Raw genomic sequence first — 55,989 nt, 5'->3', positions numbered from 1 at the left:
ACGACAGTAACGGCAACCTGCACCGGGCTGGTTGGTACGCTGATCCCGGCGGGCAGTATGGCGCAGGATGAGGCCGGTTATAAGTACGTCAGTCTGTCAGACGCTACAATCGGCGCATCAGGGCAGGTTGATGTGGTATTCCTGAATTTGTCCACCGGGCCTGTCGGCTGTCCGGCGGGAACTCTGAATAAAATTTATAAGGCAATACCCGGCTGGTCAGGTGTCACTAACGCCAGTGCAGGTGTACCGGGCAGCGACGAGGAAACCCGCGCGGACTTTGAAAATCGTCGGCGTAATTCAGTTGCCCGTAATGCCCGTAATATTCTGGAAGCCATCCGGGGTGAAATACTCTCTACGGTAGAAAACGTGGTGGATGTTTACGTCACCCATAATCCGAAAAAAACGGAACAAAAAGCCGGGGTCAGTCAGTATCCGTTAACACCCGGTTCGTTTTATGTTGGCGTGTACGGCGGCAGTCCGGCAGATATCGCGGCGGCCATCTGGCGTAAGGCTCCGCCGGGTATTGATATGAACGGCGACACAACGTTCACCGTTGCGGATAAGGAGTACGATCCGCCGTATCCTGAATACGTGATCACCTGGCAGACACTCAAACCTGTCAGTCTGCATGTCAGTGTGACGCTGAAAAAAAGTGACTATCTGCCCTCAGATATTACCCAACAGGTACAGCAATCTGTGTTGTCCGCGTTTAACGGTACAGATGGTGGTCTGCGGGCAAGGGTAGCCTCTGTTGTCTCCGCAGGGCGCTACTATGCCGGCGTTTACAAAACCGATCCGGAAAATATCGATATTCTGGGCCTTACTGTGAGTCGTGACGGCTCGTCATGGACAACTGCTGTCACTTTCGGGATAGATGAGATTCCGGTTCTGGAGGTGTCGAATATCGGTGTGAAACTACAGGAGGCGTAACGTGCAGAATGTGGCTGCAACCGTGCTTGCACAGTATGCCGCCAGCCCCCGACTCAATGCCCTCATTAACAGCTTTAACGCAGCGCTTTCCCCCGACAGTTTTATCAATGATTTTTATGACCTTATCTGGAACATCGATACTGCAGAAAAGTACGGTCTTGATGTCTGGGGAAAGATTGTGGGCGTCAGTCGCCGGCTGACGGTAAAGGACGATTTTAATTACCTGGGTTTCAGCGAGGCCCGGATGGACAACCCGGTAATGGATGACCCGCGTCCGTTTAATCAGGCACCGTTTTACAGCGGAAAAGCGGTTACCCGGACCGTTGACCTGTCTGATGAGATATACCGGCGGCTGATACTGATGAAAGCCATGTCGAATATTACTGACTGCTCTGTGCCGGATATTAACCGGATGCTGCGGTTTATGTTCGGAAAAAACCGCCGGGCTTATGTTCTGAATAATGGTGGACTGAGGATGAGTTACATCTTTGAGTTTGCTCTCTCGTCGGCAGAACTGGCGATTATCCAGTCATCGGGAGCACTGCCGTCCCCGCCGGGTGTTTATGTCTCAGTGGTTTTAAAGGAGACCAGTAATGAAGCTTAACGATAAACCCCGTCAACTGGCAGTACCCTTTGCGAGTACCGGGGATAAAAATAATATCCCGGACAAGGCGACGCAGCAGACCAAAGAGAGCGGTAACGCGGCGTATGATTCGGGTTTTCCTCCGGTGACCATGACCCCGATTTCAGCGGGCGGTATACCGCCGCACGGCAAGGATTTTAACGGTCTGATGCACGATATTACCGCAGCAATACGGTACGTCCAGGCTGGTGGTTTGTACACGTATAATGCCGATTTCGCCGGGGCCATTGGTGGGTATGCAAAAGATGCCATTCTCGCCGGAGTCTCAACAACAGCGGTCTGGCTGAATACCATTGACGATAACCTGACCGATCCGGAAGGTGCCGACAGCGCAGGCTGGGTAAACCTGCTGGCAGATCCCCTGAAGCTGTTTCTGTGGCAGAAAAACAATCTGTCAGACCTTCAGAATAAAGGAACGGCACGGGATAATCTTCAGGTCTACAGCCAGGAGCAGACGGATCTTAAATACCTCGCCAAAGACCAGAACGGTAGCGATATTCCGGAAAAGCCGCTGTTTGTACAAAATATCGGAGCGCTTCCTGCCAACGGTACGGCTGTTGCAGCGAACAGACTGGCATCACGCGGCGCGCTTCCGGCACTGACTGGTACGACAAGGGGCAGCGATAGCGGCCTGATAATGGGCGAGGTTTACAATAACGGTTATCCAACGCAATACGGGAATATTTTGCGTCTGACCGGAACCGGTGATGGAGAGATATTAATCGGATGGAGTGGGGTTAATGGTGCTCCTGCGCCCGCATATATTCGCAGCCATCGAGATACCGCCGACGCTGAGTGGTCAGAATGGGCGATGTTCTACACCTCACTAAATCCGCCACCGGATTCGTATCCAGTAGGGGCGGCGATTGCATGGCCGTCTGATGTGCTCCCGGATGGTGGTTATGCTTTTATGTATGGGCAGTCCTTCGATAAATCTGCTTACCCGTTACTGGCTATAGCGTATCCGTCCGGCGTTATCCCTGACATGAGAGGCTGGACAATAAAGGGTAAGCCCATCAGTGGACGTGCCGTATTGTCGCAAGAAATGGACGGCAATAAATCGCACTCGCACACCGCGCGGGCGCAGGATACTGACTTAGGGACAAAATCTACCTCATCCTTTGATTACGGCACGAAATCGACCAATACCACGGGCAATCATACTCACCAGTTCGGCGGTTATATCAATTCATACTGGGGAGATTCCAATCACACCTCATTTCAGCCTGGAGGTGGTGCATGGACACAGGCCGCTGGCGACCATGCACATACAGTTTATATCGGAGGACATGAGCACACCATGTATATCGGTCCACACGGACACGTCGTTATTGTGGACGCAGACGGTAATGCGGAAACCACGGTTAAAAATATTGCATTTAACTACATAGTGAGGCTGGCATAATGACTTTTAAAATGAGCGAACAGGCGCAGACAATTAAAATTTTTAATCTTCGTTCAGATACAAACGAATTTATTGGCGCAGGTGATGCATATATCCCGCCGCACACTGGATTACCGGCAAACTGTACTGATATCGCCCCTCCTGATATTCCCTCCAGTCATATTGCTGTATTTGACGCTGAAACCCAAACATGGAGTCTGCAGGAGGATCACCGCGGCGAGACGGTTTACGACACAACAACCGGCAATCAGGTTTATATCTCCGAACTCGGCCCGTTGCCCGAAAACGTCACATCAGTTTCACCAGACGGTGAATACCAGAAATGGGATGGTAAGGCGTGGGTGAAGGATGAAGCGGCTGAAAAAGCAGCGCAGCTTCGTCAGGCGGAAGAAACCAAAAGCAGGCTCCTGCAAATGGCATCTGAAAAAATCGCGCCGCTTCAGGATGCGGTTGATCTTGGACTCGCAACAGATGATGAGAAAGCGCAGCTCGACGAATGGAAAAAATACAGGGTGCTGGTAAACCGGGTGGATACCTTAAATCCTGACTGGCCGGAGAAACCATCTCAGTTATAAAAATATAGCTATGTAGTAGAGATTGCTGCTATATGTTATATAGCAGCAATGGCTATTATTTTGATGGTTGAGTGTATAATTTTAGCACTGGTAAATGACGGTTTAGCTCCAGAGTTAGCTCCAGAGGTAGTTCCTGGGAAAAATTATGGATACTATTGGTTCATATTAATCAGGAAGAGGCTCGCATATTTTTTGGTGTTTCTGTGTTCAGGGAGTGTTTTGGATATATTTATTAGCAATGTTTTCTAGTATTTGTTGGAATTGCTGTGGAGTCGGCATAGCACACTCATTAAACAGCGGTACAACTTCTGTCATAATGATCTTCTCCGCATAGATGTTAAAGGATGCCTTCTGATGTTGACTGGTAAACATATGTGGATACTTACTGTATGCTGATGTAATCAACGGAGTTATAAAAGGATTGGCTCCTGCGCCGCTTGGCGTAAAAACGTCATTCTTGGTTGCTCCGGGCAGACCTGCATTTTGCGCAGCCTCGCCAATTTCCTTAAGAAAAGGCGCTATGTCGATTCCTTTGCTGATGAGCAAGTTACAATACTGATCTTTATACTTGCTGTAAACTGCCGATAGTATAGCTTCACGGGTCTGGCTGGCGTATGCGGGGTCTTTACTCGCGCTACCTCTAATATCTATATCATGGAGCGTTTGAAGCATAAAGTTTTTAACGACTTTATTTGTCAACACTGCCCGGCCCTCAGATGCGCTTCCTCGGTGAAAGTGTGTTGCAGAAGATTCAGTGTTCTTATGCGAAATAAAACGTTCCGATAATTTTGAATTTAATTTGATGAAGTGATTTTTTACTGCGAGAATACTTTTTGCTAAAGAATTTTTCTCGGTTGATTTTTCTTTTAGTGGTGTGGTTTCCTGTTTTTGGATTCTAAAGTTATGGGGAAATAAAGTTATTTTTGTCACGGTAATGCTCCTTTTATATGTACATAACTCATTTATATATAGATAGCAGGAATACTTTTATTTTTTATAGCAAATGCTATGTCCATCTGATTGATGAATTAGAAAAAATCGGCTGATTAGATTAATGCTCAAATAGTACTATTTTTATTTTCCAGAAACTTTCAAAAAATGTCCTTTTCGCTCAGGAGGAGCCTTGCTGTTCTGGCATTGAAATGGAGCGTGAGCTGATCGTTGAGCGTACCAGCGCCGGGCTGGCAGCGGCAAGGGAGCAGGGGCAAATTGGTGGCCGACGACCGAAACTAACAACGGAACAATGGGCGCAGCCGGGCGCCTCATTAGGGCCGGAGTACCGTGACAGCAGGTAGCGATTATTTATGATGTTGGCGTTTCGACGTTGTACAGAAAATTTCCGGCGAGTAACATGCCTTTGATGCCATTCATGGGAAAATAACACTCCTTTAATCAGCCATAAGAGTTAATTATATAAACTTAAATGGATTTGTTAATTGAATTTCATCAAGATTAACTCTATATAAAAGATTTATTGTCTTTGTTATGGCGTCTATATATTCTGCGCTATTCATTATAGCAGTGTATTTATCGTATGCTTCGAAGCAATGATTTTCATTGATATATTCACTGCTATTGTTTTTATAAATTTCATATGACTCTTCCTTTTTGAAAATGCGCGCATCCAGCCAAGGGTCAAGTATATATTCCGATATTCCTTTTGAATCAGTAAAAGTCAAAAAAACGACCACATGATTCCCTCCTGACGCGCTATTATACATAAGGGATGTGCTTATTCTGGCATCAAATACATTATTTTTCGAAAATCCTATTCCGGTTAGTCTTTGTGGTATATATTTTGCAATAATCGCACCTAAAATTAGCGACATATCAGCACAGTTCCCTGTGTTATATTTTATTGAATCAATGGAAGAATATATTAGACTCAGAGATATTGGGTTTTCTGGTCTTTCAGCCATAGCTCTGTCAAAAGAGTTTGCTTTTATAGTTTGCAGAAATTTCTTGTGATGTTCTCTTTGTAAATTAAGAGCGTCGTATTTTTCCTGCGTATCAATTTTAAGCCTGTCAATTTGCATAGCATCATAACTGTCCGATTTCTTTATTATTGTTCTGACAAAAACGGTACATTCTGAAGCTGCATTAATAATGCAGGAGGATAACTCCGTAGAAGTATTCTGTTGGCTGTTACAGGTGCTCACTTCAGTTGCGGCGAAGTTTTTTGTAGCGATATGTCCAACATTCATAATCAATCACCTTTTCCTGTGTCCAAAATTAAATGATCTTCTTATATTAAGATAACCTAACAGGGACTGATTACAAATATCTATAAATAAACGCTCATCATTGTATCTATTGATGAACCTCCTTCAGATTCAGAGGTTATGACCATGGACGAAAAGTCGCTATCGCTCATAAATTAACTCATCGGGGCCATGGCACTTGAAGAAGTTGTCCCTTGATGAAAACACAGGGACAGTTACTGTTACTGCAAAGGTCGCTAATAAGATACGCTTATCCTGTCCGACCTGTGGAAAACAATGTTCTGTCCACGATTACCTGCATCAGTAACGATGCGCGATCCGGAAAGCCTGACGAGATCCGTGTTATGGGTTAACCGTAGCCACGTCGTGTAAGAACGGGCTGCGGCAGGCTGCTGGCTGTTCATGTCCGTATCGCCGAAGCGAAGAATAGTAGAGCGTGTTATGAATATTTGGTATCAAATCCAGCGGTGCTTACCCTGATTATGCCTCCCTAGTTGCTGTCCATACTGCCTCATCCTTTACCAGTCACATATCAGCCTCTTCAAACATTTCCTCCAGCATGCGGTTCAGCTTTTCCCGATCGCTTTTGTTGGCATCACTATTAAGCCTTCGTCTACATGGGTATTTGGCATCGGGAGTCCCCCAATGGAAGAGGGGAGTGATGTATTGGGCAGTGAGTTTGTTTGGTCGGGGGATTTATACGCAAAATGGCCCGAAATACGTCCGAATTAAAACGTAAAAAGTGATAACTAATTGAATCTATTAGAATCAAAAATAACGTGTTCTAATCGTTAAAATCACTTAATTAATATGTAACATTATGAATTTAAAGAGAAAGATCAATTGTTGCCGTAAACAGGAATCGTATTCTGTCCCTTTTTTTCTTATAAATCAGTTGCTTATGATCAATAATCCGAAATTTCCGAAATTTTCCAGAATTTCTGTATTCCGGGCTTTTTCGTTATATCAGATCCAAATCCAGTTTAACATTTCTTTTACAGCAAAATCAGAGCATCACGTAAGCTTTATTATCGCGTTTATCGATATAGAGTTTCGTGGTGTTCTCGGAAGTATGTCCCAGGAGTTTCTGAGCAAACCCTTCCCCGTAAGCATCTTTATATAGTCGTCCGGATAAGCTGCGGATCTCGTGAAATGTCGGTGGGTTATCACTAAATTTATTCCGGTAAATTTTCGTGCCGCAACAAATTTTTTAGTCAGGCTGTCAGGATGAATACTCCCGTTCGGGCGGTTTTTGCGTATGCCAGCGCTGATAAGGTATTCGCTACGGCTTACCAGGCGGCAACGATCAATCACCGTACTGAGGCGTAAACCCATGGAAGGAGGGGTGAGCGAAAGTGGCAGAGCGATTTTCATCTCGGTCTTGATTGGCTTAACGTACAGTCGCTCATCAATAATGTGACTGAACTGAGACTGTAATTAAAATTGTGTAATTGCCTGTTTTTGATATGTTCACTCCAGTAACGGAGACAGGCAATTATGGACGAAAAGAAACTCAAATTCCTTGCGGCTGAACTGGCTAAAGGCCTTAAAACCGAAGCCGACCTCAATCCGTTTTCCCGTATGCTGACGAAATTAACCGTCGAAACGGCGCTCAATGCGTAGCTGACTGACCACCCCGGGTATGAGAAAAACGCCCCCAAAACAGGCTCAAACACCCGCAATGGCTACTCGTCAAAAACGGTGTTATGCGATGACGGCGAGATCGAACTGAACACGCCGCGTGACCGTGAAAACACCTTCGAACCGCAGCTACTTAAGAAGCACCAGACGCGCATTACGCAGATGGACAGCCAAATTTTATCCCTCTACGCCAAAGGCATGACTACCCGCGAAATCGTCGCCACCTTCAAAGAGATGTACGACGCCGATGTGTCACCTTCGCTGATATCTAAAGTCACCGACGCCGTAAAAGAGCAGGTCACTGAGAGGCAAAACCGGCAACTGGATGCGCTGTACCCCATTGTTTATATGGACTGCGTTGTCGTCAAAGTCCGTCAGAATGGCAGCGTAATCAACAAAGCCGTCTTCCTGGCACTGGGTATCAACACCGAAGGCCAGAAAGAATTACTGGGTATGTGGCTGGCCGAAAATGAATGCGAAAAGTTCTGGCTAAGCGTGCTGACGGAGCTGAAAACCCGGGGCCTTCAGGACATCCTGATTGCCTGTGTGGATGGTCTGAAGGGCTTCCCGGATGCGATAAATAGCGTCTTCCCGCAAACCCATATCCAGCTGTGCAGTATCCATATGGTGCGTAACAGCCTGAAATACGTAGACTGGAAAGACTACAAAGCCGTCACCAGCGGCCTGAAGACGGTCTATCCGGCCCCGACCGAAGAGGCGGTACTGATGGCGATGGATGCGTTCGCGAAAGTCCGGGACGATAAATATCCGCAAATCAGCAAAAGCTGGAGTGCGCACCGGGAAAACCTCAATACGCTCTTCAGTTATCCGCCGGATATCCGCAAGGCCATCTATACGGCAAACGCAATCGAATCCTTGAACAGCGTGATCCGGGCCGCGATTAAGAAACGTAAAGTGTTCCCGACGGATGACTCAGTACAAAAAGTTATTTATCTGGCGATCGAGGATGCATCAAAAAAATGGAGTATGCCGATCCAGAACTGGCGGCTGGCGATGAGCCGTTTTATTATCGAGTTCGGTGACCGCCTGAGCAATCACCTTTAATAACTGGACACTTACACAGAATTACTGACAGGCTCATTCTTTTGTGTTGCACCTCTCTGTTTCTATTGTTTTAGATAGCCATGAGAGCTCCGTTGCTGAGAGTTTTAGTCGTGGGGTTCTTTCTTCTGTGCCGGGTGGTCGCATTTCAAAACTGCAGGAACATCTGCTGAATACTGTATACTCCTGTATTTTGCATGTTGTTGAGGTCAGTGTGCAATTCCTCGGTACTGGCTTGTTCTGTATAGGTCCGGAGATTTCTGGGTAGTGTCCTTTTGGGCCTGAACATATGTGTTTGATTGAAAATGGCATCGTGTTTTATCCTTTACGCTGTGAAATGTTGTTTTGTGCTCTTCTGTTGTGATTGGTGATGTGACGGGATCGTCCATGCACCCTTCCTTTTATTGACGGCGTATCAGTCCATTGATGCCATGCTTGCTTAATTTGTCCAGCATCAGCAAGCCGTCGTTTTCTTTCTGCTGCAATTCAAGCAACTTAAAGCGTATTTCGTTAAGTAAAGGTTTAATAACTCCGCGCTTGCGAACCACTTTTTTGATAACGTCTTTTCGAAGTATAAACGGCAGAAGTGATTTTCATAATTCGCCTACACTTTTCACCCAGCGCTGGCAAATTTTCAACGCTGAAAGGCTGGGGAGAAGGGCGTCCAGTTGCTGAACGGAGAGCGAACCAAACGCCCTGATTCCACGCGTTATCAAACTTCATGCCGTGGTTATCATCCAGACAAGGCGCTTGAGGTTGCTCATGTCTTTTGGGGAAAAAGGTTCGGTGGTGGGTACTGGATATCCTGGATCGGGAAGTGGGTTCCACTGGTGCCAAATACAGGGTGCTGGTAAACCGGGTGGATACCTCAAATCCTGACAGGCCAGAGCACCAGCCTGATAAAATCGTATTACTGATTTCTAACCAGTGGCACATTAATTGTACCAGCTCAGACTCCAACTGACAGTCTGCTTGAAGCGAGTAGCGGGTGTAACCTGCCCCCAGGAGTAAAAGCAAACTTTCTATTGATACATTTAATCAACTTATTTATAACGTTATATTCCAAATACAAACTTGTTCAATTGGGCATGTATGGACATTCAAATTACACATCAAGTTACTGAATTTGATAAAGAAGAACTATTAGCCGGATTAAGAAGCTACAATGCTCAGTTCGTCGATTTTAGTAAAAATGGGCAGCTTGGGGTCTACTGCAGAAACGAAAGCGGCGAAATGGTAGGCGGATTAATTGCTGACAGAAAAGGTCCGTGGCTCTGCATCGACTATCTTTGGGTAAGTGAATCTGCAAGGAGCAACGGTCTGGGGAGCAAACTTATGGAGATGGCCGAAAAAGAAGGTTTGCGGAAAGGCTGTGTTCATGGACTTGTAGATACCTTTAGCTTCCAGGCTCTCCCTTTTTATGAAAAACAGGGTTATATACTTCAAATGTCGCTACCGGACTTTCCTAAAGTAGGTTCGCAAAGGCATTATTTAATTAAGCCTGGTTTATAGCTTTGCTGCATTTGAATACCCATAGTTTTATGAAAGCTGCAATCTGGTGGCTTTATAATATATCGTACTGGTGGCCTGTACACACCATGATCAGCGTCCGCTTCTGGCACAGGGCGGACAGTCAGATTAGGTTTGGCACTGTGCCATAGATATGTCAGCTCACATTTGAGCTAATACCCCCTGGCACTGCTAGAGGTACTCAGACAGCCGCTTGTAGGCGGCATGGCGCGGATACAAAAACATATTGCGCTGTTATATAAACTGTAAACTGGGCTGTGCGTATAATACGAATCTTTCACTCAGAGAAACCTGCTGACAGCGTTAGTACTCCATTAATTAATTTTATACTAAATCTCTGTGGTATGGCGCAGGCGTTTAGAAGACAGGTCAATTGCGATCTGCTGGCTGGGATTTCGTCGCGCCACTCAAAAATGCGCAGAGTTTTTCACCCGCCGTCAATGGCTCAATGGACGTTTTTCCGAGGGCGGTCTCAGTCATGACGATGGCAGGACCAATAAGCATGGACCATGCTTCGCTCGCGTCTTGCTCAAGCGATGTGAAGGCAAGGAACAGTGTTTTATCTGAAAGAAAGCGGTGCTGAGTATTAAAAAGTTTCAGCCAGGCGCGGGACTGCCGGTCGGCCTGTGCTGATCGCGTGCCGAAGCGGAGTACTCTTTTTAGTATGGCGATACCCACAATGCCTGGCCCCAGAATAAAGGGACTCCCGACGTTTATGGTGACGCCGACCCCGAGAAAAACGAGGGCGAATGACAGCAGGTTATCTACTCTTCTGGTAAGAGTACTGTACAGCTTTTCCAGAGAGTACCGGTAAAGAATTTGATAACTGATTTCATCCTTGCTCATACATCTCCAGATGGTTTTTCGATTACGCTCCGGTATGTTCCCGGAATCCTGACAGATTCTGCAATTATGCCACACTTCCCGGAGGGTATTAATTAGATGGAATATAAATAGCAGGCAAATATTTTGAGCTTTTAGTCGATATCGCTTTGAATATCATTTCTCCTGCATCAGGAGATGCTATTGTCGAGCATCGTGTCAAACGTTGCTGCGTCGGTCGGACTGCACAGGGTAACTCTCGCAGTCAGACTCTCATTATGGTCTCTAAATGGATAACCCGCAGTCGCAACACGCCGGATGTCACGACTGACGCTATTATTACCCTGGCTTGTTAAAGCGGCATGACCACATTTTCTATATATAATAATTGGTTGTCTTTCGACCAGTATTGTCGAGTTTTTTGGTTTAATTCCACAATCCATTTAAAAACGCCTGCTGTTGCCAGATCGGTACAGTATTTTTCATAGGAATGCTCCCCCGAAAAGTGTTTGGCTGAAGTCAATTTTATTAATTGCGTATTCGGTGTTGAATTGACTTTAATCAGCTTTCTATTGCTTTTAATAGAAATGAAGTGGCCTGCATGAGTGATAATTTTCACATTACCGGTAGCAACAAAATAGATGTAATAAGCGATATTATTATATTCCAGATCGATTAGAAATGCGTTGAAATTTGCATCCTTTCTGACGCGCTCGAAAAAGTGGTTAAGCATAAGCTGTAATTCCATTTGTTAACCTATTGTAAGTTATAATGTTATATGTTGTGTTAGAGTATTGTTGCTTAAAAGCAGCCATACAAAGATGTTACCTAAAAGCAATAATAATCGCCTGGTATCATATAGTTTACGTTATGATTGGAATAGTGTTGCAATTGTTACTGATTATTTCTCGTAGCGCGTTTTTTTGACCACTAATAGATGAGTCAATCCATTTCATTTGTAGTTTTTCTGAACGCCATGAAAAGTCATAATATATAAAAATCAGTTAATTAATTGATATTTAGATAAGGATTACAGTGGTGGAGAGGTTTGGCGTGGAGACTTTATAGGTTTTGAAAAAGCAGCTAACTCGCTGGCAGGATAACTGACAGTCAGCGTTTGAATGGGGGCAAAATCGTAACAACATCAGCATAAATAATAATATTCATGAATGTTTTGTGTGACGCAGCAGTTGAATTGAAGTGATGTTTTGCCTGTTCAGGATTGTCCCGATAAAAATGTTCCTCGATAAAAGTCGATCACCTTGTGCCGAAAAAAAAACAGGCTAAGTGACAGAAGAACAAAATTCATCAGGAAAATAAAATTTATACAGATCAATGAGTAAAAATGGTTGTGGAGAAGGTGGCTATTTTTTGAAAGCAAGAAATATAAACAAAGTGTAGCTATGCATAGTTATCTAAAAGGAGAACTACCGTGACTAATATAACACTATCCACCCAGCACTACAGAATCCATAGAAGTGACGTTGAACCAGTAAAAGAAAAAACAACGGAGAAGGACATTTTTGCAAAAAGTATTACTGCCGTTAGAAATAGCTTTATCAGCCTGTCGACGAGTCTGTCAGATCGTTTTAGCCTGCATCAACAAACAGACATACCGACTACCCATTTTCATCGTGGGAACGCTTCTGAGGGTAGGGCAGTATTAACCAGTAAAACTGTTAAAGATTTTATGCTGCAAAAGCTCAATAGTCTGGATATCAAAGGTAATGCGAGTAAAGATCCGGCCTATGCTCGTCAGACATGCGAAGCCATATTATCAGCCGTGTACAGTAATAATAAAGATCACTGTTGTAAATTACTCATCAGTAAAGGGGTCAGTATTACCCCCTTTCTGAAAGAGATAGGAGAGGCTGCGCAGAATGCGGGGCTACCTGGGGAGATAAAAAATGGTGTATTTACTCCAGGTGGGGCAGGGGCGAATCCTTTTGTCGTCCCCCTCATTGCTGCAGCGAGCATTAAATATCCGCATATGTTTATAAATCATAATCAGCAAGTGTCTTTTAAAGCGTATGCTGAGAAAATCGTTATGAAAGAGGTTACGCCGCTGTTTAATAAGGGGACGATGCCGACGCCACAACAATTTCAGTTAACTATAGAAAATATTGCGAATAAGCATCTTCAGAATGCCTCCTGAAGATAGCAAACACAATACCGCTATTAACCGTATGAATTAATAGCAGATTTTCTGAAACTATATATTCATTTTTATGGCGACGCTTTTAACAAAACGTCGTCATATTTATTTTAATATAAAAATCAAATGGATACGCTTAAAACTTAAAATAATTGTTATTACTCTAAATGCCGGTATAACCAGACAGCTTTTTTTGAAACGCTGCGTGTTGTTAAGTCTATGATACCCGCGCACGGATGATGTCTCGATAAGGATTAATGGTCTGTTAACTGTCAGGAGAGGTTATGCCACCTTAAAAAAAAATTGTGCTGCGCCTGTTTGTGGGGGCGATGGTCGCCACGGTAACGACACCTGCATTGGCGCTGGTTTGCCTTGAGGATCACTCCGCTAAAGAGTGTGCTATATCGTGTGCTGAGGTGATGTGGTTTATGTTTCCGATATGTTTTTAAGGAGGGAGAATATTGAACGCGAACAGGTGATAGTGAGTAGCTCGCTGCGACAGGGGATAACGTTCCCTGGCGCAGTCAGTTATATTTTATTGCGATGATAACAAAGCATTTACTCGCTACTGATGAAATTCGCTATTTACAACAGAGCACGTTTACTAAGCAAAAAAATCTGCACACGCTATCTTTTTATATCTATCCTGGATAATGAACGACAGGAAAAACATGATGCGGCCTGAAGAGATTTATCAGCGAATAGAGGCAAAGAATTGGCGGCATGTCTGGGTGGTCGGCGATATTCACGGCTGTTTTTCAATGTTAATGAAAAGGTTACGTGAGTGTCGATTTGATCCGCAACAAGACTTGTTAGTTTCTGTGGGCGATCTCATTGATAGAGGCCCGGACAGCCTGGGTTGCCTGGCTTTACTGCGTGAGTCCTGGATGACGGCGGTTCGCGGCAATCATGAACAAATGGCGCTGGATGCGCGGGCCTCATCGCAGTCGACGCTGTGGTTGATGAATGGTGGCGACTGGTTTACCCGCCTGACCGCTGAACACGCTGCGCAAGCTGAAGCGCTTTTTATCCTTTGTCAGCGACTGCCCTGGATACTGGAAGTTCGCTGCCGCCATAGCACGCATGTGATCGCTCATGCTGATTATCCAGCGTCAACCTATCAATGGCAAAAAAAGGTCGATTTACATCAGGTTCTCTGGAGCCGCGAACGACTCATAAATAAGCGCGGCGGGATTAGTGGTGCCGATCATTTTTGGTTTGGCCATACGCCGTTGCGTCGGCGCATGGATTTCGCCAACGTACACTATATTGATACGGGCGCGGTATTTGGCGGGCAATTGACGTTAGCGCGGATACAATAGCGGTATCAGCGACCAGGGTTAAAAATCGCTATATTGCTGCGCAGGTCGCCAGAAGCCGTCGATAAAATCCTCTACCGGAAAACAGCCGCCATGGCGAATCCGTTGATCGTCCATCGAATAAAGACACTGCTGCTCGGTATCGTAGATGTCCACGACAATATCCTCGCATCCTCCATCCAGGTAACATACAAAAAGTACCAGCGCGAACATTACATCCTCAATGTTAACTACTTTACACGATAGTGTAGGAGAGGTTAGCGCAGGGGGGAAATGAGAAAAGGAAGAATAAATAACCCGCCTGGCGACGGGTTCTTTTTGAGTCAGGCAAGACGCATGACCCAGGCATCAGATTTAGGATCGTAATGATTACGGAACAAAACGGAATGTTCCCCGTTGAGAATGGCGGGAACGCTGGTTTCGGCATCCCAGGCGTCCAGTTGCATACATAAATCCGGATCGGATTTACAGGGGATTGTTAACGTTCGCTCCCCCGGCGATTCGCCATGTAATTCGGCATCGTCGATTTCAAAAGCGCCAATGCGCACACTGGTTTTCATCATCGTGCTCTCCGTTAATACGCTAATTGTGGTACGACCAGTTTAGCCGTCCATTTTTCAGCGTAGTCAACGTACGCAAAAGCGCCAGTCAAAAAGTGCGGTTTTTTTGTGCGCCTTTTAACTATTACCAGTAAAGAGTTTGCCATCCCGCACCAGTTCACGCGGGTAACTGTTCTTTATTCTGGCGCCGATACGTTTTGCCAGACCAAGTGGCTGATGCTGGAACGTCACCAGGACATCATCAGCGGCAGGGGGTGTTTGCGGATAAATATCCCGACCGCGATACCACTCCTCCGCCTCTTGCACAGAAAGTTCGAACGCGTGAGCATGAGTCGGGCAGGCAAGGGCTATCGTCGCCTCATGTTGCCAGCGATAGCCTTTATTATGACTTTCGGCCAGCTTAATGCCGAGCCGGGAAAAACGGACTTTTCCGATCAGTGATTCAATCTCTGCCGGGAACAGCCAGACCTCTTTTTCACGCTGCCAAAGATGGAGATTTTCATCCCATAACAGTCCGACGGCGTTGGCCGCCTGGGTAACGTGTAATGCTTCGCGGCCTTTGAGGGGGGTAAAAGGAAATGCCCCCACTTTATACCCCGGCGCAGGCATGGCTGGAAGGGATGACATTTTACGCAGACGTGCGACAAAGAATCCTTCGCAGTCGTAAATTTGCGGGAAGACGTGCAGGAAGCCTTCCGGGGTGAGGGCGCGGTCAGCGTCAGGAAACAGATCACCCAGCGGCAAAAATTCAACGGCGTCGGCGTAGGTCTCTTTCAGCCAGAGGCAGACCGCTTCGTTTTCCTCGCGATTTAACGTGCAGGTGGAGTAGACCAGCGTGCCGCCGGGTCGTAAAGCATGAAAAGCGCTGTCGAGCAGTTCCCGCTGTGTCGCCGCGATATCCAGATTACTTTCTGGCGACCAGTTTTTTAGCGCATCAGGATCTTTACGTACTACGCCTTCGCCAGAGCAGGGCGCATCCAGCAGGATAGCGTCAAACATCTCCGGTAACGCAGCGCCAAATACGCGGCCATCGAAATGCGTCAGTGCGGTATTGGCGATTCCACATCGGCTGATATTAGCGTGCAGAACTTTGACGCGGCTGGCCGAAAATTCGTTGGCCAGAATGGCGCCGCGGTTCCCCATGCGGGCAGCGATCTGCGTGGTTTTGGAGCCAGGCGCCGCTGCCATATCCATAACCCGCTGCGGATGATTATCATCGGCGAACAGGGCCGCGACCGGCAGCATCGAACTGGCCTCCTGAATGTAAAACAGGCCGCTTAAATGCTCAGCGGTACTGCCAAGCGGCAATGCCTCTTCATCATCGCGCTCGATCCAGAATCCTTCATGACACCACGGAATTGGCGTGAGCGACCAGCCGTAGGGCGCGATTAGGGCAAGGAAATCAGCCACGGATATTTTAAGCGTATTGATGCGTATACTGCGGCGCAACGGGCGTTGGCAGGCCGAAATAAATTCATCAAAAGAGAGCGTGGAAGGCATTGCTTCACGCATTTGCGTTAGAAAAGCGTCAGGAAAATAGACAGCGTGTTGAGCCACAGGTGTATCGCCGGCAAAAAAACAGGCGCGCAGTGTAGCATAAAACGCTCCGGCGCGAGTACGCCGGAGCCGGGTGTTTAGCGTGGCAGAGCGGTGCCCCATTCACGCCACTCTTTCGGTTCGCTCTCTTGTAACAGGAAATGCTTACCGGCTTGCGCTTTTGGCGCCAGCGGCGTACCTGGTGGAGTAGCGAAGGCGATACCGCCACGGATGAACTGATTAAATGTCCCCGTTTTCACCACGCCGCCTGTCAGACCAAAGTCGAGACTATAGCCGGAGGCAAGCCAGAATACGGAGTTATTCCGCACCAGATATTGGTAACGCTTACTGATGCGCAAGGTGATCATCACGCGATCGGAGAGCGACCCCAGGGACATTCCGGTGACGGTTCCCACTTCGATACCGCGAAACAGGACGGGGGTGCCAATATTAAGCGAGCCTGCTTCTGGCGCCTCCACGACGATGCTTAACCCATCCAGATAGCGTGAGTCGGTAATCGTGGCTTCCTGCAGTTCAAAGTCGCGCCGTGCCGCGCCGCGTCCTGGCTCAACGTTAATATAGGGCTGGAGAATCGTATCCAGATGCTCGACGCCCGCCGCGGAAATTTGTGGCGTAATAACGGAAAAACGTGTCCCGGCGCGGGCAAATGTCTGTACGTACTCCGGATAAAGTACGGCTTTTGCCTGCACTTCATTACGTGCGGTGATCAATTCCAGCGTCTGGATCTGGCCGATATCAATACCGAGGTAACGAATTGGCATCCCTTCCGCTAATTTTCCGGCGTCGAACGCGTGTAGCGTAATTTGTCCGCCTACCGCGCGGGCGGAAGTTTCTGAAGCATAAAGAATGCGTTTATCGCCTTTGCGCCGGCTGGCGCTGGCGCCGCTCAGGTTATCAAAACTAATGGCCCCTTTCAGCGCGCGGGAGAGTGGCGAGGCCTGTACCGTTAGGCCGCTGCCGTTAAGTTGCACCTTCGCGCCGCCTTCCGCCCAGAACACGCTATTGCTGGTTAACAGGTGGCGATACTCCGGCTTAATATGCAGGTCGATGTCAAAGGTATTGGCGCGTGGGCGAACGGTGATGACTTCGCCTACTTCAAATTTTCGATACAGCACGACGGAACCTGCCTGGACATCCGGCAACGTTTCGGCCGTCAGCGTTAAGGTGGTAGTCGGTAAGTCACTGAGGCTATTTTCCAGCGCTTTTTCCAGGTTAGCATAGAGCGGGTAGGTGGATTTCATCTTCCCGCTCGTACCGGGTAAAATACGAATTCCGCCGTCAATCCACTCGCTGGCGCTGGCGCCGAGGAACTCTACGCCGTCAAGGCCGACTTTGACATCCACCCGGCTGTTAACCACGAATTTACTGTCGCCCTGTACCAAATCCCGGTGCTGCGGTTCAATCGCGACGGTGAATGACACGCCTTTACTGGATAAGTTGCGCTCAATGACCTGGCCAATTTTTACACCATGTAAAATTAACGGCTGGCCCGGTTCGATGCCGTAACTTTCCGGGGCCGTCAGCGTCAGGGTTAAGGCATTCGCCTCATGCAGCAGGGCTTTTTCACCCGGCACCACCACAAATTCACTGCGCGGTTCGCCGTCGCCCGGCACCAGTTCGAAGGTTTTTCCGGTTAACAACGAACTGATATTCGCGTCGCTCAGCGACAGTTTGGGATTGCGTAACTCAATGCGCGTATTTTCCCGCATCAGCGGAACAACGCTGGGATCGACGGTCATCTCTCCGGTGACTTTACCGCCAGGGTTGAGCGTCAGTTTAGAAAGCTCACCCACCTCCAGTCCCTGGTACATGAGCGGCGTAGATTCCGCCTTCAGACCGTCTCCGCTGGGCAGCTCAAGTTTAACGATTACCCCTCGTTGGCTGTGGGCTAAATCTTTATATAAGCCGAACGTGTCATCCTGGGCGGCGGGTTTGGAATTGTCCGGCGAATCAAACGCAATCGCACCATTGACCAGGGCCGCGAGGCTCTCCAGTTTCACCTTCGCGCCGCTCAGGCTTAGATCGGCGTCAATGCCGGAGACATTCCAGAAACGGCTGCCTTTTTTCACCAGATCGGTAAACCGTCGCTCAATCAGAACGTCAATCGTCACGCCCTGTTTGTTAGGGTTAATCGAATAGTCATACACCCGTCCGACAGGGATTTTACGGAAATAGACCAGTGAACCGCTATTAAGCGAACCGAGATCCGGCGCATTGAGATGAATCATCAGATCGCCGTTGCTAAGCCGGTATTTAGGCTGTGTATCCAGGGCGACGAAATGATCTCTGGGCTTGCCTTTACCTGGCATCATACCGATGTAATTCCCGCCGACCAACGCATCCAGGCCGGAAACGCCCGCCAGCGAGGCTTTGGGCGTCACCAGCCAGAATTGCGTCTCTTCGCGCAACGCATCTTCCATATCTGATTTGATACTGACGCGAACTCCAATTTTGCGCAGATCTTTGCTCAGACTGACATCTTCCACGGTGCCGACTTCTACTCCCTGATAACGCACGGGAGTACGGCCCGGTACGATACCGTCCGCCGACATAAAATCGATAGTCACGCTATTGCCGCGATCCTGGTAGCTATCCCATACTAGCCACCCTGCGATCATTAGCGCGATAAGCGGTAGCAGCCAGAAAGGTGAAATACGGCGTTTGGTTTTAATTTGCGCTTCAGTCTTCGAAGCGGGCGTTTCCTGACTCATGTGCATCCCAAAGTAAGCGGCTATCCAGCCATTCCACTGCAAGAATAGTCAAAATTACCGCTGCGCCGAAATAAAACGCAGCCGGTCCCATAGTAAAAGCCAGAATCTGATCGCGATTAATCAGAGACATGGTTAACGAGATAACGAAAAGATCCAGCATCGACCAGCGGCCTATCCATGTCACCAGACGCAGCAACAGAATTCGCGTCCGCAGTCCCTGTTCGCATTTAAAATGGATACTCAACAGTAGCGTAAACATCACGATGACTTTGGTAAACGGCACCAAAATACTGGCGATAAAAACGACGGCGGCGACGGCGATATTGCTGCTGGCAAGCGACATAATGCCAGACAGGATAGTATCTTCCTGACGCCCGCCATTAATGTAGATTACCGAGATAGGCAGCAGGTTTGCCGGCAGCAAAAAGACAATAGACGCCAGCAAGGCCGCCCAACACTTCTGTATGCTCTGTTTTCTGCGTAACCGTAGCGGAATATGACAACGCGGGCAGCGTCCTTTCGCATCCGGATAGCCGCTAAAGTGGCAGCCAAGACAGACGCGCAATCTTTCGTCCGCACGTTGAGCAGGGCGCTGCGGATAAAATCGTTCCCATAGTTGCTCCACATTCAGATGAATCATAGTCAGAATGCTAAGAACCACCAACGAAACGAACGCTAAAAGCCCGATGCCCGGCTGCAGAAAAGCATAGTCCTGCACTTTGATAGAGGCAACGCCAATACCAACCAGATAGATGTCCAGCATCACCCACTCTTTCAGTTTTTCCAGCATCAGCAGGACTGGACGCAGATTCATGCCGAGAAGGCTGCCAAACCACAGATAAGCAATTGAAAAAACCAGAATAAGCGGCGCGCCCACCACGCAAAAGAGCACCATTGCGGCGGTTAACGGATCGCCCTGCTGCGTCATTTGCCAGATGCCGTGCATCACATTGGCATCAATGCGTACGCCCAACAGGTAGATATGGAGTAGCGGTTCGGTCCAGGCAAACGGCATCAATAGCAGCATGGTTACTGCCATCGCGGTCAGCCGCGTCAGCGACCAGTCGCGCCCATCGCGAATTTTGGCCTGGCAACGAGGACAATAAGCGCTTTGATGAGCGCTCATCTCCGGCAAGCTGAACAGCATGTCGCATTCAGGGCAGCGCTGGTAGTGGCTGCGCGGCAGCGCTTCGCTAATTGACCTGATCGTTAGCTTTTTTGTTGGCGTGACGTGTGAGGTGTTCAGAGCCATGTATCGTGAATCAAAGTGTTAGAATAATGTAATCTTAACTCATGACAGGAATAATCTTGAGCAAGAACGCATTTAATGCTTATTTTAATAGCCTGTGTTTAGGAGTAAGACCACGAAGTGATTATATAATGAGCAAAACAGAACTATACGCGGCATTAAACCGCGATTTTCAGTCGTTAATGGCAGGTGAGACCAGCTTTCTGGCCACGCTGGCGAATACCAGCGCGCTACTGTTCGAACGTCTTACCGAGGTGAACTGGGCGGGATTTTATCTCCTCGAAGGCGATACGCTGGTGTTGGGGCCGTTTCAGGGGCGAATCGCCTGTGTGCGGATTCCGGTTGGTCGCGGCGTGTGCGGCGCAGCGGTAGCGCAGAATAAGGTTCAACGTATTGATGATGTTCATGCGTTTGACGGCCATATTGCCTGTGATGCCGCCAGCAACGCCGAAATTGTGCTGCCTGTCACGGTTGGCGAACGGATTATCGGCGTGCTGGATATAGATAGCACGGCGTTTGGCCGTTTTACCGAAGAAGATGAACACGGCCTGCGTACGCTGGTCGCACAGCTTGAAACCGTGCTTGCAACGACGGATTACAAAAAATTCTTTGCGAGCGTCGCAGGATAATCAACGGATAACGTAGCAATTACTGATGGCGTCATTATAATGACGCCTGTTCATGCCTGCTGCTTGTTGGCTACGTCCGTTGTAATCAGGAAATTTCATGGAAAATCAACCTAAGTTGAATAGCAGTAAAGAAGTTATCGCGTTTCTGGCCGAGCGTTTTCCTCACTGTTTTAGTGCGGAAGGCGAAGCTCGCCCGCTGAAAATTGGTATTTTTCAGGATCTGGTAGAGCGAGTTGGGGGCGAAATGAACCTCAGCAAAACGCAACTTCGTTCCGCTTTACGTCTTTATACTTCAAGCTGGCGTTACCTGTACGGCGTTAAGCCGGGCGCAACGCGCGTCGACCTTGATGGCAATCCGTGCGGCGAGCTGGAAGAACAGCATGTCGAACATGCGCGTAAGCAGCTTGAAGAAGCCAAAGCCCGTGTTCAGGCGCAGCGCGCAGAGCGGCAAGCGAAAAAACGCGAAGCTGCCGCGGCGGCTGGCGAAAAAGAAGACGCGCCGCGACGCGAGCGTAAACCTCGCCCGGTAGCGCGTCGTAAAGAAGGCGCTGAACGTAAACCTCGCGCTGATAAACCGACGACGAAAGCGCCGCGTGCGCCTCGCGAAGAGAAGCACACGCCGGTTTCTGATATTTCAGTATTGACCGTAGGGCAGTCCCTCAAGGTGAAAGCGGGTAATAATGCGATGGATGCCACCGTATTAGAAATCACCAAAGATGGTGTCCGTGTACAGCTGAATTCGGGTATGTCTTTGATTGTACGCGCAGAACACCTGGTGTTCTGAAACGGAGGCCAGGCCTGGCATGAACACTTTTTTTAGGCTTACCGCGTTAGCTGGCCTGCTTGCATTAGCAGGCCAGTCCTTCGCCGTGGAAGATATTACGCGTGCCGATCAAATTCCCGTACTGAAGGAAGAGACGCAACATGCGACGGTGAGCGAGCGCGTAACATCGCGTTTTACCCGCTCCCACTATCGCCAGTTCGATCTGGATGAGGCATTTTCGGCAAAGATTTTTGATCGCTATCTGAATCTTCTCGACTATAGCCACAACGTTTTGTTGGCGAGCGATGTTGAGCAGTTTGCGAAAAAGAAAACCGTGTTGGGCGATGAGCTGCGCACGGGTAAGCTGGATGTTTTTTACGATCTTTATAACCTGGCGCAAAAGCGCCGGTTTGAACGTTACCAGTACGCGCTAAAAGTGCTGGAACGGCCAATGGATTTCACCGGAAACGATACGTTTAACCTGGACCGCAGTAAAGCGCCCTGGCCGAAAGATGAGGCTGAGCTAAATGCGCTGTGGGATGGTAAAGTGAAATTCGATGAGCTCAGTCTGAAACTCACCGGCAAGAGCGACAAAGAAATTCGCGAAACGCTGACGCGTCGCTACAAATTCGCTATTCGTCGCCTGGCGCAGACCAACAGTGAAGATGTGTTCTCGCTGGCGATGACCGCTTTTGCGCGTGAAATCGACCCGCATACGAATTATCTTTCTCCCCGCAATACCGAGCAGTTTAATACCGAAATGAGCCTGTCTCTGGAAGGTATCGGCGCAGTGCTGCAAATGGATGACGATTATACTGTCATTAACTCATTGGTTGCCGGCGGCCCGGCAGCGAAGAGCAAGTCGATTAGCGTCGGCGATCGTATCGTCGGCGTAGGGCAGGCCGGAAAACCGATGGTCGACGTTATTGGCTGGCGTCTTGACGATGTGGTGGCGCTGATCAAAGGGCCAAAAGGCAGCAAGGTTCGACTGGAAATACTGCCGGCTGGCAAAGGGACGAAAACGCGTATTATCACGCTGACGCGTGAACGGATTCGTCTTGAAGATCGCGCGGTTAAAATGTCGGTGAAAACCGTCGGCAAGGAAAAAATTGGCGTACTGGATATTCCAGGCTTCTATGTTGGCTTGACCGATGATGTCAAAGTTCAGCTTCAGAAGCTGGAAAAACAGAACGTTAACAGCATCGTTATCGATCTGCGTTCAAACGGCGGCGGGGCGCTGACGGAAGCCGTTTCGCTTTCCGGTCTGTTTATCCCTTCTGGTCCGATAGTTCAGGTGCGCGACAATAACGGTAAAGTGCGTGAGGATAGCGATACCGACGGCGTGGTCTACTACAAAGGCCCGCTGGTGGTGCTGGTCGATCGTTTCAGTGCCTCGGCATCGGAAATCTTCGCTGCCGCGATGCAGGATTATGGTCGCGCGCTGATTGTCGGTGAGCCGACCTTCGGTAAAGGGACGGTACAGCAATATCGTTCGCTAAACCGAATTTACGATCAGATGCTTCGCCCGGAATGGCCTGCGCTGGGTTCGGTGCAGTACACCATTCAGAAGTTTTACCGTGTCAACGGCGGTAGTACGCAGCGTAAAGGGGTCACGCCGGATATCATCATGCCGACTGGCAATGAAGAGACGGAAACCGGAGAAAAATTTGAAGATAACGCCTTGCCGTGGGATAGCATTGATGCGGCGAAATACGTGAAATCGGACGATTTGGCCCCGTTTGGCCCGGAATTATTGAAAGAACACAACGCGCGTATCGCCAAAGATCCTGAGTTCCAGTACATCATGAAGGATATCGCACGTTTCAATGCCATGAAGGATAAGCGCAACATCGTCTCTCTGAATTATGCGCAGCGTGAGAAAGAGAACAATGAAGAAGACGCTCTGCGTCTGGCGCGTATTAACGATCGGTTTAAACGTGAGGGTAAACCGTTGCTGAAGAAACTGGACGATCTGCCAAAGGATTACCAGGAACCTGACCCATACCTTGATGAAACGGTGAAGATTGCCCTGGACCTGGCGCATCTTGAAAAAGAAAAACCAGCGGAGCAGGCGGCAGCCAATAAGTAACGCTAAACAGGCACAAAAAATTGTGCCTGTTTTTTTTTAACAAGCGCAGAAGTCGTCAGGATAATGCTACAAAATGTAAAGTTGTGTTTTTCTCGTGACTTACCGCCTGGTGATGCTTGAAAATAGCCATAAGACCCATACGATGTGGGTAATCGCATAGTGCGCTTTGTTAAATTGAGGTTAAAAGAAAATTATGATGCGAATCGCGCTCTTCCTGCTGACGAACCTGGCCGTGATGGTCGTTTTCGGGCTGGTTCTGAGCCTGACAGGGATACAGTCGAGCAGCGTGCAAGGCTTGCTGATCATGGCGCTGCTGTTTGGTTTTGGCGGTTCTTTTATTTCATTGCTGATGTCCAAATGGATGGCGTTAAAATCCGTAGGAGGGGAAGTTATTGAACAGCCTCGCAATGAAAGAGAACGCTGGTTGATGAACACCGTAGCAACGCAAGCGCGCCAGGCCGGTATCGCCATGCCGCAGGTTGCTATCTACCATGCGCCGGACATTAACGCGTTTGCGACGGGCGCACGCCGTGACGCCTCATTGGTCGCTGTGAGCACCGGTTTGTTGCAAAACATGAGCCCTGACGAAGCGGAAGCCGTCATTGCGCATGAAATCAGCCATATTGCCAATGGCGATATGGTGACGATGACGTTGATTCAGGGGGTGGTTAACACCTTCGTTATCTTTATTTCGCGCATTATCGCGCAAATTGCTGCTGGTTTTCTGGGCGGCAACCGCGATGAAGGCGAAGGAAGTAACGGTAATCCGCTAATCTATTTCGCCGTTGCGACGGTGCTGGAACTGGTCTTCGGTATTCTGGCGAGCATCATCACCATGTGGTTCTCCCGTTACCGTGAGTTTCATGCCGATGCGGGATCGGCGAAGCTGGTTGGCCGTGAAAAAATGATTGCCGCGTTGCAGCGCCTGAAAACCAGCTACGAGCCGCAAGAAGCGACCAGCATGATGGCGTTTTGTATTAACGGTAAATCGAAATCGTTAAGCGAGCTGTTTATGACGCACCCACCGCTGGATAAACGCATTGAAGCGCTACGTAGCGGTGAGTACCTGAAATAATCAGCCCACTGGCAAGTATGAAAAGCGCGTCGAATGACGCGCTTTTTTTACGCCTGAACGCGTGGTTGCGTAATACGTAAACCGCTCACTACCGCCGCGAGAGTCGCCAGGATCGCCGCCGCGAGCAGCGAAAGATGCGTACCGCTATCGCCAAACTGGTTCAACATCAGCGCTACCAGCGCGGCGCCAGTACTTTGGCCTAACAGTCGCGCCGTGCCCAGCATCCCGCTGGCGCCACCGCTGCGCTCACGCGGCGCGGAAGTGATAATGGTGTGATTATTCGGCGACTGGAACAGGCCAAACCCTGCGCCGCAAAGGATCATCGGCCAGATAATATTCAGATCGGAGGGGGAGGCTGGCAACATGACCAGCGCAAACAACCCGGCTGCCATTATCACCATTCCCAGCGCCCCCAGCAAACCGGCATGAAGACGTTCTATCAGGTATCCCGCCAGCGGCGCCATTACCATCGTTGCCAGCGGCCAGGGCGTCAATAACAGGCCGGTTTCTACTTCGCTACGGCCCAGCACGGTTTGCAGATAAAAAGGTAGCGAGACCATGGCTAACATTTGCGCGCAGAACGAGCAAATTGACGTGCCGATCGAGAGTGAAAAAAGCGGAATGCGTAACAAGTCGATGGGTAACAAAGGGACGGGCAAAGAAAGCTGGCGGCGCACGAAGAAAAACCCGACCACGACCAGAACGAGCAGCTCTGCGCCAATCAACGTTAGCGACTGTCCCTGGGCAAAGCCGCTCAATGCGGTAATCAGCAGGCCAAATGTGAGCGCATTCATTACCGCGCTCGGTAAGTCAAAGCGCGGCTTAGTGTCATGGGCGATGTTTGCTGGTAAAAAGCGTATGGCCAGAATTAACGCGATGATACCTAACGGGACATTAATCAGAAACAGCCATTTCCATGACGAGATGGACAAAATCGCCGCGGCGATCGTCGGACCCGCGGCGGAAGAGACGGCGACGATAAAAGAGTTAATTCCCATGCCTCGTCCCAGATGACGCTGGGGGTAGATAAGACGAATCAGCGCCGTGTTTACGCTCATTAGCGCCGCGCCGCCAAATCCCTGCGCGATGCGCGCCAGCGTCAGCATCTGCAGCGAGTCTGAAAGCGCGCAAAACAATGATGAAAGCAGAAATACCACTAAACCACATTTGTAGATCCGGCGATAACCAAACATGTCGCCTAAAAAAGACAGGGAAAGCAGTGAGACGACAATGGCGATTTGGTATGCATTGACAATCCAGATAGAGCTGGCAGGGGAGGCATGTAAATCAGTCGCAATGGTTGGTAGCGCGACATTAGCGATTGCGCCATCCAGAACCGCCATCGAAATACCGATAATAATCGTCAGGATAGCGCCGTATCTCTGCGGGAGGGGCAGGCCATCGGCCCGTGTTTTTTCCATAAGTATTTTGTAATAAGGGGAATTATGAGCTGAATAATAATGTTAGCATTAATACTGAGTTGTTATGTCGCAGATTTGTAACGAAGTAAGCAAAGATGGATTGCGGGCGACCTGGCGTGAAATTATAATAAAAACTCGTTCTGAATTTTATAAAACGCTCGTAATGAGGTGATAAATGGCAAACGCAGATCTGGATAAGCAGCCTGATTCTGTATCTTCTGTGCTGAAAGTTTTCGGCATTCTGCAGGCGCTGGGTGAAGAGCGTGAAATAGGGATTACCGAGCTATCGCAGCGCGTCATGATGTCGAAAAGCACCGTTTATCGCTTTTTGCAAACCATGAAAACGCTGGGCTACGTGGCTCAGGAGGGGGAGTCTGAAAAATACTCTCTGACGCTAAAGCTGTTTGAGCTGGGCGCGCGAGCTTTGCAAAATGTTGATCTCATCCGCAGTGCGGACATTCAGATGCGCGAACTGTCTCGTCTGACAAAAGAAACTATCCATCTTGGCGCGCTGGATGAAGACAGCATTGTCTATATCCATAAAATTGACTCTATGTACAATCTGCGGATGTACTCACGTATTGGGCGTCGTAATCCGCTGTACAGTACGGCCATCGGTAAAGTGCTTCTGGCCTGGCGCGACCGTGATGAGGTTAAGCAGATTCTCGACGGCGTAGAGTATAAGCAAAGCACGGGACGCACGATTACCAGCACTGAAGCGTTGCTGCCGCTGTTGGATGAAGTGCGTGCGCAAGGCTACGGTGAAGATAACGAAGAACAGGAAGAAGGGTTACGTTGTATCGGCGTACCGGTATTTGACCGTTTTGGCGTAGTCATCGCAGGGTTAAGCATTTCGTTCCCGACGCTGCGTTTTTCAGAAGAACGCCTGCAGGAATATGTGGCTATGTTACACGCCGCCGCGCGTAAAATTTCTGAACAAATGGGTTACAACGATTATCCTTTCTAAGCAACGTTATTAGCATGACGTTAAAAAAAAGCAGCTGCGAAAAATGTAGCTGCTTTTTTTATAACATCGGGTGGGATGAAATCGTAAAAGTAGATAATATCTGTCGGCTTATTTAACGGTTATTAAAATATTATTTAACAGTACTTATGAACAACAGCCAATATAGGGGAATTATTGGCGATAGTTTCACTGTGAAATTATTTATTGCCGCTTAGCCATTATCCACCACGGTGGCGATTTTTCTGAAAATGGGACAGTCGGAAAAGCCAATAATGCCGCTGTTGGTATGGAGATATTGCGCCGTGCTGGTGCCGCGTGCGGTCAGGTAATGGCACTGTAAACCCAGCCCCGCAGCGTTCACTTTACTTCCCACCAGGATGCCATAGCCGCTCATCAGCAGGCCTATCCACACCAGGGCAAACAATACAATTGCGCGAATGATCAAACGCATTACTACCTCTTTTCTTTTTTAGTTAGAATAAGAGTAGCGTGTACATTGATTGAAACAAGTGAATCATTCCTAAAAACATATAATGCCGCTACAGTTACTCCTGGTTTAAGTAACTCATGATAATTTAGCGACATAAGATGTAAGATCGGAGAGTGGAGTGAAAAAATTTCGATGGGTCGTTCTCGGCATCGTGGTGGTAGTATGCCTGTTGCTGTGGGCGCAGGTGTTTAATATCATGTGCGATCAGGATGTACAATTTTTCAGCGGTATTTGCGCCATCAATAAATTTATTCCCTGGTAAACGTTTTACACCAGAGATTTCCTTCCCGTGTAGCAGTGGTAGAATGACGTTTCTACATTGAGGTGGTGAAATGAACGACGTTTTAAACTCTGGTGCGTTTTCTCTTGCATCTTTAATAGTATCAATGGTGGTTCTGGTGGTGGGGCTGGTGCTCTGGTTCTTTGTCAACCGGGCAAGTTCCCGTGCCAACGAGCAGATAGAACTGCTCGAAGCGTTATTGGATCAACAGAAGCGGCAAAACGCGTTGTTACGTCGCCTTTGCGAAGCAAACGAACCAGAAAAAGAAGCGGAACACGCAACAGCGGCAAGCGAACCAAAAGAGGATGAGGACATCATTCGTCTGGTTGCAGAACGATAATGCTTACCGGGGCGCAAATGGCGCCAGTGCCATACGCCCCATTTCCCCGTCGGATCTCTCCGCGTTGCCGTTTGCAACTGATACTACAGCATCAACACCTTACATAATATATGGCTTTATATGCAACATAGTTTTATATGTATAACAAATGGACATATGGCATTTTTGTGATACCGCTCATTCTCTATTAAAAGCGAAACGTTTCTCTCTCTTTATGGATTGTCATTGTTTGTTCATTATTTTAAGGCATTCTGTAAAGACGCAGAACATCACAAAAAGCGGTGTCGAAAATCGCTTTTCTTTTCTATTATTTTGATTAAAAGGTGTTTTTTATCTTTGTGACAATTTATGCATAACTCAGCATAAAAAGTGATATGAAAAATACAGCTTTTAAATGTGATTTGATGCACTGGAAGAAGCGAAGTTATTGAGCTATGGTAGAAAAATGGCTTTTCAGCAGTGACGTTGTCAGAAGTCCGTCAGCGCGTGAGGATATATCTTTCGCAATTTTGTTGCATAAACGTGCTGTCAATTTGTGAAGGTTCTCGTAATTTGTGCGACGGATCGAGACACGTTTAAAAATGGCTTGCCATAATTAACGTTGTATGTGATAACAGGCTTTGGGTTAAACGAGGTACAGTTCTGTTTATGTGTGGCATTTTCAGTAAAGAAGTCCTGAGTAAACACGTTGACGTTGAATACCGCTTCTCTGCCGAACCTTATATTAGTGCCTCAAGCAGTAATGTCTCAGTTTTATCTATGTTATGCCTACGGGCAAAGAAAACACTCTAAGGAATTTTGCAAATGGCAAAGATTAAAGGTCAAGTTAAGTGGTTCAACGAATCCAAAGGTTTTGGCTTCATTACTCCGGCTGACGGCAGCAAAGATGTGTTCGTACACTTCTCCGCTATCCAGGGCAATGGTTTCAAAACTCTGGCTGAAGGCCAGAACGTTGAGTTCGAAATTCAGGACGGCCAGAAAGGTCCGGCTGCTGTTAACGTAACAGCTATCTGATCGACACCACTGATTTGATGCGTTTGTCGCGTCAGCCTCAGATATAAAGCCTCGCTAAAAGCGGGGCTTTTTAATTCAATATCCTTCAAAATGTGTCTGGATGCGCTCTCGTTAGCGATTTGTTGCAAAGGCGCGATGTTATTAGCATTGTTTTTTCTGGTTTTTCCGTCCGTTTCCCGTTAAATCAATCACCTGAAAAATGATTCGGCTGGAGATCAGGTGAAAAAGAAAAGCGACGGCGATACCCGTAATTTTACGCCCATACGTTTTGCACTACTTTGCACTGCCATTCTGCTCAGTATGGCATTGTTGTTAGGGCGGGTGGCATGGTTGCAAATCGTTACGCCGTCGAAACTGGTGAAACAAGAAGATATGCGCTCGCTTCGTGAAGTGACCACGGCCTCTCCACGCGGCATGATCACCGACAGAGAAGGGCGGCCCTTAGCGGTGAGCGTTCCGGTTAATGCTGTCTGGGCCGATCCGAAGACTATCATAAGCAAAGGCGGCGTTGGCTACAATGAGCGCTGGCAGGCGCTGGCCAGCGCCCTGCATCTGTCGCTCAGTACGCTTGCGGAACGGGTAAACAGTAACCCGGCTGGCCGTTTTATCTACCTCGCGCGCCAGGTTTCACCCCAGCAAGCCGAATGGATAGATAAACTGAATCTACCGGGTATTAACCTGCGGGAAGAGTCGCGCCGTTTTTACCCTGCCGGACACGTAGCGGCCAATTTGATCGGCTTTACCAATATCGACGGGCAGGGAATAGAAGGTATTGAAAAGAGCTTTAACGCGCAACTGACGGGAAAACCGGGCTCCCGGTTGGTGCGTAAAGATAAATTTGGTCACGTTATTGAGAACATTACGGAAGTGAATCCGGTTCCTGCTCATGAACTTCAGCTTAGCATTGATGAACGTCTGCAAACGGTTACCGAAGATGCGCTGGATAACGCCGTCATCTGGAACAAAGCGGAATCCGGCGCTGCCGTATTGATTAACATCCCAACGGGTGAAATTCTCTCGATGGCGAGCTACCCGGATTTCAACCCGAACAACCGTGAAGGCGCGCAGTTGGACGATTTTCGTAACCGCGCGATTAGCGATACTTTCGAACCCGGTTCTACTGTGAAGCCATTGGTCATTATGACTGCGTTACAGCAGGGCATCGTGCAGCCGGACAGCGTTATCGATACCCATCCTTTTACTCTCGATGGACACCGTATCCGCGACGTCGGTTACTATCCGGAACTGACATTAACCGGCATTTTGCAAAAATCCAGCGATACCGGCGTTTCTCACCTTTCTCTGGCGATGCCGGTGCAGAAATTAATGGATACTTATAAAAGCTTTGGTTTCGGCGTGCCTACCGGACTGGGTCTCACCGGAGAGAGCAGCGGGTTATTACCGAAACGCCGTTACTGGAGTGATTTAGATCGCGCTACCTTCGCTTTTGGCTATGGATTAATGGTGACGCCGCTGCAACTGGCGCATGTTTATGCCACGATTGGCAGCTTTGGTATCTACCGTCCGTTATCGATCACCAAAGTTGATCCGCCCGTGATCGGCACGCGGGTAATGCCGGAAGAACTGGTGCACGAGGTGGAACATATGATGGAGAGCGTCGCGTTGCCTGGCGGCGGCGGAACAAAAGCCGCAGTAAGAGACTACCGTATTGCGGTCAAAACCGGGACGGCGAAAAAAATTGGCGATGATGGTAAATACGTCGATAAGTATGTGGCATATACCGCAGGCGTCGCGCCGGCAAGTAACCCCAGGTTTGCGCTGGTGGTGGTGATTAATAATCCGCAAAATGGGGCTTATTATGGCGGCGCGGTATCTGCGCCCGTATTCAGCCAGATCATGGGCGATGTGCTGCGGCTGGAAAATGTTGAGCCAGACGGTATGCCAGCCGATTCAGATCACCTTCTGGTGATGCATGGCAGCCACGTTGCGGTTCCGGGCTCGTAAAGGATTTTCCCGGGGCGCAATTCGCGTTACACTTGCGCCCTTTAGCGCCCCAGTCCGGAGTTGTCATGTCGTTTACCTGTCCGCTTTGCCATCAGCCGCTTACGCAGATTAATAACAGCGTTATATGTCCACAGCGCCATCAGTTTGATGTGGCGAAAGAGGGCTACATCAATCTGCTGCCGGTACAGCATAAACGTTCGCGCGATCCGGGCGACAGCGCCGAAATGATGCAGGCGAGGAGAGCGTTTCTTGATGCAGGCCATTATCAGTCGCTGCGCGATGCCGTGATTAACCTGTTGCGCGAGCGGCTGGATCAGTCGGCCACGGCGATTCTGGATATCGGCTGCGGCGAGGGGTATTACACTCATGCTTTTGCCGAGGCGTTGCCGGGAGTCACCACGTTTGGACTGGACGTTGCTAAAACGGCGATCAAAGCGGCGGCGAAGCGCTATTCGCAGGTGAAGTTTTGTGTGGCGTCAAGCCATCGACTGCCCTTTGCCGATGCGTCAATGGATGCGGTGATCAGAATCTACGCCCCGTGTAAGGCGCAGGAATTGGCGCGCGTGGTGAAACCAGGTGGTTGGGTCGTTACCGCCACGCCTGGACCGCATCATCTGATGGAACTAAAAGGGCTCATTTATGATGAGGTGCGTTTACATGCGCCGTATACCGAGCAGCTCGACGGATTCACATTGCAGCAGAGTACCCGCCTTGCTTATCACATGCAGCTCACCGCCGAAGCGGCTGTAGCACTGTTGCAAATGACGCCATTTGCCTGGCGCGCCAGACCAGAAGTGTGGGAACAACTGGCTGCCAGCGCCGGACTTAGCTGCCAGACGGATTTCAACCTTCATCTCTGGCAGCGTAACCGTTAACCGTGAAAATGCGTCCAGAGGATCTGGACGCCAATTCCTATCAGTACGACCCCGCCGAGAATTTCAGCACGCTTACCCAGCATTGGGCCGATAAAGCGACCGATCATCATTCCGAGGGTGGACATGATAAGCGTGGCGCAACCGATAGCTAATGCGGTAGCGATGATGTTTACCTGCAAAAACGCCAGACCGACGCCAACCGCCATCGCATCGAGGCTGGTCGCGATAGCCGTCGTGACTAATAGCCAAAAGCTGTGGCGGCGTAACGGTGTTTCGTCTTCATCACTACCGCCGCGGATACCTTCGATGATCATGCGTCCGCCCAGAAAGATCAGCAGAACAAAGGCTATCCAGTGGTTCCATTCCAGAACGAATTTACTCGCCAATATCCCCAGCCCCCAGCCGATTAACGGGGTCAGCGTTTCAACCGCGCCAAAGATAAGACCGGTACGCAACGCTTCTGAGAATTTGGGTTTATGTAGGGTGGCGCCTTTGCCAATTGATGCCGCGAAAGCATCCATCGACATGCCGAAAGCGAGAAGAACAGTAGCAGTAAAGTGCATGACAGCGTCCTGACCGGGGTATCCATTAAACACATCACTGCCCCCAGCAAACATGCACGTCGCCATTCTGTGACGAAATACACAGCAGTTGATGCGCCTATGGTCTCGCCTGACCAGCGGCGGCTGGTCCGTACGCGCCACGTTTTGCAACGAGTATGTTGACGCGTACATTTCCGGAGTCTGGAAATCGGCTACTCCCCAATTGACGGCGCAACATTAACATATTTTTAGAATATAAAACAACAGAGATAAAATATTATTTGCCTTCTAATTGAAAACGATTTTCATTTAGATTTATTCATCAATAAAACGTTAAATTAAATAACAATTGGTCAATAGAAAATATAGCCTTAGCTATATTATGATTCGAAATAAAATTCGAAAAACATAGTTGAGGCTATATCTTAGATTATTGATTTTCAATAAGAAGTTTATATATTTTTTCCAGATCGTCGATATTGCGTACACGGATAAGCAAGCGTCGTTGTTCTAATTGCATCACCAGTACGCCGTCTTCCGATAAATTCATCTCTTTAATACGGTTATATTCTATCCAGACATTGGCGAAGAAAAAGCCACGTTGTTTAAAGATGATCCGTGGCGTGCGGATCCAGAATATATAAAACCCCATTAACGCCAGCGCACTTAATAACCATGTGGTCATCTGCGCTCCGTGGCTGGTTACGTTGTTATAAATAAGGATGGCGACCAGCCCAACGAAGATAACGCTGTCTACGCGACCGCGGCGGAGCAGGGCTATAGAAAGCAGAGTGGGGCCATTGCGACGGGGCATGATGAACTGATCGTAGAGAGCGTAAGCCAATAATGCGGCAATAAAGAGAATCAGCACCAGGTCCGTGATAGTCATTTATCCTCCAGAGAAATAAAAAAACGGGGCCGTTTGGCCCCGGTAGTGTACAACGGCCTTACTGACCCAGCAGTCCTACGGAGTAGCCGGCGATACCGATGACGAAGAAGCCCACGATAATCCACAGCGGGTTAACTTTCTTACGCAGCAGCCACATACAGGCAAAGGTCAACAGTAGCGGAACCAGACCCGGCATCAGCTGGTCGAGAATGGTTTGCACGGTGGTAACGCGGGTCTGACCATCCTGACCGGTGATGGTGGAGACCACCAGCGGGATATTCACGTGCGTCCACTTGTTAACCAATGCCCCCATGACAAACAGGCCGAGGATTGACGCCCCCTCAGTCAGTTTTTGCAGGAAGCCGCCGCCCATATCTTTAACGATATCGACGCCTTTGCGGTAGCCATAAGCTACGCCATAATAGCGGGTCGCCAGACGCACCAGGTTAAACAGGATGAAAAACAGCAGCGGACCAAGCAGGCTGCCGCTCATTGCAATACCTGCGCCCAGCGCCGCGAATACCGGACGGACGGTACCCCAGAAGATAGGGTCGCCGACGCCTGCCAGCGGTCCCATCAGACCGACTTTGATACCGTTGATAGCACCATCGTCAATCTCTGCACCGTTCGCACGCTTTTCTTCCATTGCCAGGGTCACGCCCAGTACCGGCGCCGCAACGTAAGGATGAGTGTTAAAGAACTCCAGGTGACGCTTAATCGCCTGTTTACGCGCGTCATTATTCTCCGGATACAGGCGACGAATAGCCGGCACCATAGAGAAGCAGAAGCCCAGCGCTTGCATACGTTCGAAGTTCCATGACCCCTGGAACAGGTTAGAACGAAGAAATACGCCGCGAATATCGCTCGGAGTGAGTTTTTTCTCGGTGGTAGTTTTAGTCATATCAACCATTTCGCTCACCTGTTAGTCCAGTTCGTTATCGAGATCGTTATTGCCAGCCGCCGCTGCAGGCGCGCCCGCTACACGGTTGTATTTCGGGCTCAGCTGGATGTAAAGAATAGCCATCACTGCGCCGATGACACCCAGTGCGACCAGGTTGAAGTTTGTGAAAGCCGCGGTGACGAAACCGAGGTAGAAGAACGGCATCAGGTAGCCTGCGCGCATCATGTTGATAACCATCGCATAACCAACCACGACGATCATGCCGCCGGCGATGTTCAGACCGCCTGTGACGACTTCAGGAATCGCATTCAGCATTCCCTGTACTTCGCTGGTGCCTACGGAGATGGCAACGATAACCGCCGGGATAGCGATACGCATTGCCTGCAGGAACAGAGAAGAAACGTGCAGCCAGGAGAGCGCCGTCAGGTTGCCGTTTTCAGCCGCCTTGTCCGCCGCGTGCTGGAATGCCACGGTGATGGTACGAACGATAATGGTCAGTACCTGGCCTGCCGCCGCCAGCGGAATCGCCAGCGCGATACCGGCGCCAATGCTTTGATGCCCGGCGATGACCAGAACGGTAGAGATGATGGACGCCAGTGCGGCATCAGGCGCAACGGCAGCACCGATGTTCATCCAGCCCAGAGCGATCATTTCCAGAGTACCGCCGATGATAATACCGGTTTTCATGTCCCCCAGAACGGCGCCGATTAAGGTACAGGCGATCAGCGGACGGTGGAACTGAAATTCATCAAGTACCGACTCCATACCTGCGATACATGCGACGATGAACACCAGCACAATCTGAAGAGTGGTAATCTCCATTGTACTTCTCCTATTGCTATCTTAAGTGTGAAAGCTAATTAAATGCCGGCGGTTATTTCGCCACTTTGGCAATTAAATCCATCATTTTCAGTTTCGGATCGGTGGAAACTTTACGCACCTCAAGCTCGATGCCGCGCTCGTTGAGCTTTTTAAAGGCTTCGATATCCTTTTCATCGACGGAAACGGCGTTGTTCACCTGCGTTTTACCTTGACGATAGGCCATACCGCCAATGTTCACGGAAGTGACTTTCACGCCGCCCTCAACGATGCGCTCGACGTCGGTAGGATTGGTAAACAGAAGCATCACGCGTTCGCCGGCGTATTTCGGGTTATTGTAGACGCGAATCATCTTCGCGACGTCAACCACATGCGCCGTAACGCCCGGCGGCGCAACTTGCGTCAGCAGCGTTTTACGTACGGTATCCGCCGCGACTTCATCGCTCACAACAATAATACGGCTGACATTGGTCTCTTTGGTCCAGCGGGTAGCGACCTGACCGTGAATGAGGCGGTCATCAATACGGGCAAGCCCGATAACCATATAATCATTCGGGCCCATCGGTTTTGCCGGCGTGGCCGCTTTTGGCGCGGCGGCGACTGGCGCTGGCGCGGCTTTTTCTACCGGTTTCGCTTTCAGCGCTTTTACGCCTTCACGACCGGTTTCTACCGCCAGTGCGACCAGCTCATCAAAGCTCGGATCGTCGTCACGAGCCATAAACGTTTCGACCAGCATCGGGATGTTGACGCCGGCAATAACTTCATAGCGCTCTTTATCGACGACAATGCGGCTGGCAGCATTAAACGGGCTGCCTCCCCATGTATCAACGAGAAATAGCACGCCTTTACTGGTATCGAGTTTAGCCAACTGAGCGTTGTACTTTTCGATCAGCGTTTCGGCATTTTCGCCTGGAACGAAATCGATCCAGCCGACGTTTTCCTGCTCGCCTAACAGCATTTCGGCTGTTTTAAGTAACTGCTCTGCAGCCCAACCATGTGTGCCTATAACAATAGCAATGGTCACTTGCTACCTCCTTTATTATTGTCAACACATCAACTTGACAGATGTATTTTTTGAATCGCCGTCCGCAAGCGAATCGATTCAGATGAGGGTTACAACGAAAAACGCATGATTTTCGTGAATTATTTTAGATATCGAAAAAAATATTTTGTGTGATGGAGATCCGTAATTTTGTTTTCGATAATGAGAAATTTCGAAGTGTAAAATATCCCGGTTACATCTCTTTGCAAAGGAAGGTAAATCTTTGCCAAAAACCAGTTGTCTCTGTTATGTTTAGCTTCCGTTTAATTAGAATGGGGTATAGGGCAGCAGCCCGTTGTATGGATCGTCACCGACGTCATTTCACTCTTTGGCCGTTTTGCGCCTGTCAATCTGGCATATCTTGCCATAGCCTTACTTTGTTTATTGCGTTACCGCCTGCATCCTTTGAGATGTTGTGGGCGCCGTTTAGTCATTCCTTAAGCAGGAGCTTGTCATGGAATTATTAATGGATCCCTCAATTTGGGTGGGTTTACTCACGCTCGTCGTCCTGGAAATTGTCCTGGGTATCGATAACCTGGTCTTTATCGCGATCCTCGCCGATAAATTGCCGCCAAAGCAGCGTGACAAAGCGCGTCTTATCGGGCTCTCGCTGGCGCTGATTATGCGTCTGGCGCTGCTGTCCATTATTTCGTGGCTGGTGACCTTAACAAAGCCGCTCTTTACCGTCTGGGATTTTACCTTCTCCGGCCGCGATTTAATTATGCTGCTGGGCGGTATATTCCTGCTGTTTAAAGCGACCACCGAGCTGCATGAACGTCTGGAAAACCGCGAGCATGACACCGGACACGGTAAAGGCTATGCGAGCTTCTGGGTGGTAGTCACGCAGATTGTCATCCTGGATGCGGTCTTCTCGCTGGACGCCGTGATTACGGCGGTAGGTATGGTAAACCATCTGCCGGTTATGATGGCGGCGGTGGTGATTGCGATGGCGGTGATGCTACTGGCGTCAAAACCGCTGACCCGTTTTGTCAACCAGCATCCGACGGTGGTGGTGCTCTGTCTGAGTTTCCTGCTGATGATCGGCTTGAGCCTGGTGGCGGAAGGGTTCGGTTTCCATATTCCGAAAGGCTACCTGTACGCGGCAATTGGTTTCTCGATCGTTATCGAGGTGTTTAACCAGATTGCGCGCCGCAACTTTATTCGTCATCAGTCCACGTTGCCGCTGCGCGCGCGTACTGCGGACGCTATCCTGCGTCTGATGGGCGGTAAACGTCAGGCAAGTACGCAACATGAGACGGATAGCCCGGCCGCGATATCGGTGTCGGAAGGCGCCTTCGCCGAAGAAGAACGCTACATGATTAACGGCGTACTGACTCTGGCGTCGCGCTCCCTGCGCGGCATTATGACGCCGCGAGGCGAAATTAGTTGGGTGGATGCGAATCTCAGCGTAGCTGAAATCCGTCAGCAGTTACTCTCTTCTCCGCATAGCCTGTTCCCGGTATGTCGGGGCGAGCTGGATGAAATTATCGGTATCGTTCGCGCGAAAGAGTTGCTGGTGGCGCTGGAAGAGGGCGCGGACGTTGCGGCTATCGCCGCGTCTTCTCCGGCGATAGTGGTGCCGGAAACGCTTGATCCTATCAATCTGTTAGGCGTTTTGCGTCGCGCGCGCGGCAGTTTCGTTATCGTCACTAACGAGTTCGGCGTGGTGCAGGGGCTGGTTACGCCGCTGGATGTGCTGGAAGCGATTGCCGGTGAGTTCCCGGATGCCGATGAAACGCCGGAAATCGTTGCCGATGCCGAGGGCTGGATAGTGAAGGGCGGCACCGATCTTCATGCGTTACAGCAGGCGCTGGAAGTTGACCATCTGGTGAACGAAGAGGGCGATATTGCGACGGTCGCGGGGTTAGTGATCGCCGCTAATGGCCATATTCCTCGTGTAGGCGATGTCATTGATGTTCCGCCACTGCGGATCACCATTGTCGAGGCCAACGACTATCGTGTCGATCTGGTTCGGATTGTTAAAGAACAGCCTGCCCACGACGAAGAGGAATAACGTCACACGCAGGAATCAAGTCTATAGATGCGGCATCGCGGACATAATCTGTCCGTTATGCCGGGCGTGCGGCGGCGCGCTGCCCGCCAGCCACTGTGGAAATTCGCTAATGGGCATCGGCTTCGCATAGAGATAGCCCTGTAACATTTGCACGCCATGCTGGCGCAAATGCTGTGCCTGCGTCTGGTTTTCGACCCCTTCCGCCACCAGTTCAATATTCAGTCTTTGCCCCAGCGCGATAATAATATCGGTCACCGTTGAATTGACCGCATCGGTACCGATGGCGGCGGTGAAGGATTTATCGATTTTCAAAATATCCGGCCGCAGTTTTTCCAGCCAGGAGAGCGAGCTGTTTCCTGTGCCAAAATCATCGATGGCTAACTTGACGCCTTTACGATGCAGCTCGCGCATCAGGCGGTAATCAACGTCAAGCAACGCGTCGCGTTCCGTGAGCTCCAGCACCAGTTGCTGAACAGGTTCCGCACTAAACCAGTACTGATTAAGATCCTTGAGAAGCACGCCGTGTCGGAAATGGCTTGCCGCCACATTGATGCCGATATGAAACTGATGGTTGACGGGGAAATAGTGCCGTTGCCGAATGGTTTCCGCAATCACATAGCGGGTCAGCGGCGCTATCAGGTTATGCTCCTCGGCGATAGGAATAAAAACATCCGGTGAGATCCAGCCCTGGCGCGGGTTATTCCAGCGTAACAGGATCTCAACGCCGGTACACTGCTGCGTGCGGGCATTAAGCAACGGCTGACAAAATAGCTCAAACTCCCGTTCGGCAAGGGCCAGATTAATCTCCCAGGAAAAGCTCATTCTGCTGGCCGTTGCCAGCCAGGCGATATAACCGATCAACAGGCTAAGCAATACGGCCAGCGGTAACTGTGTCGGGAGATGTTTGAACGCCAGTACGCCTGCCGACGGCCCGCTGACGCTGATAGTAAAAGGGAAATGCCGCGATGAAAGCTGGTAACGCTCTTCATCTTTTTTTAATTCCGGAAGAGTATCGACCACGCCCCGACCATATAACAGGTGCCGTTTGCCGACCGTCAGGCTGGCGCTGGTAATTTGCGGCTGCTGCGGCTCAAGTAGCATAGTCGCCAGCAAGTCAATATTCATAATTTCCATCACGCCATCCTGGCCATCGGCAGAGGCGGGATACCACTGAATGAGGATCGGGCTTCCCTTGAGTAACGATTGATCCGTGGAAAGTAGCAGCAGATCGCCAGCTGCGGGAAGATCGGGTTGAAGCTGGCGTATGGGAGTATTACGGGCGCCAAAAATGCTTGAGCAGTAGAGAATTCCCTCTTTTACCAGCCCGATAGAACGAATGGTTTGCAGGCGCGCGGCTTGCTTACGCAACGGCAAATGCGCGGTCGCGCACGGAAGCTCAAGCAAGGGTAGCAGTATGTTTCGTCCGACCAGGAGAGGATGCAGCACATTATCCAGCGCATCAACGGCATGATTCGCGAATGCAACCGTGCGATGGTGATTTAAGTTCCGCTCCGAAATAAATCGGATGCTCAGCGTAAGAATGAGCGTGACCAGTGCACAAATCGTGCAAACAATGAAACGATTACGGCGATAATGATTGATGATCCGTTGTGCTGTTTGCATGCGGGCCGCCCAATAAGCGTTGGCGACAAAAGCCAACCGCGACACAGCAAGTGTAGTGGGGAAACGTGGAGTCGACGAGGAAGAGATAAAAATTTCGCCCATCCGTAGCAGATGGGCGAAGGGAGGGGAAACGGCGTTTAATCACACTGGACTTTAATAGCCAGCCCGCCGCGCGACGTTTCACGGTATTTGGCGTTCATGTCTTTTCCGGTCTCGTACATCGTTTCGATGACTTTATCCAACGAGACGCGCGGCGCGCTGGTTCGACGCATGGCCATACGCGCAGCGTTGATCGCTTTAACCGAAGCAATGGCGTTACGCTCGATACACGGCACCTGCACCTGACCGGCAACCGGGTCGCAGGTCAGCCCCAGGTTATGCTCCATGCCGATTTCAGCGGCAACGCAAACCTGTTCCGGGCTGGCGCCCAACAGTTCAGCAAGGCCTGCCGCCGCCATCGAACAGGCGACCCCGACTTCGCCCTGACAGCCGACTTCCGCGCCGGAAATAGACGCGTTCATCTTATACAGCGCGCCAATAGCGCCTGCCGCCAGGAAGTAGCGGGTGTAAATATCCGGGCTGACAGACTCAATAAAATGGTCGTAGTAAGCCAGTACCGCAGGCACGATGCCGCACGCGCCGTTGGTTGGCGCCGTCACGACGCGACCACCTGCGGCGTTCTCTTCGTTCACCGCCAGAGCAAACATGTTCACCCAGTCAATGACGTTCATCGGATCGCTGGAAAGCTTATCGCTGGAAACCAGCATACGACGCAGCGCGGAGGCGCGACGCGGTACGCGCAGCGGCCCCGGCAGCACGCCTTCGGTATTCATACCGCGATCAATACAGGCCTGCATGGTCTGCCAGACGTGACCGAAATACTCTTCAATCTCTTTCTTGCTATGCAGCGCCAGTTCGTTTTGCATCACCATGCCGGAGAGTGAAAGGCCGGTACTGTTGCAATACTCCAGCATTTCTTTCGCCGATTTAAACGGATAAGGTACAGTAACCTCATTCGTCGCTTCCTGGCCGAAATGCTCTTCATCAACGATAAAGCCGCCGCCGATGGAATAGTACGTCTTGCTATAAATGACCGTGTCGTCATGCCAGGCGTGGATCTGCATCCCGTTTTCATGCAGCGGCAAATTGCCGTTGTGAAAACGCATTCCGTCATCTTTCGGGAAGTCGACTTCGTGACGTCCCTGGGCCAGTAACAGACGCCCGCGCGTTTCGACGTCGCGAATAAAACCGGGGATACTATCAATATCCACGGTAGCGGGTTCATTACCCGCCAGACCCATAATAATGGCGATATCGGTATGGTGACCTTTCCCCGTCAGCGACAGCGAGCCGTAGACATCGACAGCGACGCGGGTAACGTTATCCAGTAATCCTTTTTCGACCAGGTCATCGACGAACTGTTTACCGGCCTTCATCGGGCCAACAGTGTGGGAAGAGGAGGGACCAATCCCTACCTTAAACATGTCGAATAGGCTAATCACGATAATACTCCTGACAGGGCAACCGGGGCTTCCGGTTACGATGTTATAACTGCGCATAGTGTAAGAGGGAACGCTGGCATCAGCTTAACTATTCACATGAATTAAACTAATGAATAACCGCGTTTTTACTAATATTGCGACAGTAATCTCAAGTCGTGTCTTGCGCGCGTAAAGTTAAGTATATACACGTTGCCCTTCAGGCTGCCTCTTTGGGGGAGGCGATTGTTACCGCCTTGAGGCAACGTGAATGGCGTTGTGTACAGTCAGGGCTTTACGCCGATTTGCAGCGCCAGCTCACGAAGAATGTTTGCGGTCATGCCCCAGACGAAATAATGCTCATACCAGGAGAGCCATACGCGGTGCGAATTGCCGCGACGGTAAACATCAAGCGGATGATATCGACCCAGTTGCAACGCTTGCGCCAGCGGCATTTCAAACACCGCAGACACTTCGTCTTCACTGGCGCGCCAGGGGAGATTTGGCGGAATAATGCCGACCACCGGGGTGACCTGAAAACCGGTCACGCTGTCTACCGGCGGTAAAACGCCAATCACTTCCACGGCTTGTGGCGGGATGGCGACTTCCTCCTGCGCTTCGCGAAGCGCTGCGGCGATAAGCGAAGCATCGGTACTGTCCACGGCCCCGCCGGGAAAGGCGACCTGTCCGGCGTGTTTGCGCAAATGAATAGCCCGCTGGGTCAGCAGCAGCCCCGGTTGGGGGCGGCGAACCACAGGGATCAGTACGGCGGCCTGACGTTGGTTTAACGTTTCATGAGTTATCTGCGGGCGCAAAAGCTGAAAGCGCGATAAGAAATGATCGAGCGTCAGACGGCTGGTATCCACGTATTAGTTCTCCAGTGGGTGCAGGATACGATTAACTTTATCAAAAGTTTCCTGATATTCCGCTTCTTCCTTGCTATCGGCCACGATACCGCCGCCGGCTGAGCAATAGAGTTGGCCCTGCGTTGCCGTGACGGTGCGGATAGTAATACTGGTATCCATCTTGCCGCAGAAACTCAGATAACCGATGCTACCGCACCAGGCGTTGCGTCGCTGCGGCTCCAGTTCGTCGATAATTTCCATTGCCCGCACTTTAGGCGCGCCGGTAATGGAGCCGCCGGGGAAAGCCGCGCGCAGCAGGTCGGTGGCATGAAGCGAGTCCGGTAAACGGGCGGTAATGGTGCTAACCAGATGGTGAACGGCAGGAAATGGTTCGACGACGAACAGTTCCGGCACTTTCACCGAACCCGGTACGGCGACCCGGCCAATATCGTTACGCATCAAATCGACGATCATCAAATTTTCAGCGCGATCTTTCATTGAGTTGGTCAGTTTCTGCGCCTGCTGACGATCCGCCTGCGGATCGTTAAGCCGTGGGAGCGTGCCTTTGATCGGGCGCGTCTGAATATGACCATTCTCCAGTTGGATAAAACGCTCGGGAGAAAGGCTCAATATGGCGCCGTCATGTAAACGAAGAAAGGCGCTGAACGGGGCGCGATTGGCGCGGTTAAGGTGTTCGAAAGCCTGCCACTCATCACCCTCGTAGCTCGCCTGAAAACGCTGGGAAAGATTGACCTGATAGCAGTCCCCGCTGTGCAGCCAGGCCTGCACCTGACGAAACTTCTCGCCATACTCGCAACGCGTCATATTGGATTGCCAGGCCGAGGTAAGCCTGAAGGGCGTTCGGGTCGGCGCGCGCTGGCTGGTGAGCCAGCGATATCGGGCGTCTGCATCGTGATAGCTTATCAGCGACACCACCTGTTTATGGTGATCGACAATCAGCGCCCAGTCGTAAAGGCCAATCGCCATATCGGGTAAAACGATATCGCGCGCGGCAGTATCGGGCAGAATTTCGAAACGCCGCCCTAAATCATAACCAAACAGACCCAGCGCGCCGCCCTGAAAGGGTAAGTCAGGGTCAGGCTGAGGATGAAAAGGCAGCGCCTCCAGTTGAGTCTGCAAAACGTGTAACGGATCGTCGAGAGTGACGGTAGTCGTGCGCGCAGTACATACCGTGGTTTCCTGGGCGCGCGTGGTCAGTGTGGTGACAGGATCGGCGACCAGAATATCAAAGCGGTTATAGGGATGAATAGCATCACCTGAATGCAGCAGCATCGCCCAGGGCAAATGGTTTACGGGCGCAAAATAGTGTTCAGCGGCGTTCGGACGCCAGGGTAAGGTGATAACAGTGGGAGATAACGTCTTCATCATTCCTGACTCGTTACAACACTACTGGCTTACCGCCGGGTAGCGTGAAATAATTAGCGCTAACAATTTAGCAGGAGTTAATCATGTTTGCAGGTTTACCTTCACTCAGTCATGAACAACAGCAAAAAGCCGTAGAACGTATCCAGGAATTGATGTCGCAAGGTATGAGCAGCGGAGAAGCGATTGCCCAGGTGGCGGGCGAACTTCGCGCCAACCATACCGGCGAACGGATAGTGGCGCGTTTTGAGGATGAAGACGAATAACCGGCTTATACCGCCGCGACAATCTTAATCTCAACTTTATATTTCGGGTTCATCAACCCGGCCTGTACGGTACAGCGTACCGGCGCATGGCCTGCGACGACCCACGCATCCCACGCCTTATTCATGGCGGCAAAATCCGCTTTATCGCTCAGGAAAATAGTGGCATCCAGAATACGTGACTTACTGGAGCCCTGTTTTTCCAGCACCGCATCAATTTGCGCCAGAGTATTCGCCGTTTGCTCAAAAGCATCGGCGTCCAGGTTTTCCGGCACGCCGGTATACCACAGCGTATTATTGTAGATCACCACGTCTGACCAACGATCTTCGGCATCAATACGCACGATAGACATCACTTATTCCTCATTTGCTTTTCATTTGAATGGCTCAAGACTGCCACAATGTGTCGTCGCCGTCACCTCTGTAGCTGGCGTAAGCCTTTCTACCCTGACATAATCCCTGTGCAAATTAACAGGGGGCAGTGTGACGGACGATTTTGCAGCAGATGGCCAACTGGCCAAAGCGATAACTGGCTTTAAACCGCGCGAACCACAGCGGCAAATGGCGGTTGCCGTGACACAAGCGATTGAAAATGCGCAGCCTCTGGTTGTTGAAGCCGGCACCGGAACCGGGAAGACCTATGCTTACCTCGCTCCGGCGTTGCGCGCCGGGAAAAAAGTCATTATTTCGACCGGGTCGAAAGCGTTGCAGGATCAACTCTACAGCCGCGATCTGCCGACGGTAGCAAAAGCGTTGGCATTTACCGGTAAGACGGCCCTGTTGAAAGGACGTTCAAACTACCTCTGCCTGGAGCGGCTGGAACAACAAGCGCTGGCGGGCGGCGATTTACCAGTACAAACGTTAAGCGACGTGATATTGCTGCGCTCCTGGTCAAATCAGACGCGGGATGGCGATATCAGCACCTGCGTCAGCGTGGCGGAGGATTCCCAGGCCTGGCCGCTGGTCACCAGTACCAACGACAACTGCCTTGGCAGCGATTGCCCGCTCTACAAAGAGTGCTTTGTGGTGAAAGCGCGTAAAAAGGCGATGGACGCGGATGTGGTGATTGTAAACCACCACCTTTTTCTTGCGGATATGGTGGTTAAAGAGAGCGGGTTTGGCGAACTTATCCCTCAGGCTGAAGTAATGATCTTCGATGAAGCCCACCAACTGCCTGACATCGCCAGCCAGTATTTCGGACAATCGCTCTCCAGCCGTCAGTTGCTGGATTTAGCAAAAGACATCACCATCGCCTACCGGACGGAACTGAAAGACACTCAACAGTTGCAAAAATGCGCCGATCGCCTTGCCCAGAGCGCCCAGGATTTTCGTCTGCAACTGGGGGAGCCCGGCTACCGGGGAAATTTGCGTGAACTGTTAGCCGACCCACGTATCCAACGGGCATTTTTACTGCTGGATGATACGCTGGAGCTTTGTTACGACGTGGCGAAGCTGTCGCTGGGCCGTTCGGCGCTGCTGGATGCGGCTTTTGAACGCGCCACGCTATACCGTTCACGGCTGAAACGCTTAAAAGAGATCAATCAGCCGGGATACAGCTACTGGTATGAGTGCACCTCGCGCCATTTCACCCTGGCGCTGACGCCGCTCACCGTGGCGGACAAATTCAAAGAGGTGATGGAACAGAAACCCGGTAGCTGGATTTTTACCTCGGCCACGTTGTCGGTAAATGATGATCTTCACCACTTTACCGCCCGTCTGGGAATTGAACAGGCAGAATCCATGCTACTGCCCAGCCCATTCGACTATACGCGCCAGGCGTTACTCTGCGTACCGCGTAACCTACCGCAAACCAACCAGCCCGGCGCGGCGCGACAGTTGGCGGCTATGCTCAGGCCGATTATCGAAGCCAATAACGGGCGATGTTTTATGCTGTGCACCTCGCACGCCATGATGCGCGATCTGGCGGAGCAGTTTCGCGCCACCATGACGCTGCCAGTATTATTGCAAGGGGAAACCAGTAAAGGCCAACTGTTACAGCAATTTGTTAGCGCCGGCAACGCGCTGCTCGTCGCCACCAGCAGCTTCTGGGAAGGGGTGGACGTGCGCGGCGATACGTTATCTTTGGTGATTATCGACAAATTGCCGTTTACCTCCCCGGACGACCCGATGTTAAAAGCGCGAATGGAAGACTGTCGTTTGCGCGGTGGCGATCCGTTTGATGAGGTTCAACTGCCCGACGCGGTGATTACGCTGAAGCAGGGGGTGGGGCGGCTGATTCGCGATGCGGACGATCGCGGGGTGTTAGTGATTTGTGATAACCGGCTGGTGATGCGGCCCTATGGCGCCACGTTTCTCGCCAGCCTGCCTCCTGCGCCGCGCACGCGTGATATCGCCCGTGCCGTTCGCTTTCTTGCGATTCCATCCGCCGAGTAATTTGTTACGGAGTATGGTAAGATGCGCGCTATTTTATTGATCTAAGCACGAAACCTCATGCGAATTCTGGCTATCGATACCGCCACAGAGGCCTGTTCTGTCGCCCTGTGGAACAACGGTACTATCAATGCTCACTTTGAGCTTTGTCCACGAGAACACACTCAACGTATCCTGCCCATGGTGCAGGAGATTCTGGCCGCCAGCGGCGCCTCGCTCAATGAGATAGATGCGCTGGCGTTTGGGCGCGGTCCGGGCAGCTTTACCGGCGTGCGTATCGGCATTGGCATTGCGCAAGGGCTGGCGTTAGGGGCAAATCTGCCGATGATCGGTGTTTCGACGCTTGCCACGATGGCGCAGGGCGCATGGCGTAAAACTGGCGCGACCCGCGTACTCGCCGCGATTGACGCGCGGATGGGCGAAGTGTACTGGGCGGAATACCAGCGTGATGCGCAGGGCGTCTGGCAGGGCGAAGAGACGGAAGCGGTGCTGAAACCGGAACGGGTCGGCGAGCGGTTGAAACAGCTTTCCGGCGAGTGGGCGACCGTAGGAACGGGTTGGTCCGCGTGGCCCGATCTGGCGAAGGAGTGCGGCCTGACGCTTCATGATGGGGAGGTGTCGCTCCCGGCAGCGGAAGATATGTTGCCCATCGCCAGTCAAAAGCTGGCGGCAGGAGAGACCGTTGCCGTGGAACATGCCGAGCCGGTTTATTTGCGTAACGAAGTGGCGTGGAAGAAACTTCCCGGCAAAGAATGACTCTCACTACTATTACCCCCCATACTTTATGCTGTGGGGTGGAATAGAGGTCGAGAAAAAGGAGTCGCATCATGGCGGTTCAAAAAAGGTTAATAAAAGGGGCGCTGGCGTGCGCTTTTGCGCTTATGCTGAGCGGTTGCGTGACTATCCCGGATGCCATTAAAGGTTCGAGTCCGACGCCGCAGCAGGATTTGGTGCGGGTGATGAATGCGCCACAACTCTATATCGGGCAAGAGGCGCGTTTCGGCGGTAAAGTTGTGGCGGTACAAAATCAGCAGGGAAAAACCCGGCTTGAAATCGCGACCGTACCGCTCGACAGCGGCGCGCGTCCTGTTCTGGGCGAAGCCTCGCGCGGCAGAATTTTTGCCGATGTGAACGGTTTTCTGGACCCGGTGGACTTCCGTGGCCAGTTAGTTACCGTTGTCGGCCCGATAACCGGCACGGTTGACGGTAAAATCGGCAATACGCCGTATAAATTTATGCTGATGCAGGCTACCGGCTATAAACGCTGGCATCTTGTTCAGCAGGTCGTCATGCCTCCACAGCCGATCGATCCGTGGTTTTACGGCGGACGCGCCTGGCCTTATGGCTATGGCGGTTGGGGATGGTATAACCCTGGACCCGCAGAGGTTCAGACGATAGTAACAGAGTAACCCTTTGTTTTATCAATAAAAGAAACAGCGGCTGGTCCGCTGTTTCTGCATTCATAGAGACATAATAAAAATAAATAGTGACGCGCTTCGCAACCTTTCAGTTGCGTAATTAATAAACTGGTACGCTGAGTTAATATAATGTTAACGACTTGTTTATTAACTGGGGTTGTGATGACGACGAACACTCATTTTAGAGGTGATGCATTGAAGAAGGTTTGGCTTAACCGTTATCCTGCTGATGTTCCGGCGGAGATCAACCCTGACCGTTATCAATCCCTGGTTGAACTGTTTGAACATGCGGCGACGCGCTATGCCGATCAGCCTGCGTTCGTCAATATGGGGGAGGTAATGACCTTCCGTAAATTAGAAGAACGTAGTCGGGCATTTGCGGCTTATTTACAACAAGGGCTGGGACTCAAAAAAGGCGACCGTGTGGCGCTGATGATGCCAAACCTGTTGCAGTATCCCGTCGCGCTATTTGGTATTTTACGCGCCGGCATGATTGTGGTGAACGTTAACCCGCTGTACACGCCGCGCGAACTTGAGCATCAGCTTAACGATAGCGGCGCGGCGGCAATCATTATTGTTTCTAACTTTGCCCATACGCTGGAAAAAGTGGTCGAGAAAACGTCGGTACAGCACGTTATTCTGACGCGGATGGGCGACCAGCTTTCTACCGCCAAAGGTACGGTTGTTAACTTTGTCGTGAAATACATCAAGCGTCTGGTGCCAAAATACCACTTGCCAGATGCGATCTCGTTTCGCAGCGCGCTACAGCACGGCTACCGTATGCAGTATGTCAAACCCGAGGTTGTCGCTGAAGATCTGGCTTTCCTGCAATATACCGGCGGTACGACGGGCGTGGCGAAAGGCGCGATGTTGACCCACCGCAATATGCTGGCGAATCTGGAGCAGGTGAAAGCGACCTATGGGCCGCTGCTGCACCCGGGGAAAGAGCTGGTAGTGACCGCGCTGCCGCTGTATCACATTTTTGCCTTAACCATGAACTGTCTGCTTTTTATCGAGCTGGGTGGGCAAAACCTGCTGATTACCAATCCGCGTGATATCCCCGGCCTGGTCAAGGAGCTGGCGAAATATCCATTTACGGCGATGACTGGCGTTAATACGCTATTCAACGCTCTGCTCAATAATAAAGAGTTTCAACAGCTGGATTTTTCTTCGCTGCATCTGTCAGCCGGCGGCGGGATGCCGGTACAAAATGTCGTTGCGGAACGTTGGGTAAAGCTGACCGGGCAATACCTGCTGGAAGGCTACGGGCTGACCGAGTGCGCCCCGCTGGTGAGCGTCAACCCGCATGATATTGATTATCACAGCGGCAGTATCGGCCTGCCAGTACCGTCAACAGAAGCCAAACTGGTGGATGACGATGACAACGAAGTCGCGCCGGGTGAGGCCGGAGAGCTTTGCGTGAAAGGTCCGCAGGTTATGCTGGGATACTGGCAGCGTCCTGACGCGACGGATGAAATCATTAAAGATGGCTGGCTGCATACGGGCGATATTGCGGTTATGGATGAAGACGGCTTTCTGCGGATTGTCGATCGTAAGAAAGATATGATTCTGGTTTCTGGTTTCAACGTTTATCCAAACGAAATTGAAGATGTGGTGATGCAGCATTCTGGCGTGCAGGAAGTCGCGGCGGTTGGCGTGCCTTCCGGTAGTAGCGGCGAAGCGGTGAAGCTTTTTGTGGTTAAGAAAGATCCGGCATTGACTGACGATGCGTTGATCACCTTCTGCCGTCGCCATCTGACCGGATATAAGGTGCCCAAACAGGTCGAGTTTCGCGAGGAATTACCAAAATCTAACGTTGGGAAAATTTTACGACGAGAACTGCGTGACGAAGCCCGTGGCAAAGTAGACAATAAAGCCTGAGCGTTAAGTCAGCTAACGAGAGACGCCGGTTAAGCCGGCGTTTTTTTTGGCGCGAACCAAAGAGAACACGATTTGAATTACCAAATGATTGAAACGGACGATGCGCTGGCGAGCCTGTGTGAGGCTGTCCGCGCATGTCCGGCTATTGCTTTAGATACGGAATTTGTCCGTACCCGCACCTATTACCCGCAGTTAGGATTGATACAGTTATTTGACGGGGCAAATGTCGCCCTGATCGATCCGCTCGGCATCAGCGACTGGTCGCCGTTAAAAGCGGTGTTGCGCGATACGGGAATCACCAAATTTCTGCACGCGGGTAGCGAAGATCTGGAAGTATTTCTGAATGCGTTTGGCGAACTGCCGGAGCCCCTGATTGATACGCAAATTCTGGCGGCGTTTTGCGGGCGTCCGCTGTCGTGGGGGTTTGCGGCGATGGTAGAAGAGTATACGGGCGTGGCGCTGGATAAAAGCGAGTCTCGTACCGACTGGTTAGCCCGGCCTTTAAGCGAACGTCAGTGTGAATACGCGGCGGCGGATGTCTGGTATCTGTTACCGATCGCCAAAAAGCTGATGATTGAAACTGAAGCCGCAGGATGGCTGCCTGCCGCGCTTGATGAATGCCGATTGATGCAGCAGCGTCGTCAGGAGATTCAGGCGCCGGAAGAAGCATGGCGGGATATCACCAATGCCTGGCAACTGCGTACTCGCCAGTTAGCCTGTCTGCAACTTTTAGCTGACTGGCGGATACGTAAGGCGCGTGAGCGCGATATGGCGGTGAACTTTGTTGTGCGTGAAGAAAACCTGTGGGCGGTCGCGCGTTATATGCCGGGCAGTCTCGGTGAGCTGGATAGCCTGGGGCTTTCCGGCAGCGAGATTCGTTTTCACGGCAAGACGTTGATATCGCTGGTGGCGAAAGCACAGGCGTTACCGGAAGAGGCATTGCCGGAACCCCTGTTGAATCTGATGGACATGCCGGGCTATCGCAAAGCGTTTAAGGCCATCAAAGCTCTGGTGGCGGAGGTGAGCGCGTCGCATCACGTCAGCGGCGAGCTACTGGCATCGCGTCGGCAGATTAATCAGTTGCTTAACTGGCACTGGAAATTAAAACCGCAAAATGGGCAACCGGAATTGATTTCCGGCTGGCGCGCCGAACTGATGGCGGAGAAGTTAACTCTTCTGTTGCAGGAGTATCCGCGTTAACGGCGGTAATTGCCGGGAAAACGGCCAGTGAAATAAATGTCCGTATTCGGAATAATGTAAAAAAATAAAAAAGGCAGATTCTTCTGCCTTTTTTAATCCAGGAATTTTCCCATAAAAGAGCTTATTTTGACTCTTCGGCTTCCGGCAGCGTTACGTTAAGTTCAAGGATGGAGATATCACCATCTTTTTGCTCAAGCTGGACGGTAACCATTTCCGGATCGATTTGTACGTATTTACAAATGACCTCAAGAATATCTTTACGTAACTGCGGTAAATAATGCGGTTCGGCATCGCTACGGCGACGTTCCGCGACGATGATTTGCAACCGCTCTTTTGCAATATTAGCGGTACTCTTTTTCCGCGAGAGAAAAAAATCCAGTAATGCCATAATTTATCCTCCGAACAGGCGTTTGAGGAAACCTTTCTTCTCTTCTTCAATGAAGCGGAAAGGACGTTCTTCTCCCAACAGACGATCTACGGTATCTGCATAGGCTTTACCCGCATCCGCAGTGGCGTCAAGAATCACCGGTTCGCCCTGGTTCGATGCGCGCAGTACGGATTGATCTTCCGGGATCACCCCGACGAGTTTAATACGCAGAATCTCCAGTACATCTTCCATGCTGAGCATGTCGCCTTTATTGACGCGGCCTGGATTGTAGCGCGTCAACAGGAGATGTTCTTTAATCGGTTCTTCGCCATTTTCTGCGCGACGAGATTTCGATGCCAGAATACCCAGAATACGGTCCGAGTCACGGACAGAAGAGACTTCCGGGTTGGTCGTAATGATCGCTTCATCGGCAAAATAGAGCGCCATCAGCGCCCCGGTTTCGATACCCGCCGGCGAGTCGCAAACGATGAACTCAAAGTCCATCGCTTTCAGTGAGTCGAGTACCTTAGCGACGCCTTCGCGCGTTAGCGCGTCTTTATCCCGGGTCTGCGACGCCGGAAGAATGAAGAGATTTTCAGTACGCTTATCTTTGATCAGCGCCTGATTCAGTGTCGCATCGCCCTGAATGACGTTTACAAAATCGTAAACGACACGACGTTCGCACCCCATAATCAGATCGAGGTTACGCAGTCCGATATCAAAATCAATGACGACAGTTTTCTTTCCCTTCTGGGCCAAACCTGTAGCGATGGCCGCGCTGGAGGTGGTCTTGCCAACGCCCCCTTTACCCGAAGTAACAACAATAATGCGTGCCATAAAAATTCCTTGTTAAAAAGGGATCAATTCAACGGTTGAACTGTCAAAGCGTTGTCTGCTAAACGCAGGCGCGCCGCTTTGCCATAAAATTCTGCCGGGATTTTATCACTCAGCCAGTAAACACCTGCGATAGAGACCAGTTCTGCCGTCAGATGGGTACAAAAAATTTGCGCTTCCCGATCGCCGCTCGCCCCTGCCAGCGCGCGACCTCTCATCATGCCATAGACATGGATATTGCCGTCAGCGATAAGCTCTGCGCCAGCGCTGACGTGACTTGTAACAATCAGATCACATTGTGGAGCATAAATGCGCTGACCGGAACGAACCGGAACATCAATTAATCGCGTTTTTGTGATGGGATTAGCGTTTTGCGGCGGCTCGCTGGGCGTTGCCGGCTCAACGGGCGCAGGCCGAACCGCTTTCTCTTTACCTTCAGTCAGTAAAGGAAGACCCATCCGATCGATTTCTACTTTCAGGCTGGCGTCTTTACAGCCGCTCACGCCGATAATGCGTAAGCCGGTTGAGGTCACGATCTTATGCAGTTCCGGCCAGTTTACCGGGCTTTCAAGACCGCTAACGTTAATAACGACAGGGGCGTGTTTTAAAAACGCAGGAGCCTGCGCTATTTTGTCTTCTAACGCCTGACGAATAACCTCTGGTTCCGCTTCATGCAAATGAACCACTGATAAGGTGAAACTACTGCCTTTAAGCTCGATTGGCGTGTTTGACATCCTGGCCTTACTCAATTTGCTATTTATCATCTCCGATACGGAGTGATATTCCGAAGTCCAGAAGGCATGTTATAGTCAGTATTATATTGAGGCAAGTCACCATCCCGTTAATTCAGAGTAAAAGTATGTTTTGTGTGATCTATCGAAGTAGCAAGCGCGATCAAACCTATTTGTATGTCGAAAAAAAAGACGATTTTTCGCGAGTGCCTGAAGCGTTGATGAAAGGATTCGGTCAGCCGCAGTTAGCGATGATGCTGCCGCTTGATGGACGTAAAAAATTAGTCAATGCCGAGCTCGAAAAAGTAAAACAGGCGTTAAGCGAGCAGGGCTATTATTTACAATTGCCGCCGCCGCCGGAAGATTTGCTGAAACAACATCTTTCTTCGGTGGGACAAAATACGTCGCCCGCTGACCGTTAAACGGTATTCGGCGCCGCGCCTGAATTCCATCATGATCTTAGGGGAAAATATGTATCAACATCGTAACTGGCAAGGTGCCTTGCTTGATTACCCGGTAAGTAAAGTGGTCTGCGTGGGCAGTAATTACGCAAATCACATCAAGGAGATGGGCAGCGCGACGCCGGAAGAACCCGTGCTTTTTATCAAGCCGGAAACCGCATTGTGTGATATTCGCCAGCCGCTGGCGATTCCGGCGGATATGGGGGCTGTTCATCATGAAGTTGAGCTTGCTGTGCTGATTGGCGCAACGCTCCGCCAGGCGACCGAAGATCATGTACGTAAAGCGATAGCCGGTTATGGCGTGGCGCTTGATTTAACCCTGCGCGATATTCAAGGGAAAATGAAAAAGGCCGGACAGCCCTGGGAAAAAGCCAAAGGTTTTGATAACGCATGTCCGATTTCAGGCTTTATTCCTGTCGCGGCCTTCTGCGGCGATCCGCAAAATACGGTTATCGGACTTAACGTTAATGGCGAGGTTCGCCAGCAAGGGTCGACCGCGGATATGATTCATCCTATTGTGCCCCTTATCGCCTATATGAGCCGCTATTTTACGCTCAAAGCCGGGGACGTGGTGCTAACCGGCACGCCGGCAGGCGTGGGGCCATTATTAAGCGGCGATGAGCTGGACATTCGTTTTAATGGCGAAACGTTGTCTACCCGCGTTCTGTAAAATCTGCTTGCCGCCTTCAGCGGCGGTAAAACTTGCATCTGCAGGCCAGACTGGTTATAAGGTGCAGCTTTAGTGCAATGGCGGATACTTTAATGAGCGATACACCTTTCTGGCAACGTAAAACCCTGGATGAAATGACCGATGCCGAGTGGGAGTCGTTGTGCGATGGCTGCGGTCAATGCTGCCTGCATAAGCTGATGGATGAAGATACAGATGAAATCTACTTCACCAACGTGGCGTGCAGGCAATTAAATATCAAAACGTGCCAGTGCCGCCATTATGAGCGCCGTTTTGAATTTGAACCCGACTGTATCAAACTCACTCGCGAAAATTTGCCAGGCTTTGAATGGTTGCCGATGACCTGCGCCTACCGTTTGTTAGCGGAAGGTAAGCCCTTGCCGACGTGGCATCCGCTGCTGACTGGATCGAAAGCCGCTATGCATGGCGAGCGAATTTCTGTCCGTCATATCGCGGTTAAAGAATCTGAAGTACGGGACTGGCAGGATCATATTTTAAATAAACCGTCGTGGGCAGAATAAGTCTTCGGCAAAACGGCTGATTGTTTACAATTCTTTAATTTACGCCGGGCGACCCCTGCAACCAGAAATTGCGTGCAAATTCCGTCACCTGGCGTTATCACTGCCTTCTATTCTTCCCTGACGCGCCTTGTCGCTGCGCTCGCGCACGTATGGTGGCGACTCTATACTTTCAAAGCAGTATATCGCTGCCTATCCTGAGGAGTTACCCCATGAATAACCAACCGTTGCGCGTTTCAAAGGATCAGCCCAGGAAGCCTGATAAGACACCCGAAGACGAAGGAAAAAATCCAAAGAAAAACCAAAAGTAGTGCTGTAGGGTATCTTTAATAACTATGGTTCGTTGGAGGCTTTATGTCTGAACGTCCTGATTTAGTCGATCCATTACCAGAGGATGAGCCGCTTCCTGGTGAAAATATTCCGGATACACCAGAGGGAGACGATCCTCTCGACCCGGATACCCAGAATGAGGTTGAAGATCCTCGTAGATAGCGTCTTGTGCTATTAACCAACCGCCTGATGCACTGTTTGTGCCAGGCGGTTTTTTACATCTTCTAAAGCGAAACATCCTGATAATCCTCAGAAAGATAGCCTATAATTTTTTGTACGTTAAAATAGTAGCGCGTCCATGACGACACTGTCTTATTGCGCTTAGCCGTTTGCGAGTTCAAAGGAGGAAATCAATGAACAGCGAAGAGTTGACACATAAAGCAGAAGAGGAAATCGCGGCACTCATTAGCAAAAAGGTCGCCGAACTACGGAAGAAAACCGGGCAAGAGGTTTCCGAAATAGAGTTCGCGCCGCGAGAAACGATGAAAGGGCTTGAGGGATACCACGTTAAAATTAAACTACTCTAGCGTTTAATTAGCGCCATTAATCACCTGGCTACTGGGCGGGACGCCGCCCAGTGGTGACTGGTTTACCGATGTCAGGCTTTTTTCTGTTGATACATTTCCTCGCCCTGATGGTCTTCCTCTACCCAAAAATGAATGTTGAACCGCGCATCATCGCTCAGCTCTACCCGATGCCAGTATTGCGGCGGACTGGTGGCGAATTGCCCGGCATTAATCACCACTTTCACTTCTGGTTCTGTCGCGGTTTCATTCGCAAAGCCATAGTAGGTCACGGTGCCTTCCATCACGCAGAGTTGTCCGAAAACGCCTGCCGCTGTGTTGTGATGAGAGAGCAGTGCCGCCGGAACATTCTCTTTGGTGAAAAAGGGGGTAGAGCGTTTAACTTTCCAGTTTGCCGGGATGCGTAAGTGGGACATAAGACATCTCCCTGATGTGGTGATTAAAAGATGTATTTAATATACACCTTTTAATCACTGACAAACAACGCTTCGGGCAAAAAAAACGCTCCCGAAGGAGCGTGTGTATCAACGACCGAACAGGTCGCGTTTTTTAGGCTTA

58 protein-coding genes, 7 pseudogenes and 1 riboswitch (2 of these 66 running past the window's edge) are annotated in these 55,989 nt (G+C 50.3%); of the genes and pseudogenes, 35 read left to right on the top strand and 30 right to left on the bottom strand.

The features are described from left to right. From ACLJR2_RS08770 to ACLJR2_RS08755, 4 genes and pseudogenes are all read left to right on the top strand, one after another. Positions 1 to 930, top strand: partial view of a baseplate J/gp47 family protein gene (locus ACLJR2_RS08770; protein ID WP_001534351.1) — the 3' portion only. It extends 312 nt beyond the left edge of the window; the window shows 930 of its 1,242 coding nt (coding positions 313-1,242); the start codon falls outside the window, past its left edge; it ends in the stop codon at positions 928 to 930. A 1-nt stretch (position 931) separates the two neighbouring features. Further along, positions 932 to 1,534, top strand: coding sequence for a DUF2612 domain-containing protein (locus tag ACLJR2_RS08765; protein WP_001181747.1), 603 nt, complete (start codon positions 932 to 934; stop codon positions 1,532 to 1,534). Between the two features lie 568 nt (positions 1,535 to 2,102). Beyond that, positions 2,103 to 2,978: pseudogene (locus tag ACLJR2_RS08760) on the top strand (phage tail protein); the annotation flags it as partial. Beyond that, complete coding sequence (locus ACLJR2_RS08755; protein WP_000143174.1) at positions 2,978 to 3,553, top strand: tail fiber assembly protein; 576 nt, start codon at positions 2,978 to 2,980, stop codon at positions 3,551 to 3,553. The pseudogene ACLJR2_RS08760 and the gene ACLJR2_RS08755, both read left to right, overlap by 1 nt. A gap of 207 nt (positions 3,554 to 3,760) precedes the next feature. On the opposite strand, the gene sopE is transcribed toward ACLJR2_RS08755, so the two are convergent. After that, entirely contained in the window at positions 3,761 to 4,483 is a 723-nt protein-coding gene (gene sopE, locus ACLJR2_RS08750; protein ID WP_000161704.1) for an SPI-1 type III secretion system guanine nucleotide exchange factor SopE, read from the bottom strand. A 209-nt stretch (positions 4,484 to 4,692) separates the two neighbouring features. Between sopE and ACLJR2_RS08745 the strand changes: the two are divergent. Beyond that, positions 4,693 to 4,934, top strand: a pseudogene (locus ACLJR2_RS08745) (helix-turn-helix domain-containing protein); the annotation flags it as partial. Positions 4,935 to 4,962: 28 nt separating this feature from the next. Here ACLJR2_RS08745 and ACLJR2_RS08740 read toward each other — a convergent pair. Then, complete coding sequence (locus ACLJR2_RS08740) at positions 4,963 to 5,763, bottom strand: hypothetical protein (protein WP_043991138.1); 801 nt, start codon at positions 5,761 to 5,763, stop codon at positions 4,963 to 4,965. A 166-nt stretch (positions 5,764 to 5,929) separates the two neighbouring features. On the opposite strand from ACLJR2_RS08740, the pseudogene ACLJR2_RS08735 reads away from it, so the two are divergent. Beyond that, positions 5,930 to 6,079 (top strand): annotated as a pseudogene (locus tag ACLJR2_RS08735) (ISL3 family transposase); the annotation flags it as partial. Between the two features lie 221 nt (positions 6,080 to 6,300). Here ACLJR2_RS08735 and ACLJR2_RS08730 read toward each other — a convergent pair. Together ACLJR2_RS08730 and ACLJR2_RS08725 are read right to left on the bottom strand one after the other, a co-directional pair. Beyond that, positions 6,301 to 6,384: pseudogene (locus ACLJR2_RS08730) on the bottom strand (DinI-like family protein); the annotation flags it as partial. 397 nt (positions 6,385 to 6,781) lie between these two features. Beyond that, a pseudogene (locus tag ACLJR2_RS08725) lies at positions 6,782 to 7,203 on the bottom strand (tyrosine-type recombinase/integrase); the annotation flags it as partial. 69 nt (positions 7,204 to 7,272) lie between these two features. Between ACLJR2_RS08725 and ACLJR2_RS08720 the strand changes: the two are divergent. After that, positions 7,273 to 8,481 (top strand): annotated as a pseudogene (locus ACLJR2_RS08720) (IS256 family transposase). A 145-nt stretch (positions 8,482 to 8,626) separates the two neighbouring features. Here ACLJR2_RS08720 and ACLJR2_RS08715 read toward each other — a convergent pair. Both ACLJR2_RS08715 and ACLJR2_RS08710 read right to left on the bottom strand, forming a co-directional pair. Further along, positions 8,627 to 8,767 (bottom strand): hypothetical protein, encoded by a 141-nt coding sequence (locus ACLJR2_RS08715; RefSeq protein ID WP_031607778.1) that lies wholly within the window; start codon positions 8,765 to 8,767, stop codon positions 8,627 to 8,629. Positions 8,768 to 8,932: 165 nt separating this feature from the next. Further along, positions 8,933 to 9,201, bottom strand: a pseudogene (locus tag ACLJR2_RS08710) (hypothetical protein). Positions 9,202 to 9,570: 369 nt separating this feature from the next. Between ACLJR2_RS08710 and ACLJR2_RS08705 the strand changes: the two are divergent. Then, positions 9,571 to 9,990 (top strand): GNAT family N-acetyltransferase, encoded by a 420-nt coding sequence (locus ACLJR2_RS08705; protein ID WP_000354401.1) that lies wholly within the window; start codon positions 9,571 to 9,573, stop codon positions 9,988 to 9,990. Positions 9,991 to 10,377: 387 nt separating this feature from the next. Here ACLJR2_RS08705 and ACLJR2_RS08700 read toward each other — a convergent pair whose 3' ends face one another. Together ACLJR2_RS08700 and ACLJR2_RS08695 are read right to left on the bottom strand one after the other, a co-directional pair. Further along, positions 10,378 to 10,854, bottom strand: coding sequence for a hypothetical protein (locus ACLJR2_RS08700; protein ID WP_000030939.1), 477 nt, complete (start codon positions 10,852 to 10,854; stop codon positions 10,378 to 10,380). A 328-nt stretch (positions 10,855 to 11,182) separates the two neighbouring features. Next, positions 11,183 to 11,578, bottom strand: a complete 396-nt coding sequence (locus tag ACLJR2_RS08695) for a DUF1398 domain-containing protein (RefSeq protein WP_000422887.1) — start codon at positions 11,576 to 11,578, stop codon at positions 11,183 to 11,185. Between the two features lie 684 nt (positions 11,579 to 12,262). Here ACLJR2_RS08695 and sopE2 point away from each other — a divergent pair. From sopE2 to pphA, 3 genes are all read left to right on the top strand, one after another. Further along, positions 12,263 to 12,985 carry an SPI-1 type III secretion system guanine nucleotide exchange factor SopE2 gene (gene sopE2 / locus ACLJR2_RS08690; RefSeq protein WP_000182070.1) on the top strand — a complete coding sequence of 241 codons (723 nt, stop codon included), beginning with the start codon at positions 12,263 to 12,265 and terminating at the stop codon, positions 12,983 to 12,985. Positions 12,986 to 13,287: 302 nt separating this feature from the next. Further along, the gene (locus ACLJR2_RS08685) at positions 13,288 to 13,434 is read left to right on the top strand and encodes a hypothetical protein (protein ID WP_231907117.1); all 147 of its coding nucleotides are present in this window, start codon (positions 13,288 to 13,290) and stop codon (positions 13,432 to 13,434) included. Positions 13,435 to 13,656: 222 nt separating this feature from the next. Further along, complete coding sequence (pphA, locus tag ACLJR2_RS08680) at positions 13,657 to 14,307, top strand: protein-serine/threonine phosphatase (RefSeq protein ID WP_000986176.1); 651 nt, start codon at positions 13,657 to 13,659, stop codon at positions 14,305 to 14,307. Between the two features lie 18 nt (positions 14,308 to 14,325). On the opposite strand, the gene ACLJR2_RS08675 is transcribed toward pphA, so the two are convergent. From ACLJR2_RS08675 to yebS, 5 genes are all read right to left on the bottom strand, one after another. Further along, positions 14,326 to 14,517, bottom strand: coding sequence for a YebW family protein (locus tag ACLJR2_RS08675; RefSeq protein ID WP_000457838.1), 192 nt, complete (start codon positions 14,515 to 14,517; stop codon positions 14,326 to 14,328). Positions 14,518 to 14,627: 110 nt separating this feature from the next. Next, complete coding sequence (locus ACLJR2_RS08670) at positions 14,628 to 14,864, bottom strand: YebV family protein (protein WP_024131167.1); 237 nt, start codon at positions 14,862 to 14,864, stop codon at positions 14,628 to 14,630. A gap of 117 nt (positions 14,865 to 14,981) precedes the next feature. Next, entirely contained in the window at positions 14,982 to 16,421 is a 1,440-nt protein-coding gene (rsmF, locus tag ACLJR2_RS08665) for a 16S rRNA (cytosine(1407)-C(5))-methyltransferase RsmF (protein ID WP_024134140.1), read from the bottom strand. Positions 16,422 to 16,498: 77 nt separating this feature from the next. Continuing rightward, positions 16,499 to 19,132 (bottom strand): PqiB family protein, encoded by a 2,634-nt coding sequence (locus tag ACLJR2_RS08660; protein ID WP_001534368.1) that lies wholly within the window; start codon positions 19,130 to 19,132, stop codon positions 16,499 to 16,501. Beyond that, entirely contained in the window at positions 19,101 to 20,384 is a 1,284-nt protein-coding gene (gene yebS, locus ACLJR2_RS08655) for a membrane integrity lipid transport subunit YebS (protein ID WP_001207298.1), read from the bottom strand. Before yebS ends, ACLJR2_RS08660 begins: the two co-directional genes overlap by 32 nt. A 128-nt stretch (positions 20,385 to 20,512) precedes the next feature. Here yebS and ACLJR2_RS08650 point away from each other — a divergent pair, with 128 nt between their 5' ends. The 4 genes from ACLJR2_RS08650 (at position 20,513) to htpX (ending at position 24,937) form a co-directional block, all read left to right on the top strand. Beyond that, positions 20,513 to 21,010 (top strand): GAF domain-containing protein, encoded by a 498-nt coding sequence (locus ACLJR2_RS08650; RefSeq protein WP_001518229.1) that lies wholly within the window; start codon positions 20,513 to 20,515, stop codon positions 21,008 to 21,010. Between the two features lie 97 nt (positions 21,011 to 21,107). Next, on the top strand, positions 21,108 to 21,794 hold the full coding sequence (gene proQ, locus ACLJR2_RS08645) for an RNA chaperone ProQ (protein ID WP_000431404.1): 687 nt from the start codon (positions 21,108 to 21,110) through the stop codon (positions 21,792 to 21,794). Between the two features lie 19 nt (positions 21,795 to 21,813). Next, the gene (gene prc / locus ACLJR2_RS08640; RefSeq protein ID WP_023201425.1) at positions 21,814 to 23,862 is read left to right on the top strand and encodes a carboxy terminal-processing peptidase; all 2,049 of its coding nucleotides are present in this window, start codon (positions 21,814 to 21,816) and stop codon (positions 23,860 to 23,862) included. 193 nt (positions 23,863 to 24,055) lie between these two features. Continuing rightward, the gene (gene htpX / locus ACLJR2_RS08635; protein ID WP_000984498.1) at positions 24,056 to 24,937 is read left to right on the top strand and encodes a protease HtpX; all 882 of its coding nucleotides are present in this window, start codon (positions 24,056 to 24,058) and stop codon (positions 24,935 to 24,937) included. A 47-nt stretch (positions 24,938 to 24,984) separates the two neighbouring features. Here the strand turns inward: htpX and ACLJR2_RS08630 are convergent, their stop codons facing one another. Beyond that, entirely contained in the window at positions 24,985 to 26,358 is a 1,374-nt protein-coding gene (locus ACLJR2_RS08630) for an MFS transporter (RefSeq protein ID WP_000416139.1), read from the bottom strand. Positions 26,359 to 26,533: 175 nt separating this feature from the next. Here ACLJR2_RS08630 and kdgR point away from each other — a divergent pair, with 175 nt between their 5' ends. After that, positions 26,534 to 27,325: a DNA-binding transcriptional regulator KdgR gene (gene kdgR / locus ACLJR2_RS08625; RefSeq protein WP_001262195.1), complete on the top strand. Its 792-nt coding sequence runs from the start codon at positions 26,534 to 26,536 to the stop codon at positions 27,323 to 27,325. 211 nt (positions 27,326 to 27,536) lie between these two features. Here the strand turns inward: kdgR and yobH are convergent, their stop codons facing one another. Further along, positions 27,537 to 27,776 (bottom strand): invasion protein YobH, encoded by a 240-nt coding sequence (yobH, locus tag ACLJR2_RS08620; RefSeq protein ID WP_001236777.1) that lies wholly within the window; start codon positions 27,774 to 27,776, stop codon positions 27,537 to 27,539. Positions 27,777 to 27,933: 157 nt separating this feature from the next. Here yobH and mgrB point away from each other — a divergent pair, with 157 nt between their 5' ends. The 6 genes from mgrB (at position 27,934) to rlmA (ending at position 32,289) form a co-directional block, all read left to right on the top strand. Then, complete coding sequence (gene mgrB, locus ACLJR2_RS08615; protein ID WP_000714547.1) at positions 27,934 to 28,077, top strand: PhoP/PhoQ regulator MgrB; 144 nt, start codon at positions 27,934 to 27,936, stop codon at positions 28,075 to 28,077. 70 nt (positions 28,078 to 28,147) lie between these two features. Beyond that, complete coding sequence (locus ACLJR2_RS08610) at positions 28,148 to 28,435, top strand: YebO family protein (RefSeq protein WP_001534345.1); 288 nt, start codon at positions 28,148 to 28,150, stop codon at positions 28,433 to 28,435. A gap of 648 nt (positions 28,436 to 29,083) precedes the next feature. Beyond that, a complete protein-coding gene (locus ACLJR2_RS08605) occupies positions 29,084 to 29,227 on the top strand; it encodes a DUF2627 domain-containing protein (protein ID WP_001537930.1) in 144 nt (47 codons plus the stop codon). A 12-nt stretch (positions 29,228 to 29,239) separates the two neighbouring features. Beyond that, on the top strand, positions 29,240 to 29,449 hold the full coding sequence (gene cspE / locus ACLJR2_RS08600; protein ID WP_001062678.1) for a transcription antiterminator/RNA stability regulator CspE: 210 nt from the start codon (positions 29,240 to 29,242) through the stop codon (positions 29,447 to 29,449). A 219-nt stretch (positions 29,450 to 29,668) separates the two neighbouring features. Next, on the top strand, positions 29,669 to 31,414 hold the full coding sequence (gene ftsI / locus ACLJR2_RS08595; RefSeq protein ID WP_000730322.1) for a peptidoglycan glycosyltransferase FtsI: 1,746 nt from the start codon (positions 29,669 to 29,671) through the stop codon (positions 31,412 to 31,414). A 65-nt stretch (positions 31,415 to 31,479) separates the two neighbouring features. After that, positions 31,480 to 32,289 (top strand): 23S rRNA (guanine(745)-N(1))-methyltransferase, encoded by an 810-nt coding sequence (rlmA, locus tag ACLJR2_RS08590; RefSeq protein WP_000010931.1) that lies wholly within the window; start codon positions 31,480 to 31,482, stop codon positions 32,287 to 32,289. Here the strand turns inward: rlmA and mntP are convergent. From mntP to manX, 5 genes are all read right to left on the bottom strand, one after another. Next, positions 32,286 to 32,852: a manganese efflux pump MntP gene (gene mntP / locus ACLJR2_RS08585; protein ID WP_001518359.1), complete on the bottom strand. Its 567-nt coding sequence runs from the start codon at positions 32,850 to 32,852 to the stop codon at positions 32,286 to 32,288. The two genes, rlmA and mntP, sit on opposite strands and share 4 nt — an antisense overlap. 111 nt (positions 32,853 to 32,963) lie before the next feature. After that, positions 32,964 to 33,065: riboswitch (yybP-ykoY riboswitch) on the bottom strand. 196 nt (positions 33,066 to 33,261) lie between these two features. Continuing rightward, a complete protein-coding gene (locus ACLJR2_RS08580) occupies positions 33,262 to 33,720 on the bottom strand; it encodes a DUF986 family protein (RefSeq protein WP_000156280.1) in 459 nt (152 codons plus the stop codon). 58 nt (positions 33,721 to 33,778) lie between these two features. Then, on the bottom strand, positions 33,779 to 34,630 hold the full coding sequence (locus ACLJR2_RS08575) for a PTS mannose transporter subunit IID (RefSeq protein WP_001518647.1): 852 nt from the start codon (positions 34,628 to 34,630) through the stop codon (positions 33,779 to 33,781). Between the two features lie 12 nt (positions 34,631 to 34,642). Further along, positions 34,643 to 35,443, bottom strand: a complete 801-nt coding sequence (gene manY / locus ACLJR2_RS08570) for a PTS mannose transporter subunit IIC (protein WP_000406918.1) — start codon at positions 35,441 to 35,443, stop codon at positions 34,643 to 34,645. A 52-nt stretch (positions 35,444 to 35,495) separates the two neighbouring features. Further along, the gene (gene manX, locus ACLJR2_RS08565) at positions 35,496 to 36,464 is read right to left on the bottom strand and encodes a PTS mannose transporter subunit IIAB (RefSeq protein WP_000150523.1); all 969 of its coding nucleotides are present in this window, start codon (positions 36,462 to 36,464) and stop codon (positions 35,496 to 35,498) included. Positions 36,465 to 36,616: 152 nt separating this feature from the next. On the opposite strand from manX, the gene ACLJR2_RS08560 reads away from it, so the two are divergent. Beyond that, entirely contained in the window at positions 36,617 to 36,949 is a 333-nt protein-coding gene (locus tag ACLJR2_RS08560; protein WP_011233029.1) for a protein YoaL, read from the top strand. Further along, entirely contained in the window at positions 36,937 to 38,496 is a 1,560-nt protein-coding gene (gene yoaE / locus ACLJR2_RS08555) for a CNNM family cation transport protein YoaE (protein WP_000421815.1), read from the top strand. The genes ACLJR2_RS08560 and yoaE overlap by 13 nt, the downstream gene beginning before the upstream one ends. A gap of 21 nt (positions 38,497 to 38,517) precedes the next feature. Here yoaE and ACLJR2_RS08550 read toward each other — a convergent pair whose 3' ends face one another. From ACLJR2_RS08550 to pabB, 4 genes are all read right to left on the bottom strand, one after another. Further along, positions 38,518 to 40,119 (bottom strand): EAL domain-containing protein, encoded by a 1,602-nt coding sequence (locus ACLJR2_RS08550; RefSeq protein WP_001534370.1) that lies wholly within the window; start codon positions 40,117 to 40,119, stop codon positions 38,518 to 38,520. Between the two features lie 137 nt (positions 40,120 to 40,256). Further along, positions 40,257 to 41,621: an L-serine ammonia-lyase gene (gene sdaA, locus ACLJR2_RS08545; protein WP_000624281.1), complete on the bottom strand. Its 1,365-nt coding sequence runs from the start codon at positions 41,619 to 41,621 to the stop codon at positions 40,257 to 40,259. A 263-nt stretch (positions 41,622 to 41,884) separates the two neighbouring features. After that, entirely contained in the window at positions 41,885 to 42,463 is a 579-nt protein-coding gene (locus ACLJR2_RS08540) for a CoA pyrophosphatase (protein WP_000381531.1), read from the bottom strand. 3 nt (positions 42,464 to 42,466) lie between these two features. Beyond that, a complete protein-coding gene (gene pabB, locus ACLJR2_RS08535; protein ID WP_000978470.1) occupies positions 42,467 to 43,831 on the bottom strand; it encodes an aminodeoxychorismate synthase component 1 in 1,365 nt (454 codons plus the stop codon). Between the two features lie 80 nt (positions 43,832 to 43,911). Here pabB and ACLJR2_RS08530 point away from each other — a divergent pair, with 80 nt between their 5' ends. After that, a complete protein-coding gene (locus ACLJR2_RS08530; protein WP_000457328.1) occupies positions 43,912 to 44,091 on the top strand; it encodes a YoaH family protein in 180 nt (59 codons plus the stop codon). 5 nt (positions 44,092 to 44,096) lie between these two features. On the opposite strand, the gene ACLJR2_RS08525 is transcribed toward ACLJR2_RS08530, so the two are convergent. Further along, positions 44,097 to 44,441 carry a RidA family protein gene (locus ACLJR2_RS08525; protein WP_000029550.1) on the bottom strand — a complete coding sequence of 115 codons (345 nt, stop codon included), beginning with the start codon at positions 44,439 to 44,441 and terminating at the stop codon, positions 44,097 to 44,099. A 130-nt stretch (positions 44,442 to 44,571) separates the two neighbouring features. Between ACLJR2_RS08525 and ACLJR2_RS08520 the strand changes: the two genes are divergently transcribed. The 5 genes from ACLJR2_RS08520 to rnd all read left to right on the top strand — a co-directional run bounded on the left by ACLJR2_RS08520 (position 44,572) and on the right by rnd (position 50,978). Continuing rightward, on the top strand, positions 44,572 to 46,482 hold the full coding sequence (locus ACLJR2_RS08520; RefSeq protein WP_000128802.1) for an ATP-dependent DNA helicase: 1,911 nt from the start codon (positions 44,572 to 44,574) through the stop codon (positions 46,480 to 46,482). A 57-nt stretch (positions 46,483 to 46,539) separates the two neighbouring features. Beyond that, complete coding sequence (gene tsaB / locus ACLJR2_RS08515) at positions 46,540 to 47,235, top strand: tRNA (adenosine(37)-N6)-threonylcarbamoyltransferase complex dimerization subunit type 1 TsaB (RefSeq protein ID WP_001221014.1); 696 nt, start codon at positions 46,540 to 46,542, stop codon at positions 47,233 to 47,235. 71 nt (positions 47,236 to 47,306) lie between these two features. Beyond that, positions 47,307 to 47,888, top strand: coding sequence for a Slp family lipoprotein (locus tag ACLJR2_RS08510; protein WP_000290594.1), 582 nt, complete (start codon positions 47,307 to 47,309; stop codon positions 47,886 to 47,888). A gap of 204 nt (positions 47,889 to 48,092) precedes the next feature. Then, the gene (fadD, locus tag ACLJR2_RS08505; protein ID WP_000758418.1) at positions 48,093 to 49,778 is read left to right on the top strand and encodes a long-chain-fatty-acid--CoA ligase FadD; all 1,686 of its coding nucleotides are present in this window, start codon (positions 48,093 to 48,095) and stop codon (positions 49,776 to 49,778) included. A gap of 72 nt (positions 49,779 to 49,850) precedes the next feature. Further along, a complete protein-coding gene (rnd, locus tag ACLJR2_RS08500) occupies positions 49,851 to 50,978 on the top strand; it encodes a ribonuclease D (RefSeq protein WP_001109121.1) in 1,128 nt (375 codons plus the stop codon). 121 nt (positions 50,979 to 51,099) lie between these two features. Here the strand turns inward: rnd and minE are convergent, their stop codons facing one another. Genes minE through minC form a run of 3 tightly spaced genes read right to left on the bottom strand, consistent with a single transcriptional unit; the run spans position 51,100 to position 52,913 of the window. Further along, positions 51,100 to 51,366 (bottom strand): cell division topological specificity factor MinE, encoded by a 267-nt coding sequence (gene minE / locus ACLJR2_RS08495; protein ID WP_001185666.1) that lies wholly within the window; start codon positions 51,364 to 51,366, stop codon positions 51,100 to 51,102. A gap of 3 nt (positions 51,367 to 51,369) precedes the next feature. Beyond that, complete coding sequence (gene minD / locus ACLJR2_RS08490) at positions 51,370 to 52,182, bottom strand: septum site-determining protein MinD (protein WP_000101047.1); 813 nt, start codon at positions 52,180 to 52,182, stop codon at positions 51,370 to 51,372. A gap of 23 nt (positions 52,183 to 52,205) precedes the next feature. Next, the gene (minC, locus tag ACLJR2_RS08485; protein ID WP_000072527.1) at positions 52,206 to 52,913 is read right to left on the bottom strand and encodes a septum site-determining protein MinC; all 708 of its coding nucleotides are present in this window, start codon (positions 52,911 to 52,913) and stop codon (positions 52,206 to 52,208) included. A 125-nt stretch (positions 52,914 to 53,038) separates the two neighbouring features. Between minC and ACLJR2_RS08480 the strand changes: the two genes are divergently transcribed. The 5 genes from ACLJR2_RS08480 (at position 53,039) to ACLJR2_RS08460 (ending at position 55,434) form a co-directional block, all read left to right on the top strand. Further along, entirely contained in the window at positions 53,039 to 53,332 is a 294-nt protein-coding gene (locus ACLJR2_RS08480; protein ID WP_001525604.1) for a YcgL domain-containing protein, read from the top strand. A 49-nt stretch (positions 53,333 to 53,381) separates the two neighbouring features. Next, a complete protein-coding gene (locus tag ACLJR2_RS08475; RefSeq protein WP_001519895.1) occupies positions 53,382 to 54,041 on the top strand; it encodes a fumarylacetoacetate hydrolase family protein in 660 nt (219 codons plus the stop codon). A gap of 92 nt (positions 54,042 to 54,133) precedes the next feature. Next, the gene (locus ACLJR2_RS08470; protein WP_043991145.1) at positions 54,134 to 54,580 is read left to right on the top strand and encodes a YcgN family cysteine cluster protein; all 447 of its coding nucleotides are present in this window, start codon (positions 54,134 to 54,136) and stop codon (positions 54,578 to 54,580) included. A 351-nt stretch (positions 54,581 to 54,931) separates the two neighbouring features. After that, positions 54,932 to 55,069, top strand: a complete 138-nt coding sequence (locus tag ACLJR2_RS08465; protein ID WP_001519337.1) for a hypothetical protein — start codon at positions 54,932 to 54,934, stop codon at positions 55,067 to 55,069. 191 nt (positions 55,070 to 55,260) lie between these two features. After that, positions 55,261 to 55,434: a GnsA/GnsB family addiction module toxin gene (locus tag ACLJR2_RS08460; RefSeq protein ID WP_001083582.1), complete on the top strand. Its 174-nt coding sequence runs from the start codon at positions 55,261 to 55,263 to the stop codon at positions 55,432 to 55,434. Between the two features lie 71 nt (positions 55,435 to 55,505). On the opposite strand, the gene ACLJR2_RS08455 is transcribed toward ACLJR2_RS08460, so the two are convergent. Next, positions 55,506 to 55,847, bottom strand: a complete 342-nt coding sequence (locus tag ACLJR2_RS08455; RefSeq protein ID WP_000018967.1) for a DUF1971 domain-containing protein — start codon at positions 55,845 to 55,847, stop codon at positions 55,506 to 55,508. A gap of 108 nt (positions 55,848 to 55,955) precedes the next feature. Beyond that, a protein-coding gene (gene dsbB / locus ACLJR2_RS08450; RefSeq protein WP_000943475.1) for a disulfide bond formation protein DsbB crosses the window boundary here: on the bottom strand, positions 55,956 to 55,989 show its end. Its footprint extends 497 nt past the window's final position; the window shows 34 of its 531 coding nt (coding positions 498-531); the start codon falls outside the window, past its right edge; its stop codon occupies positions 55,956 to 55,958.

The sequence above is a fragment of the Salmonella sp. SAL03688 genome, from assembly GCF_046551895.1.
Taxonomy (GTDB): Bacteria; Pseudomonadota; Gammaproteobacteria; order Enterobacterales; family Enterobacteriaceae; genus Salmonella; species Salmonella enterica.
This window is presented reverse-complemented; position numbering and strand designations above follow the sequence as displayed.

Bases quoted from the DNA above. Each gene is read 5' to 3' on its own strand.
- ACLJR2_RS08755 (WP_000143174.1), top strand. From the start codon at position 2,978: ATGACTTTTAAAATGAGCGAACAGGCGCAGACAATTAAAATTTTTAAT.
- ACLJR2_RS08715 (WP_031607778.1), bottom strand. From the start codon at position 8,767: ATGTTCAGGCCCAAAAGGACACTACCCAGAAATCTCCGGACCTATACA.
- ACLJR2_RS08705 (WP_000354401.1), top strand. From the start codon at position 9,571: ATGGACATTCAAATTACACATCAAGTTACTGAATTTGATAAAGAAGAA.
- ACLJR2_RS08700 (WP_000030939.1), bottom strand. From the start codon at position 10,854: ATGAGCAAGGATGAAATCAGTTATCAAATTCTTTACCGGTACTCTCTG.
- ACLJR2_RS08695 (WP_000422887.1), bottom strand. From the start codon at position 11,578: ATGGAATTACAGCTTATGCTTAACCACTTTTTCGAGCGCGTCAGAAAG.
- pphA (WP_000986176.1), top strand. From the start codon at position 13,657: ATGATGCGGCCTGAAGAGATTTATCAGCGAATAGAGGCAAAGAATTGG.
- ACLJR2_RS08675 (WP_000457838.1), bottom strand. From the start codon at position 14,517: ATGTTCGCGCTGGTACTTTTTGTATGTTACCTGGATGGAGGATGCGAG.
- ACLJR2_RS08670 (WP_024131167.1), bottom strand. From the start codon at position 14,864: ATGAAAACCAGTGTGCGCATTGGCGCTTTTGAAATCGACGATGCCGAA.
- ACLJR2_RS08660 (WP_001534368.1), bottom strand. From the start codon at position 19,132: ATGAGTCAGGAAACGCCCGCTTCGAAGACTGAAGCGCAAATTAAAACC.
- yebS (WP_001207298.1), bottom strand. From the start codon at position 20,384: ATGGCTCTGAACACCTCACACGTCACGCCAACAAAAAAGCTAACGATC.
- ACLJR2_RS08650 (WP_001518229.1), top strand. From the start codon at position 20,513: ATGAGCAAAACAGAACTATACGCGGCATTAAACCGCGATTTTCAGTCG.
- proQ (WP_000431404.1), top strand. From the start codon at position 21,108: ATGGAAAATCAACCTAAGTTGAATAGCAGTAAAGAAGTTATCGCGTTT.
- prc (WP_023201425.1), top strand. From the start codon at position 21,814: ATGAACACTTTTTTTAGGCTTACCGCGTTAGCTGGCCTGCTTGCATTA.
- htpX (WP_000984498.1), top strand. From the start codon at position 24,056: ATGATGCGAATCGCGCTCTTCCTGCTGACGAACCTGGCCGTGATGGTC.
- ACLJR2_RS08630 (WP_000416139.1), bottom strand. From the start codon at position 26,358: ATGGAAAAAACACGGGCCGATGGCCTGCCCCTCCCGCAGAGATACGGC.
- kdgR (WP_001262195.1), top strand. From the start codon at position 26,534: ATGGCAAACGCAGATCTGGATAAGCAGCCTGATTCTGTATCTTCTGTG.
- yobH (WP_001236777.1), bottom strand. From the start codon at position 27,776: ATGCGTTTGATCATTCGCGCAATTGTATTGTTTGCCCTGGTGTGGATA.
- ACLJR2_RS08610 (WP_001534345.1), top strand. From the start codon at position 28,148: ATGAACGACGTTTTAAACTCTGGTGCGTTTTCTCTTGCATCTTTAATA.
- ACLJR2_RS08605 (WP_001537930.1), top strand. From the start codon at position 29,084: ATGTGTGGCATTTTCAGTAAAGAAGTCCTGAGTAAACACGTTGACGTT.
- cspE (WP_001062678.1), top strand. From the start codon at position 29,240: ATGGCAAAGATTAAAGGTCAAGTTAAGTGGTTCAACGAATCCAAAGGT.
- rlmA (WP_000010931.1), top strand. From the start codon at position 31,480: ATGTCGTTTACCTGTCCGCTTTGCCATCAGCCGCTTACGCAGATTAAT.
- mntP (WP_001518359.1), bottom strand. From the start codon at position 32,852: ATGCACTTTACTGCTACTGTTCTTCTCGCTTTCGGCATGTCGATGGAT.
- ACLJR2_RS08580 (WP_000156280.1), bottom strand. From the start codon at position 33,720: ATGACTATCACGGACCTGGTGCTGATTCTCTTTATTGCCGCATTATTG.
- ACLJR2_RS08575 (WP_001518647.1), bottom strand. From the start codon at position 34,630: ATGGTTGATATGACTAAAACTACCACCGAGAAAAAACTCACTCCGAGC.
- manY (WP_000406918.1), bottom strand. From the start codon at position 35,443: ATGGAGATTACCACTCTTCAGATTGTGCTGGTGTTCATCGTCGCATGT.
- ACLJR2_RS08560 (WP_011233029.1), top strand. From the start codon at position 36,617: ATGGAGATCCGTAATTTTGTTTTCGATAATGAGAAATTTCGAAGTGTA.
- yoaE (WP_000421815.1), top strand. From the start codon at position 36,937: ATGGAATTATTAATGGATCCCTCAATTTGGGTGGGTTTACTCACGCTC.
- ACLJR2_RS08550 (WP_001534370.1), bottom strand. From the start codon at position 40,119: ATGCAAACAGCACAACGGATCATCAATCATTATCGCCGTAATCGTTTC.
- pabB (WP_000978470.1), bottom strand. From the start codon at position 43,831: ATGATGAAGACGTTATCTCCCACTGTTATCACCTTACCCTGGCGTCCG.
- ACLJR2_RS08530 (WP_000457328.1), top strand. From the start codon at position 43,912: ATGTTTGCAGGTTTACCTTCACTCAGTCATGAACAACAGCAAAAAGCC.
- ACLJR2_RS08525 (WP_000029550.1), bottom strand. From the start codon at position 44,441: ATGTCTATCGTGCGTATTGATGCCGAAGATCGTTGGTCAGACGTGGTG.
- tsaB (WP_001221014.1), top strand. From the start codon at position 46,540: ATGCGAATTCTGGCTATCGATACCGCCACAGAGGCCTGTTCTGTCGCC.
- ACLJR2_RS08510 (WP_000290594.1), top strand. From the start codon at position 47,307: ATGGCGGTTCAAAAAAGGTTAATAAAAGGGGCGCTGGCGTGCGCTTTT.
- minE (WP_001185666.1), bottom strand. From the start codon at position 51,366: ATGGCATTACTGGATTTTTTTCTCTCGCGGAAAAAGAGTACCGCTAAT.
- minD (WP_000101047.1), bottom strand. From the start codon at position 52,182: ATGGCACGCATTATTGTTGTTACTTCGGGTAAAGGGGGCGTTGGCAAG.
- minC (WP_000072527.1), bottom strand. From the start codon at position 52,913: ATGTCAAACACGCCAATCGAGCTTAAAGGCAGTAGTTTCACCTTATCA.
- ACLJR2_RS08480 (WP_001525604.1), top strand. From the start codon at position 53,039: ATGTTTTGTGTGATCTATCGAAGTAGCAAGCGCGATCAAACCTATTTG.
- ACLJR2_RS08475 (WP_001519895.1), top strand. From the start codon at position 53,382: ATGTATCAACATCGTAACTGGCAAGGTGCCTTGCTTGATTACCCGGTA.
- ACLJR2_RS08470 (WP_043991145.1), top strand. From the start codon at position 54,134: ATGAGCGATACACCTTTCTGGCAACGTAAAACCCTGGATGAAATGACC.
- ACLJR2_RS08465 (WP_001519337.1), top strand. From the start codon at position 54,932: ATGTCTGAACGTCCTGATTTAGTCGATCCATTACCAGAGGATGAGCCG.
- ACLJR2_RS08460 (WP_001083582.1), top strand. From the start codon at position 55,261: ATGAACAGCGAAGAGTTGACACATAAAGCAGAAGAGGAAATCGCGGCA.
- ACLJR2_RS08455 (WP_000018967.1), bottom strand. From the start codon at position 55,847: ATGTCCCACTTACGCATCCCGGCAAACTGGAAAGTTAAACGCTCTACC.